51 protein-coding genes and 1 riboswitch (2 of these 52 only partly in view) are annotated in these 55,235 nt (G+C 72.9%); of the genes, 26 read left to right on the forward strand and 25 right to left on the reverse strand.

The window, feature by feature from the left end:
* Positions 1-661 carry the 3' portion of a vWA domain-containing protein gene (locus tag ACYUD3_RS12000; RefSeq protein ID WP_470967850.1) on the forward strand. 698 nt of this gene lie to the left of the window's left edge, so the window shows 661 of its 1,359 coding nt (coding positions 699-1,359); its start codon lies beyond the left edge, outside the window; its stop codon occupies positions 659-661.
* Positions 662-704: 43 nt separating this feature from the next.
* Here ACYUD3_RS12000 and ACYUD3_RS12005 read toward each other — a convergent pair whose 3' ends face one another.
* The 3 genes from ACYUD3_RS12005 to ACYUD3_RS12015 all read right to left on the reverse strand — a co-directional run bounded on the left by ACYUD3_RS12005 (position 705) and on the right by ACYUD3_RS12015 (position 2,930).
* A complete protein-coding gene (locus ACYUD3_RS12005) occupies positions 705-1,061 on the reverse strand; it encodes a cupin domain-containing protein (protein WP_470967853.1) in 357 nt (118 codons plus the stop codon).
* Positions 1,062-1,182: 121 nt separating this feature from the next.
* Positions 1,183-2,151: a threo-3-hydroxy-L-aspartate ammonia-lyase gene (locus ACYUD3_RS12010; RefSeq protein WP_470967855.1), complete on the reverse strand. Its 969-nt coding sequence runs from the start codon at positions 2,149-2,151 to the stop codon at positions 1,183-1,185.
* A gap of 56 nt (positions 2,152-2,207) precedes the next feature.
* Positions 2,208-2,930: a helix-turn-helix transcriptional regulator gene (locus ACYUD3_RS12015; protein WP_470967858.1), complete on the reverse strand. Its 723-nt coding sequence runs from the start codon at positions 2,928-2,930 to the stop codon at positions 2,208-2,210.
* A 182-nt stretch (positions 2,931-3,112) separates the two neighbouring features.
* On the opposite strand from ACYUD3_RS12015, the gene ACYUD3_RS12020 reads away from it, so the two are divergent.
* A complete protein-coding gene (locus ACYUD3_RS12020; RefSeq protein ID WP_470967861.1) occupies positions 3,113-3,931 on the forward strand; it encodes an SAM-dependent methyltransferase in 819 nt (272 codons plus the stop codon).
* Between the two features lie 68 nt (positions 3,932-3,999).
* Here ACYUD3_RS12020 and ACYUD3_RS12025 read toward each other — a convergent pair whose 3' ends face one another.
* Positions 4,000-4,920 carry a helix-turn-helix domain-containing protein gene (locus tag ACYUD3_RS12025; RefSeq protein ID WP_470967864.1) on the reverse strand — a complete coding sequence of 307 codons (921 nt, stop codon included), beginning with the start codon at positions 4,918-4,920 and terminating at the stop codon, positions 4,000-4,002.
* 115 nt (positions 4,921-5,035) lie between these two features.
* Complete coding sequence (locus ACYUD3_RS12030) at positions 5,036-5,263, reverse strand: DUF397 domain-containing protein (RefSeq protein ID WP_470968498.1); 228 nt, start codon at positions 5,261-5,263, stop codon at positions 5,036-5,038.
* Positions 5,264-5,399: 136 nt separating this feature from the next.
* Here ACYUD3_RS12030 and ACYUD3_RS12035 point away from each other — a divergent pair, with 136 nt between their 5' ends.
* The 3 genes from ACYUD3_RS12035 (at position 5,400) to ACYUD3_RS12045 (ending at position 9,984) form a co-directional block, all read left to right on the forward strand.
* A complete protein-coding gene (locus tag ACYUD3_RS12035) occupies positions 5,400-5,843 on the forward strand; it encodes an ATP-binding protein (protein WP_470967867.1) in 444 nt (147 codons plus the stop codon).
* 129 nt (positions 5,844-5,972) lie between these two features.
* The gene (locus ACYUD3_RS12040; protein ID WP_470967870.1) at positions 5,973-7,538 is read left to right on the forward strand and encodes a protein kinase domain-containing protein; all 1,566 of its coding nucleotides are present in this window, start codon (positions 5,973-5,975) and stop codon (positions 7,536-7,538) included.
* A gap of 199 nt (positions 7,539-7,737) precedes the next feature.
* Positions 7,738-9,984 (forward strand): sensor histidine kinase, encoded by a 2,247-nt coding sequence (locus ACYUD3_RS12045; RefSeq protein ID WP_470967872.1) that lies wholly within the window; start codon positions 7,738-7,740, stop codon positions 9,982-9,984.
* A 150-nt stretch (positions 9,985-10,134) separates the two neighbouring features.
* On the opposite strand, the gene ACYUD3_RS12050 is transcribed toward ACYUD3_RS12045, so the two are convergent.
* On the reverse strand, positions 10,135-11,778 hold the full coding sequence (locus ACYUD3_RS12050; protein WP_470967874.1) for a cellulase family glycosylhydrolase: 1,644 nt from the start codon (positions 11,776-11,778) through the stop codon (positions 10,135-10,137).
* A 477-nt stretch (positions 11,779-12,255) separates the two neighbouring features.
* On the reverse strand, positions 12,256-13,242 hold the full coding sequence (locus ACYUD3_RS12055) for an ATP-grasp domain-containing protein (RefSeq protein WP_470967877.1): 987 nt from the start codon (positions 13,240-13,242) through the stop codon (positions 12,256-12,258).
* Between the two features lie 394 nt (positions 13,243-13,636).
* On the opposite strand from ACYUD3_RS12055, the gene ACYUD3_RS12060 reads away from it, so the two are divergent.
* Complete coding sequence (locus tag ACYUD3_RS12060; protein WP_470967878.1) at positions 13,637-14,173, forward strand: hypothetical protein; 537 nt, start codon at positions 13,637-13,639, stop codon at positions 14,171-14,173.
* A 15-nt stretch (positions 14,174-14,188) separates the two neighbouring features.
* Positions 14,189-14,512: a DUF6191 domain-containing protein gene (locus ACYUD3_RS12065; protein WP_470967880.1), complete on the forward strand. Its 324-nt coding sequence runs from the start codon at positions 14,189-14,191 to the stop codon at positions 14,510-14,512.
* A gap of 12 nt (positions 14,513-14,524) precedes the next feature.
* Here ACYUD3_RS12065 and ACYUD3_RS12070 read toward each other — a convergent pair whose 3' ends face one another.
* The 5 genes from ACYUD3_RS12070 to ACYUD3_RS12090 all read right to left on the reverse strand — a co-directional run bounded on the left by ACYUD3_RS12070 (position 14,525) and on the right by ACYUD3_RS12090 (position 22,377).
* On the reverse strand, positions 14,525-14,980 hold the full coding sequence (locus ACYUD3_RS12070) for an RpiB/LacA/LacB family sugar-phosphate isomerase (protein ID WP_470967883.1): 456 nt from the start codon (positions 14,978-14,980) through the stop codon (positions 14,525-14,527).
* Positions 14,981-15,063: 83 nt separating this feature from the next.
* Positions 15,064-18,012 (reverse strand): SpoIIE family protein phosphatase, encoded by a 2,949-nt coding sequence (locus tag ACYUD3_RS12075; protein WP_470967886.1) that lies wholly within the window; start codon positions 18,010-18,012, stop codon positions 15,064-15,066.
* A 219-nt stretch (positions 18,013-18,231) separates the two neighbouring features.
* Positions 18,232-19,398: a winged helix DNA-binding domain-containing protein gene (locus ACYUD3_RS12080; protein WP_470967888.1), complete on the reverse strand. Its 1,167-nt coding sequence runs from the start codon at positions 19,396-19,398 to the stop codon at positions 18,232-18,234.
* A gap of 220 nt (positions 19,399-19,618) precedes the next feature.
* On the reverse strand, positions 19,619-20,917 hold the full coding sequence (locus ACYUD3_RS12085) for an MFS transporter (protein ID WP_470967891.1): 1,299 nt from the start codon (positions 20,915-20,917) through the stop codon (positions 19,619-19,621).
* A 59-nt stretch (positions 20,918-20,976) separates the two neighbouring features.
* Positions 20,977-22,377, reverse strand: coding sequence for a M20 family metallopeptidase (locus tag ACYUD3_RS12090; RefSeq protein WP_470967893.1), 1,401 nt, complete (start codon positions 22,375-22,377; stop codon positions 20,977-20,979).
* 125 nt (positions 22,378-22,502) lie between these two features.
* Between ACYUD3_RS12090 and ACYUD3_RS12095 the strand changes: the two genes are divergently transcribed.
* From ACYUD3_RS12095 to ACYUD3_RS12105, 3 genes are all read left to right on the forward strand, one after another.
* Positions 22,503-23,396, forward strand: coding sequence for a LysR family transcriptional regulator (locus ACYUD3_RS12095; RefSeq protein ID WP_470967895.1), 894 nt, complete (start codon positions 22,503-22,505; stop codon positions 23,394-23,396).
* A 115-nt stretch (positions 23,397-23,511) separates the two neighbouring features.
* Complete coding sequence (locus ACYUD3_RS12100; protein WP_470967898.1) at positions 23,512-23,865, forward strand: non-heme iron oxygenase ferredoxin subunit; 354 nt, start codon at positions 23,512-23,514, stop codon at positions 23,863-23,865.
* Positions 23,865-24,461 carry a TetR/AcrR family transcriptional regulator gene (locus tag ACYUD3_RS12105; protein WP_470967900.1) on the forward strand — a complete coding sequence of 199 codons (597 nt, stop codon included), beginning with the start codon at positions 23,865-23,867 and terminating at the stop codon, positions 24,459-24,461. Before ACYUD3_RS12100 ends, ACYUD3_RS12105 begins: the two co-directional genes overlap by 1 nt.
* A gap of 46 nt (positions 24,462-24,507) precedes the next feature.
* Here the strand turns inward: ACYUD3_RS12105 and ACYUD3_RS12110 are convergent, their stop codons facing one another.
* On the reverse strand, positions 24,508-25,818 hold the full coding sequence (locus ACYUD3_RS12110) for a hypothetical protein (RefSeq protein WP_470967903.1): 1,311 nt from the start codon (positions 25,816-25,818) through the stop codon (positions 24,508-24,510).
* 321 nt (positions 25,819-26,139) lie between these two features.
* Here ACYUD3_RS12110 and ACYUD3_RS12115 point away from each other — a divergent pair, with 321 nt between their 5' ends.
* Positions 26,140-26,988 (forward strand): SDR family NAD(P)-dependent oxidoreductase, encoded by an 849-nt coding sequence (locus ACYUD3_RS12115; RefSeq protein WP_470967906.1) that lies wholly within the window; start codon positions 26,140-26,142, stop codon positions 26,986-26,988.
* A 119-nt stretch (positions 26,989-27,107) separates the two neighbouring features.
* Here ACYUD3_RS12115 and ACYUD3_RS12120 read toward each other — a convergent pair whose 3' ends face one another.
* Positions 27,108-27,797 carry a TetR/AcrR family transcriptional regulator gene (locus ACYUD3_RS12120; protein ID WP_470968501.1) on the reverse strand — a complete coding sequence of 230 codons (690 nt, stop codon included), beginning with the start codon at positions 27,795-27,797 and terminating at the stop codon, positions 27,108-27,110.
* Positions 27,784-28,239, reverse strand: coding sequence for a DUF1569 domain-containing protein (locus ACYUD3_RS12125; protein ID WP_470967908.1), 456 nt, complete (start codon positions 28,237-28,239; stop codon positions 27,784-27,786). Before ACYUD3_RS12125 ends, ACYUD3_RS12120 begins: the two co-directional genes overlap by 14 nt.
* A 58-nt stretch (positions 28,240-28,297) precedes the next feature.
* On the opposite strand from ACYUD3_RS12125, the gene ACYUD3_RS12130 reads away from it, so the two are divergent.
* Together ACYUD3_RS12130 and ACYUD3_RS12135 are read left to right on the forward strand one after the other, a co-directional pair.
* Positions 28,298-29,731, forward strand: a complete 1,434-nt coding sequence (locus ACYUD3_RS12130; RefSeq protein ID WP_470967910.1) for an aldehyde dehydrogenase family protein — start codon at positions 28,298-28,300, stop codon at positions 29,729-29,731.
* Between the two features lie 49 nt (positions 29,732-29,780).
* Positions 29,781-30,104, forward strand: coding sequence for an antibiotic biosynthesis monooxygenase family protein (locus ACYUD3_RS12135; RefSeq protein ID WP_470967913.1), 324 nt, complete (start codon positions 29,781-29,783; stop codon positions 30,102-30,104).
* 124 nt (positions 30,105-30,228) lie between these two features.
* On the opposite strand, the gene ACYUD3_RS12140 is transcribed toward ACYUD3_RS12135, so the two are convergent.
* Positions 30,229-31,194, reverse strand: a complete 966-nt coding sequence (locus tag ACYUD3_RS12140) for a pirin family protein (RefSeq protein ID WP_470967915.1) — start codon at positions 31,192-31,194, stop codon at positions 30,229-30,231.
* 84 nt (positions 31,195-31,278) lie between these two features.
* Between ACYUD3_RS12140 and ACYUD3_RS12145 the strand changes: the two genes are divergently transcribed.
* The 3 genes from ACYUD3_RS12145 (at position 31,279) to ACYUD3_RS12155 (ending at position 32,666) form a co-directional block, all read left to right on the forward strand.
* Positions 31,279-31,773 carry a MarR family winged helix-turn-helix transcriptional regulator gene (locus ACYUD3_RS12145; RefSeq protein ID WP_470967918.1) on the forward strand — a complete coding sequence of 165 codons (495 nt, stop codon included), beginning with the start codon at positions 31,279-31,281 and terminating at the stop codon, positions 31,771-31,773.
* Positions 31,770-32,225, forward strand: a complete 456-nt coding sequence (locus tag ACYUD3_RS12150) for a MarR family transcriptional regulator (RefSeq protein ID WP_470967920.1) — start codon at positions 31,770-31,772, stop codon at positions 32,223-32,225. The genes ACYUD3_RS12145 and ACYUD3_RS12150 overlap by 4 nt, the downstream gene beginning before the upstream one ends.
* Before the next feature lie 84 nt (positions 32,226-32,309).
* Positions 32,310-32,666, forward strand: a complete 357-nt coding sequence (locus ACYUD3_RS12155) for a tetratricopeptide repeat protein (RefSeq protein ID WP_470967923.1) — start codon at positions 32,310-32,312, stop codon at positions 32,664-32,666.
* Positions 32,667-32,775: 109 nt separating this feature from the next.
* On the opposite strand, the gene ACYUD3_RS12160 is transcribed toward ACYUD3_RS12155, so the two are convergent.
* Entirely contained in the window at positions 32,776-34,179 is a 1,404-nt protein-coding gene (locus ACYUD3_RS12160) for a PepSY-associated TM helix domain-containing protein (protein ID WP_470967925.1), read from the reverse strand.
* Between the two features lie 262 nt (positions 34,180-34,441).
* Between ACYUD3_RS12160 and ACYUD3_RS12165 the strand changes: the two genes are divergently transcribed.
* Positions 34,442-35,086 (forward strand): peptide deformylase, encoded by a 645-nt coding sequence (locus ACYUD3_RS12165; RefSeq protein WP_470967927.1) that lies wholly within the window; start codon positions 34,442-34,444, stop codon positions 35,084-35,086.
* Positions 35,087-35,243: 157 nt separating this feature from the next.
* Here ACYUD3_RS12165 and ACYUD3_RS12170 read toward each other — a convergent pair whose 3' ends face one another.
* Positions 35,244-36,662 (reverse strand): dihydrolipoyl dehydrogenase family protein, encoded by a 1,419-nt coding sequence (locus ACYUD3_RS12170; protein ID WP_470967929.1) that lies wholly within the window; start codon positions 36,660-36,662, stop codon positions 35,244-35,246.
* Positions 36,663-36,779: 117 nt separating this feature from the next.
* On the opposite strand from ACYUD3_RS12170, the gene trxA reads away from it, so the two are divergent.
* Positions 36,780-37,163 carry a thioredoxin gene (trxA, locus tag ACYUD3_RS12175; protein ID WP_470967932.1) on the forward strand — a complete coding sequence of 128 codons (384 nt, stop codon included), beginning with the start codon at positions 36,780-36,782 and terminating at the stop codon, positions 37,161-37,163.
* Positions 37,164-37,229: 66 nt separating this feature from the next.
* Here trxA and ACYUD3_RS12180 read toward each other — a convergent pair whose 3' ends face one another.
* The 3 genes from ACYUD3_RS12180 to ACYUD3_RS12190 all read right to left on the reverse strand — a co-directional run bounded on the left by ACYUD3_RS12180 (position 37,230) and on the right by ACYUD3_RS12190 (position 40,696).
* Positions 37,230-38,666 carry an aldehyde dehydrogenase family protein gene (locus ACYUD3_RS12180; RefSeq protein ID WP_470967935.1) on the reverse strand — a complete coding sequence of 479 codons (1,437 nt, stop codon included), beginning with the start codon at positions 38,664-38,666 and terminating at the stop codon, positions 37,230-37,232.
* A 232-nt stretch (positions 38,667-38,898) separates the two neighbouring features.
* Positions 38,899-39,951 (reverse strand): LacI family DNA-binding transcriptional regulator, encoded by a 1,053-nt coding sequence (locus ACYUD3_RS12185; protein WP_470967937.1) that lies wholly within the window; start codon positions 39,949-39,951, stop codon positions 38,899-38,901.
* Between the two features lie 73 nt (positions 39,952-40,024).
* Positions 40,025-40,696 carry a TetR/AcrR family transcriptional regulator gene (locus ACYUD3_RS12190; RefSeq protein ID WP_470967939.1) on the reverse strand — a complete coding sequence of 224 codons (672 nt, stop codon included), beginning with the start codon at positions 40,694-40,696 and terminating at the stop codon, positions 40,025-40,027.
* A gap of 119 nt (positions 40,697-40,815) precedes the next feature.
* Here ACYUD3_RS12190 and ACYUD3_RS12195 point away from each other — a divergent pair, with 119 nt between their 5' ends.
* Positions 40,816-41,379 (forward strand): NAD(P)H-dependent oxidoreductase, encoded by a 564-nt coding sequence (locus tag ACYUD3_RS12195; RefSeq protein WP_470967941.1) that lies wholly within the window; start codon positions 40,816-40,818, stop codon positions 41,377-41,379.
* Between the two features lie 63 nt (positions 41,380-41,442).
* Here the strand turns inward: ACYUD3_RS12195 and ACYUD3_RS12200 are convergent, their stop codons facing one another.
* From ACYUD3_RS12200 to ACYUD3_RS12210, 3 genes are all read right to left on the reverse strand, one after another.
* Positions 41,443-42,324, reverse strand: a complete 882-nt coding sequence (locus ACYUD3_RS12200; protein ID WP_470967943.1) for an LLM class F420-dependent oxidoreductase — start codon at positions 42,322-42,324, stop codon at positions 41,443-41,445.
* A gap of 81 nt (positions 42,325-42,405) precedes the next feature.
* Entirely contained in the window at positions 42,406-43,356 is a 951-nt protein-coding gene (locus ACYUD3_RS12205) for a TerC family protein (protein ID WP_470967945.1), read from the reverse strand.
* Positions 43,357-43,511: 155 nt separating this feature from the next.
* Complete coding sequence (locus ACYUD3_RS12210; protein ID WP_470967948.1) at positions 43,512-44,966, reverse strand: MFS transporter; 1,455 nt, start codon at positions 44,964-44,966, stop codon at positions 43,512-43,514.
* Positions 44,967-45,110: 144 nt separating this feature from the next.
* Here ACYUD3_RS12210 and ACYUD3_RS12215 point away from each other — a divergent pair, with 144 nt between their 5' ends.
* Complete coding sequence (locus ACYUD3_RS12215; RefSeq protein WP_470967950.1) at positions 45,111-45,587, forward strand: MarR family winged helix-turn-helix transcriptional regulator; 477 nt, start codon at positions 45,111-45,113, stop codon at positions 45,585-45,587.
* Positions 45,588-45,606: 19 nt separating this feature from the next.
* Here ACYUD3_RS12215 and ACYUD3_RS12220 read toward each other — a convergent pair whose 3' ends face one another.
* Positions 45,607-47,406, reverse strand: a complete 1,800-nt coding sequence (locus ACYUD3_RS12220; protein ID WP_470967952.1) for an FAD-binding dehydrogenase — start codon at positions 47,404-47,406, stop codon at positions 45,607-45,609.
* Between the two features lie 188 nt (positions 47,407-47,594).
* Here ACYUD3_RS12220 and ACYUD3_RS12225 point away from each other — a divergent pair, with 188 nt between their 5' ends.
* The 6 genes from ACYUD3_RS12225 to ACYUD3_RS12250 all read left to right on the forward strand — a co-directional run.
* Positions 47,595-48,809, forward strand: coding sequence for a PucR family transcriptional regulator (locus tag ACYUD3_RS12225; protein ID WP_470967955.1), 1,215 nt, complete (start codon positions 47,595-47,597; stop codon positions 48,807-48,809).
* A gap of 22 nt (positions 48,810-48,831) precedes the next feature.
* Positions 48,832-48,979, forward strand: a riboswitch (cobalamin riboswitch).
* A 72-nt stretch (positions 48,980-49,051) separates the two neighbouring features.
* The gene (locus ACYUD3_RS12230) at positions 49,052-50,065 is read left to right on the forward strand and encodes an ABC transporter substrate-binding protein (RefSeq protein ID WP_470967958.1); all 1,014 of its coding nucleotides are present in this window, start codon (positions 49,052-49,054) and stop codon (positions 50,063-50,065) included.
* Between the two features lie 29 nt (positions 50,066-50,094).
* Positions 50,095-51,138, forward strand: a complete 1,044-nt coding sequence (locus ACYUD3_RS12235) for a FecCD family ABC transporter permease (RefSeq protein WP_470968504.1) — start codon at positions 50,095-50,097, stop codon at positions 51,136-51,138.
* Positions 51,135-51,896, forward strand: coding sequence for an ABC transporter ATP-binding protein (locus ACYUD3_RS12240; RefSeq protein ID WP_470967960.1), 762 nt, complete (start codon positions 51,135-51,137; stop codon positions 51,894-51,896). Before ACYUD3_RS12235 ends, ACYUD3_RS12240 begins: the two co-directional genes overlap by 4 nt.
* A gap of 314 nt (positions 51,897-52,210) precedes the next feature.
* The gene (locus ACYUD3_RS12245) at positions 52,211-53,182 is read left to right on the forward strand and encodes an acyltransferase domain-containing protein (protein ID WP_470967963.1); all 972 of its coding nucleotides are present in this window, start codon (positions 52,211-52,213) and stop codon (positions 53,180-53,182) included.
* Positions 53,183-53,618: 436 nt separating this feature from the next.
* On the forward strand, positions 53,619-55,235 hold the 5' portion of the coding sequence (locus ACYUD3_RS12250) for an acyl-CoA dehydrogenase (RefSeq protein ID WP_470967965.1). It continues 1,305 nt past the right edge of the window; only the first 1,617 of its 2,922 coding nucleotides appear in the window; the start codon lies at positions 53,619-53,621; the stop codon falls past the right edge of the window.

The raw sequence follows: 55,235 nt of genomic DNA on the forward strand, positions 1-55,235 counted from the left end.
CGCCACCCGGCTCGCGGCGCGGCGGCGCCGGGCGGCGCGGGGGCGGATCGATCTGCGCCGGACCGTGCGCCGCTCGCTGTCGACGGGCGGGGTGCCGATGCGGCCCGTGCTGCGCCGGCGCCGGCCCGCCCGGCCCGAGCTGGTGCTGCTGTGCGATGTGTCGGGGTCGGTGGCGGGGTTCTCGGACTTCACGATGCTGCTGGTGCAGGCGCTGCACGAGCAGTTCTCCAAAGTGCGGGTCTTCGCCTTCGTCAACCGGATCGACGAGGTGACGGGCCTGCTGCGGCGCGGCGCCGGCGCCGATCCGGAGGGCCTGAGCGCCCGCATCCGCGAGCAGGCCACGCTGACCGGCTGGCACGGCAGCAGCGACTACGGCACCGCCCTGGGCGAGTTCGCCGAGCGCCACGCCCTGTCGCTGGGCCCGCGCACCACCGTCTTCGTCCTGGGCGACGCCCGCACCAACATGAGCGACCCGAACCTGGCGGCCGTCCGCGAGATCACCGCCCGGGCCCGGCGCGTGTACTGGCTGAACCCGGAGCCGCGCGCCCAGTGGGGCACCGGGGACTCGGCGGCGCACGCGTACGCCGGGCTGGTCCCGATGCACGAGTGCCGTACCGCCCGTCAGCTGGGCGAGCTGATCGGCCGGCTGCTGCCGGTGTGAACTCCCTTCGCCGTGACCGGACTCCGTCCGGCCGGGCCGTCCGTCACGCCTTGCCGTACTCCTTCGCCATCGCGCCGGCGAAGTCATAGACGATGACCTGTTCGTCGCCGACCACCCAGGCGTCGTGTCCGGGCGCGCACACGAACACGTCACCGGGACCGACCTCGCCCTCGTCGCCGTCGTCCATGCGGATGTGCATCCGGCCCTGGACGACATAGCCGTTGTGGTGGATCTCGCAGCTCTTCGTGCCGGCGAGCGCCGCCAGCGACTGCGACCAGCGCCAGCCCGGTTCGAAGGTCGCCACGGCGAAGTCGAGTCCGGTGAGGTGGACGGCTTCGAGGTGGCCGCGCGGGAAGTCGCGGCGTTCGTCGGGCTTGTCGAGCGTCTTCATCTCCAGCATGACGCTCCTCCCTTCCGGCCGTGCTCGCGCGCGGCCGGGGCCGGTCTCCCCCGGCGACCGGGTCCGGCGTCACCGGCCCTACCCCCTCATCGTCCGCCTGTCCACCGGGAGCCGCCACCGCTCACCCCTCTCCCCCGCACAGCTCGGCGAACCGCCGCGCGTCCACGTTCCCGCCCGAGAGGATCACCCCGACCCGGCCACCGATCCCCGGCACCCGCCCGGCGAGCAGCGCCGCGAGACCGCTCGCGCCGCTGGGCTCGACGACGATCTTCAGCCGTTCGAAGGCGAACCGCATCGCCGCGCGGATCTCGTCGTCGGAGACCAGCTCGATGCCGTCCACGAGCCGCCGGTTCACCTCGAAGGTCAGCTCGCCGGGGATGTCGGCGGCCTGGCCGTCGGCGATGGTGCGCGGGATCGGGACACTGACGCGGCGGCCCTCGCGCAGGGAGCGCCGGGTGTCGTCGCCCGCCTCCGGTTCGATGCCGACGACCCTGATGCCTGGGGTGATCCCCTTGGCCGCCGTCGCGCTCCCCGCGATCAGTCCGCCGCCGCCCACCGGAGTGATCAGCGTGTCCAGCTCGCCGGTCTCCTCCAGGAGTTCCAGCGCCGCCGTGCCCTGCCCCGCCATCACGTGGGGGTGCTCGTACGGCGGGATCAGGGACATGCCCCGCTCCGCCGCGAGCGCCTTGCCGAGGGCATCGCGGTCCTCGGTGTAGCGGTCGTACGTGACGATCTCGGCGCCGTATCCGGCGGTCGCCGCCAGCTTGGAGCGGGGGGTGTCCGAGGGCATCACGATCACCGCGCTCGCGCCGAGCAGGCGGGCGGAGAGGGCGACGGCCTGCGCGTGGTTGCCGGAGGAGTAGGCGGCGACGCCGCGCGCCAGCTGCTGCGGAGTGAGCCGGGAGACCGCGTTGTAGGCGCCGCGGAACTTGAAGGCGCCGATCCGCTGGAAGTTCTCGCACTTGAGATGGACCTCGGCGCCGACCCGTTCGTCCAGCGTGCGCGAGCGCAGGACCGGGGTGCGGTGCGCGACGCCCTTGAGGCGGGCGGCGGCGTCCTGGACGTCGTCGAGGGTGATGGGGAGGGTCATATGTGGTCCGCCTCTCGGGTCATGGGTGCCCTGCCTTTCAAGCTCCGTCGTTCGGTTCAGGGGTGGTCCACCGCCGGCGCCCGGTCGGTGAACGGGCCCTCTCCCTCCTCCTGCGCCCGCGCCTGCGCGAGGTAGCTGTACGCCGAGGCTCTGGAGATGCCGAGCCGGGCGGCGACCTGTTCCACGGAGCGGCGGACGGCGAAGACCCCGCGCGCGTCGAGGGTGCGGAACAGGTCGAGGCGGCGCGGGCGGTCGAGGCCGGACCAGGCGCCCTCGTGGGCCGGGAGGTGGGTGTCGACCAGGATCTCCAGCACGGAGTCGATGTCCTGGTCGAACGTCGTGACCGGGGTGTCGGCGGGGACGGGCACGGGGCCGGCCAGGGCGCCCAGCAGACTCTGGACGCGGGCGACCTCGGTGATGTCCACGTTGACGCAGAGGGCGCCGAAGACAGCGCCCGTCGAGTCCCGCAACGTCATCGTGGACGACTTGATCATCTTGCCGCCGGGGGTGCGGGTCACGTAGTTCAGGTCGTCACCCGCCGCGTCACCCCGCGCGAGCATCCGCAGGCCGATCTGGCTCAGCGAGCCGCCGACCACGCGGCCGGTCACCTCACCGGCGACGGCCACCACCGACTCCTCCGGCCGCCGGTAGTCGTGCAGCACCACTTCGCACACCGGGCCGAACGTGGCCACGAGCCCCCGGACCACCGGCCCCAGCGCGGCCAGGATCGCGTCCCGCTCCGCCGCCACGGCCTTCGCCTCCGCCTCCGCCTGGGACATCCGGACCCCTTTCCTCGTTCCGCCCGCCTCCCCGACACTTTTTAGACTACACATCCAGTGCCTGGACAGACAGTCCACTTTCGGGTGAAGGCTTTCGAGTGAAGTCCGATCAAGGGCTGGCGCCCCCAATTCCCCTGTCCCTACGATGTGTTGCCCACCGAGACAGGGGGGACCGAGAAGCCATGCGGCCCGACGAGCAGCTGCCTGTGTCCATCGACGCGGCGATTCCCACCGCCGCCCGGATGTACGACTTCTATCTGGGCGGCAAGGACAACTACGAGGCCGACCGCGAGGCGACCCGCGAGCTGGACAAGGTCGTCCCCAGCACCCGCGCCCTCGCGCTGAACAACCGCCGCTTCCTGCGCCGCGTCGTCGGCACGCTCGCGCGGGACTACGGCGTCCGCCAGTTCCTGGACCACGGCTCCGGCCTGCCCACGCAGGACAACGTCCACCAGGTCGCCCAGCGCGTCGACCCGACGGCCCATGTCGTGTACGTCGACAACGACCCGATGGTCCTCGTGCACGGCCGCGCGCTGCTGGAGCAGGACGAGCGGACCGCCGTGATCCACGCGGACATGCGGGACACCGACCGCATCTTCGGCGACCCCGAGACCCGCCGCCTGATCGACTTCGGCCGGCCGGTGGCGGTGCTGTTCAACTCGGTCTTCCACTGCATCCCCGACAGCCCCGAGGACGGACCGCGGGCCCTGGTCGACCGGGTCGTCGAGCGGCTCGCGCCCGGCAGCTTCCTGGTGATGTGCCAACTGGTCAGCGAGGACGCGGAAGTCCGGGACTTCGTCACGGCGTTCATGGACGAGGCGACGCAGGGGCACTGGGGCCGGGTACGGCAGGAGAAGGACGTGGCCGCGCTCTTCGAGGGGCTGGAGATCATGGCCCCGGGGCTCGTCGAGGTCTCCACCTGGCGCCCGGACACCGAGGTCGCGCCGCGCCAACTCACGCAGGAGTGGATCGAGTTCGGGGGGCTTGGCCGGCTGCCGTAGCCGGCGCGCGCCTCAACACCCGGGCAGCGCCGCGAAGAAGGGCCACCCTCCGGCGCCACGCCCCCGCGTCACCCCTCCGGATACCGCCCCGCCATGACCCCCCGCAGCGCCGTCACCGACTCCCGTGGACTGAGCGCCTGGTCGGCCAGCCGGTCGAGGCAGGCGCGGTACTCCTCGGTCTCGTCCTGGGCCTCGACGAAGGCCGCGTTGATGAGCTGTTCGAGGTAGACGACGTCGGGCAGGTCGGTCCCGCCGAAGCGCAGATAGGTGACCGGCATCGGCGGGGCGGCGGCGCGGCTGAGGTCGAGCGGGACGATCTGGAGACTGACGTGCGGCAGCCGGGCCATGTCGAGCAGATGCGCCAGCTGTTCACGCATGACGGCCCGGTCGCCCAGCACCCGCAGCAGCACCGACTCGTCGACGATCGCCCAGAGTTGAGGCGAGTCCGCGCGGTGCAGCAGCTGCGCGCGCCGCATCCGCAGCTCCACCCGGCGCTCGACCTCGCGGGAGGAGGCGCGCGGCAGTCCCCGTTCGACGACGGCCCGCGCGTAGGCGGGGGTCTGCAACAGGCCCGGCACGTACTGGAGTTCGTAGGTGCGGATCGCGGTGGCCGCCTCCTGGAGTCCGACCAGCCGGTCGAACCACTCGGGCATGAGCCGCTTGTCGTACCGCTGCCACCAGCCGGGTTCCCCTGCCCTGCGCAGGAGTTGGAGCAGTACGTCGGCCTCGGGCCCGGCGACCCGGTACAGGTCGAGCAGGGTGCGCACGTCGGTCTCGGCGGGGGCGCGGCGGCCCTTGCCGGACTCGACGCGGGAGAGCTTCGCGGGGCTGAACCCGGCGGCGCGGGCGGCCTGTTCCTGGGCGAGTCCGGCGTCCTCGCGCATACCGGCGAGCTGGACCCCGACCAGCATCTTCAGCAAGGTCGGGGCGGGCTCGGCGCGGCGCAGGTACGGTTCGAGGCGTACGGCGCGCGGGTGTTCGGCGGGCATCCTGGCTCCCCATGGGACCGGCCTGAGGCCGACGGACGACAGGGAGCAGTATCCCATCCGGCCCCGCCCCGGCACCTGCCGACGGCGCACTCCCGTCACGCGGGGGCGCACGGAGTCACAGCAGGTGGTCGAACTCCCCGTCCTTGACCCCGGCGAGGAACGCGGCGATCTCGCCCGGGGTGTAGATCAGAGCCGGTCCGTCGGGGTCACGCGAATTGCGCAACGCCACAGCTCCACCAGCCAGTTCGGCGACCTCGACACAGTTTCCGATGGCGTTGCTGCGGCGGCTCTTGGTCCAGCGGGCGTCCAGCGAACTCGCCCGGCATCCGTTCTCCAGCGGCATGGCACTCTCCTCTGCGAGAGTCACGATGAGCGCAATTCCTCGTGAAATTGCACGGCGCCTTCGTACCCGTGGATAATAGACACACCGTCAATCGCTCGGCCAGAGCCATGTTCTGACGATGTATCAGGGAGTTGCCGTGTCAGCACGCGCACCGTTCCCCGGGTCCGTCCACGAGGGGTCCAAGACCGCCTCGCTGCGGCTCACCGACAGCCGCGAGGGGTTCACCGAGGCCAGGGACTTCACTCAGCGGACGCTGGACGGCTGGGAGTTGGCCCACTGCGCGGCCGACGCGGTCACGGTCGTCACGGAACTGGCCGCCAACGCCGTCCTGCACGCCCTGCCGGGCGCCGACAGCTGCGACGTACGGCTGCGGCTGACGCTGCGCCGCTCGCTGCTGATGTGCGCGGTGACCGACCGGAGCGACGAGGTGCCGGTGTACCGCGAGGCGCCCGATCCGCTGCTGGAGCACGGCCGGGGGCTGAGCATCGTCGAGGCGCTGTCGGAGCACTGGGGGTGGACGAAGCGCTCGCCGGTCGGCAAGACGGTGTGGGCGATGCTGCCCACCCGCGACCGCCGCTGAGCGACCGCCGCCGGTCAACTCCCTCGCGGAAGTGGCGGAATCCCTGATCCCCGAGCCGTCCCTGAGCTAGCCTCGGTCTCCCACCACAGGCGAACTCACGTACGACGCACATCACTTCGGGGAACATCTGTGTCAGACCAGCGACCGGACCCGGCGGCCGAAGAGGCTCGCGCGCTGCGGCTCACCGGCGCCGTGCCCCTGCGCCCCGGCGACCCCGAACTCATCGGCCCCTACACGGCGTTGGCGCTCCTCGGCAGCGGCGGCATGGGCCGGGTGTATCTGGCGCGGGCGGCGGACGGCGGTCCCGGGCTGTTCGCAGTGAAGGTGATCCGGCCCGAGTACGCCGAGGACGTCCGCTTCCGCCGCCGCTTCGAGCGCGAGGCGCTGGTCCACGAGCGCATCCGCACCCCGCGCGCCCCGCGCTTATGCGGCACCGGATTCGCCGCCGACCTGCTGTGGATGGCCACCGAGTACCTGCCCGCGCTCGATCTCACCGCCGCCGTACGGGAGTTGGGCGCCCTCTCCCCGGCGGCCGTGTGGCGTCTGGTCGCCGAACTCGGTGAGGCGCTGGACGTGCTGGCGGCGGCGAGGGTCGTGCACCGCGATCTCAAGCCCTCCAACGTCCTTGTCTCCGACGCCGGTTCGCACGTCATCGACTTCGGCATCGCCAAGGCCGTCGACGCGAGCGCGATCACCGGCACCGGCGACCGGGTCGGGACGCCCGCCTACATGTCCCCGGAGTATCTGCGCACCGGCGACTGCGAGACCGCCTCCGACGTGTTCTCCCTCGCCTGCACCCTGGTCTACGCCGCCACCGGGCACGCCCCGTTCGGCGACGGCACCGGCGTGGACGTCATGCACCGCGTCGCCTTCGAGGACCCCGACCCGCACGTCCTCGCCCAACTCCACGCCAGAGACCCGGCGTTGGCGGCCCTCCTCACCTCCTGCCTGGCGAAGGACCCCGCCGGCCGCCCCACCCCGCAGACCCTGCGCACGACGGCCGCCGAACGCGGCACGCCCGCCCGCTGGCCCGGCCTCCTGGACGACCGCCTCATCGCCCTGCGCGAGGCGTACGACGTCCTGGCCCCGCCCGCCGAAGCGCCCCCGGCGCCGCCGTCAACTCCCCTGCCCCACAAGCCCAGAGGACGCGCCTTGGTCCTCAGCGCGGCCCTCGTCCTCTGCGCCCTCACCGCGACCGTCCTCGTCCTCACCCGCCCCGGCCCGCCCGCCGCCGCGGTCCCGCCGCCCCCGGACACCGCCACGGCCGCCGAGCGGACCCCGCCGCCCGACGCACCCCACGCCGAGACACCGGCCGGGGCGAAGGACGCGGACCGGCCCCTCCCCGAGAAGCAGGACCGGGACGAACCGACGACGGCCCCCGCCTCCGAGGAACTCCCGCCCGCCACCGCCTCCCGGTCACCCCAAGTCCCCACGCCCGCAGCCGAGTCGACGCCTGCGGAGGCTTGCGCCCACTACTCCGGCAACGGCCGCACCGGGCCCGGCGACAGCGGCAAGAAGGTCCTCCAGGTCCAATGCCTGCTGATCCAGCGGGGATACGCCATCGGCGGCCCCGTGGACGGCAGTTACGGCGACGGGACGGCGGGCGCGGTGCGGGCGGTGCAGGCGGACGCGGGGCTGGCCGTCACCGGGACCGTGGACCGCGCGACGTGGGAAGCTCTGCGCGCCGCCGGGTGACCGGGGTGGCCCGACGGGGTGCGTGCGGCGTACGCAGCCTCCGAACTTATGTGAAACTTGGACTGCTTGGGCCGAACGCCGGGCGTCAATGATCGCGTGATGCTAAGAATTGGCCAGATCAGAACGAGTCGTGCCCTGACCCGGCTGCCGGGCGGGCACCGTGTCCGTACGGACGGCTCGGAACCGAATGGGACGCTCTTTGCCGAACACCTCAGCCCCCGCGCCGGGCGCGAAAGCCTCCGGGCCGGCCGCGAAGGCGCGGTCCGCCAAGGCCCGGACACAGCAGCCCCTGACCGGCAACTGGCCGGTGGCCAGGCGGCTTCGGGCCGTGCTGCTGATCCCGGTGCTGGTCGCGCTGGCCCTCGGCGGACTGCGGGTCAAGACCTCCCTGGAGACCTGGCGGGACGCCGACGACGCGGTCAAAGTGGCCGAACTCGTGGGCGTGGCAAGCCGGTACGCGAGCAGCGCCATCAACGAGCGGGACGTCTCCGTCGTCCCGCTGCTGCGCGGTCAGCGGGACGCGGCGGTCGTCGTCGAGGCGCGGAAGGTGACCGACGCGGACGCGTTGGCGTTCGCCGACGCGGTGGCGCGGATGCCCCAAGAGCCCAGGCTGCTCAGGCGAGTTGCGCTGGTGCGGGCCGGGGAGCGGCAGTTGGCGCAGGTGCGGGCGGACGCGTTCACCGCGCGGACGTCGGGGGTGCGGACCGAGGAGAGCTACTACGCGGTCCAGCACCCGCTGATGGAGATCTCCAACGAGCTGGGCTACGGCAGCAGCAACCAGTCGAGTTTCGGCCGTTCCCTGTACGCCATCTCCCTCACGCAGGCCGCCGAGTCCCTGATCCGGTCCATCGGCACACACCTCCTGGTCGGCGACCGCGCCTCCCTCACGCAGGGTGAACTCGCCGTGCAGCTCCAGGCGTTCAGGTCGTACGCCTATCTGGAGCAGGTCGCGCTGCGCGAGTACGCCGCCGCCGGTACCGCCGACGACACCGCGCGGCTGCAACGGGCGCTGGCCGACGCCGACGCGCGGGGGCGGGCGCGGATCACACAGGCCGCCCAGGCGGCGCGGGACGCGGGGCGGACGTACGTCGCGCCGCCGACGATGGCCGTGATGATCGACCGGATCGCCTCGGGGGCGCCGGTCGACGCGCTCGCTCAACAGGGCATCACCGCCGACGCGTTCTTCGCCTCGTCCACGCTCGGCTTCGACGCCTATCGCGGGGTCCAGGTCCAGCTGGTCGCCGACGCACTCACCAATGCCCGCGCCATCTCCGCCAGTTCGCGTGACGACGCCGTCATGAACGCCGCGCTGGTGGTCGCCGCCGTGCTGCTGGCGTTCCTCCTCGCGTCCTGGGTGGCCCGCTCGATGAGCCGGGGCATGCGCAGGCTGAGCGCGTCCGCGCTGGAGATCGCCGAGCACCGACTCCCCGTGCTGGTGGGCAAGTTGACCGCCGAGGGGGCCGGGTACACCGACACCCGGGTGGCGCCGATCCCGATCACCTCGACCGACGAGATCGGCGAAGTCGCCCGTGCCTTCGACCACGTGCACCGCGAGACCGTCCGACTGGCCGCCGAGCAGACGCAGTTGAGAGGCGCCGTCAACGCCATCTTCACCAACCTCGCGCGCCGCAACCAGTCCCTCGTCGAACGCCAACTCGCCCTGATCGGCGACCTGGAGGACCACGAGACCGACCCCGACCAGTTGGAGAACCTGTTCCGGCTCGACCATCTCGCCACCCGGGTCCGGCGCAACGGCGAGAACCTCCTCGTCCTCGGCGGCGAGCGGCCCGCCCAGCAGTGGGACCAGCCGCTGTCCCTCGTCGACGTCATCCGCGCCGCCTGCTCCGAGGTGGAGAGTTACGAGCGGATCGAGTTCGCGGGCGTCCCGGACGTCGAGATCGGCGGCGTCGCCGTCACCGACCTCGTGCATCTGCTCGCCGAACTCCTGGAGAACGCCACGATGTTCTCCTCCCCGCACACCCGCGTCCGGGTCACCGCGTCCCGGCTGCCGGACGGCGGGGTGATGACCGAGATCCACGACCACGGGGTGGGCCTGAGCCCCGAGGACTTCGCGACCCTCAACCGCAAGCTCGCCGACCCGCCGGCCGCCGACGCCGCCGTCTCCCGGCACATGGGCCTCTTCGTCGTCAGCCGCCTCGCCCACCGGCACAGTGTGCGCGTCCAACTCCGGCCCGCCAGCGGCCGGTCGGGCACCACCGCCCTCGTCCTGCTGCCCGCCGCGCTGACCCTGCGCGAACTCCCCGACTCCGACACCCTGACCCTGCGCAGGGCGCTCCCGGCCCGGCGCGGGCCCGAAGAGGACGTCGACGCGTTCACCGCCTACGAGTCCTGGGGCGACCACAGCGAGCCGGTGGAGGAAGAGGTCGAACGGCCGCGGCTGCGGCCCTGGCGGCGGCGCAAGAAGGAAGCCCGGCAGGAGAGTTGAGCCCTCTTGAGCCCACTCCCCCTTGAGCCCACCCCCCTTGAGCCCCCTCCCGTTTGAGCCCTCCCGTTTGAGCCCCCTCCCGGCGCGGGAAGCCGACCGGGGCGTTCCGCGCCCGCCCCGGTCGACCCGCCCTACAGAACTGACGGCCCATCAAGAGACCGCACAGGAAACCCCGTTCAGCGAGAACGCCCCCGGCGCCGTATTGGCCGCCCCCTTGTTCGCGGTGAACCCCACGGTCACCGAACCCCCCGCCGCGATGACGGTCGTATAGGCGGCCGGTTTCACGCTCACCGCTCCCCCGCTCTGCGTGGCCGTCCCGCCCCACATATTGCTGACGGTCTGCCCGTCCGCGAACGCGAAGGCGAGCGTCCACCCGTTGATCGCGGTGGTGTCGGTGTTGCGGATGACGATCTCCCCCTGGAACCCGCCGGGCCAGTCCCCGACGGACCGGTACCCGACCGCACAGGACTGCCCCGGCGCGGGCTGCGCGGTCGTCACGGCGACCGTCCCGGACCGCGCCGAACGGTTCCCGGCGGCGTCACGGGCGTAGACGGCGAAGGTGTACGACGTCGACGGTGAAAGCCCGGACACCGTCACGGAGTTGGTGGTGGACGCGGCGGCGGTCGCCTCGGTGGCGCCGCTGACGCGGACCACGTCGTACGCACTCACGCCAACGTTGTCCGAGGACGCGGCCCAGGTCAGGGTGGCCGAGGTGGAGGTGACCGCGGAAGCCGTGGGGGTGCCCGGGGCGGTCGGGGCCTGGGTGTCGCCGCCGGAGCCGCCGCCGAAGACGGTGGCCTCCTTCGCGGTGCTCGCGATGCCGTTGGCGCCGTTGAAGACCCGCTGGCCCCACGAACTCAGCTTGGTGGCATCGAAGTTGAGGGCCAGGTCCAGGATCGGGTCGGTGTTGCCGCTCCAGCTCCAGGCCAGGTAGCCGAGCCTGAGCTGCTGGGCCGCGGCCATCATGGTGTCCTCGTCGGGGTCGCCGTACTGGTCGGCGGGTCCGCCGAACTCCCCGATCAGCAACGGGAGTTTGGCGTTGACGAAGGCGTTGAGGTAGTCGGTGACCTTCTCGGCCGTGTTGAAGACGCTGTACATGTGGATCGAGAAGATGAGGTTGCCGGTGGTGTCGGCGGCGTACACGGCCTGGGCGTTGGCGCGCATCACGCCCTGCCAGTCCTGGCCCCAGTTGGGGGCGTCGACCATGATGAGGTGCTGGAGTCCGGCCGCGCGCAGTTTCTGGACCGCGGCGATCGTCGGGGCGGTCCAGCCGTCCGGACTCGTGTTGCCCCAGGGCTCGTTGCCTATGTTGAGGGCGATGTAGTCCTCCTGGCCGACGAGGACGCTCTTGAGGCCGATCCAGTAGTCGGCGGCCTGGTCGAGGGTGCCCGCCGCCGCGTCCTCGCCGTAGCCGGTGGTGTCGTGCACCTCCAGGACGCAGATCAGCCGGTTCGCCTTGCACTGGGTGATGACGTTCGCGACGTCGGAGGCGCTGTTCGCGGTCCAGCGGTGGCCGTCGGCGAGGACGACGCGGACGGTGTTCGCGCCGAGAGCCTTGATGTCGGAGAGGGACTGGTTCAGCCGGGTGGGGTACCAGGTGTGCGCGTGGTTGACGCCGCGCATCACGAAGTCGTTCCCGTTGGCTTCCAGGAGGCGGCCGTTGCCGATGTGCAGGCCGGTCGCCTTGATGCCGGGCGCGGCCGAGACGGCGCCGGGGGCGAACGCACCGAGCAGGAGCGCCCCGAGCAGCGCGGCCAGCGCCCGCAACAGGGAGGTGCTTCTTGCTGTTCTCACTGCGGCTCCAGAGAGTGAGCGCCAAGAAGTTCAGGCTGGGGGGAAAGAGATGGGAGCGCTCCCATAAACCCACTCCGCCAAGTACACGTCAAGAGAACCGTCAAGGGCGGCTTCGCGACCGGCGTATTTCCGATGTGCGCACGGTGGCATATTCGGGTCGCTTCCTGGGGATGACCGGCTCACAGAAGGTCGGCACGGCCCGAACGGCACAGGACGCGACGCTCCCGGCACAGCCGCGGGGGACGAGGAGGCGGACGTGAAGAGGATCCAGCTGAACAGGCATCCCCGTGGGCCCCGTCGGCCGGAGCCGCAGGATCTGCGGACCCCTTCGGGGCGGCAGCTGCCCTACTGACGGGCCGCGTACGGCGGCGCGGCCGGGGTCAACTGCCCCGCCGCGCCGCCGACTTCACTGTTGGACCCCGTCCCGGTGACGGTCGGGCGGAGCACATCTGTCGGGTGCTCCGCCGTCGGTTCACGTCACCGGGACGGGAGCTTGGCCCCCTGTCCGGGCAGCGCGGACAGCGTGTCGCGGCGCAGGGCGAGGGCGTCGAGGTGGGCCTCGATGTACGGGACGGCGACGAGCGGGAGTTCGCCGTCGACGAAGGCGGGCTGGACGTTGACCTCGAAGACGACGCCGCCGTTCTCGATCGCCAAGTCGACGCCGGCGAAGCGCAGTCCGACGGAGGCGGTGGCGGCGATCGCCAACTCGGCCAGCCGGGGCGGCAGTTCCTGCGGGGTGAGGTGGACCGGGGTGGCGCCCTGGCAGGTGTTGCAGGGGGTGTCGTCGTCGGGCTGGAGGTGTTCGCGGGCGTGCACGACCTGGCCGTCGAGGACGAAGACGCGGAACTGGTGGCGCTGCCCGTCGGCGGTGATGTTCCCGGCGTCGCGGGAGAGCATCCAGTCGGTGTCCTGGGCGGCGTAATAGCGGGTGGCTTCGGCGAGTTGGGTGTGCGTGGTGACGTGGAAGGTGTCGTTGCCGCCGGTGCCGACGACCGGGCGGGCCCAGGTGTCGCCGCCCAGCTTGTCGAAGGCGGCGCCCGCCTCGCCGGCGGTGGGGCGGGACAGGACGAGGGTCTCCATGTGGGCGACGCCGTCGCGGCGGAAGCGCTCCACGGTGAGGTTCTTCTCGGTGGCCGTGCGCCAGGCGGCCGGTCCGGTGCCGAGGGTGACAAGTCCCGGCGCCTCCAGCAGCACCTGGAACGCGGCGAGTTCATGGCGCCGGTGCGGCGGTATCTCGTACAGGACGACCACGTCGGGGACGAAGTCCAGTTCCTGCTCGGGGACCTGGAGGCGTAACCGGTCGCCCTCGGGGGCGGCGCGGCCGGTGCCGGTGGGGGTGAAGTGGCGGGAGTCGATACGGACCGGCGGGGTTCCGGTGAGCAGTTCGGCGGCCTCGGCGAGGTACTCCCGGCAGCCTTCGGGCGACGTGGGGTCGGCGATCAGGGCGATGCACGGTCGGGACACAGCGGCCTCCTGGTGCTTTCGACGCGACTCGTGCCGTGGGTTACCCGGTGCCTCGGCCCGAGCGGTGTCACGGATGGTGCCTGGCGCGCGGGGCCCCGTCGCCGGAGGCGGCGCCGCGCCCGGGGGTCCGGCCGGTCGGGGCGGCGGCCGGGGCCACGGGTTCGGTGCGGTCCGCCCCGCCGGTCCCGCGCCGCAGGGCTGTGGCGCAACAGTAGGCGCCCGGCGGCAGGTCGGGCCAGGGCGCACGCGCCCCCGGTACCTGCCCCGGACCTTGCGCCGGACGCCCCGCCCGTGCGCCCCGGCGAAAAGGGCGGGGCGGCCGGTCCGGAAAAGGCGCAGTCGTCTGAGTACGGGCACTCATGCGGAGGTAGGCCCAGAGCCTTACGGTGTGCGCATGGCGAGAGAGCTTGAGCGGACCGGGGCGAGTCAAGTGCGGGTGCTGGAGGGGCCGTTGCACACGGAGTGGCTGTGCGGGGTGACCGCGTTCAGCTGGGTCGCCGTGACGGTCGCGGGGGCGTACGGGCTGCTCGGGGAGCGTCCGTCGGGGCCCGCGCTGCTGCTGTGCCTGACGCTGCCGTTCGCCCTGCACTTCGCGCTGCGGGGGCGGTTCGCGGTGCGGTTCGACGACGCGGGGCTGACCGTGGTGCGGCCGTGGGGGCGGCGGCGGGTGGCGTGGTGGCAGGTGACCGCGGTGGGCTTCGAGCGGCTGCCGGTCGGGGAGGACGACGTGGAGCGGTGGGCGGTGTCGGTGACGGCCGGGGCGCGGTCGCTGCCGCTGGTCACCGTGGACGACCGGGACGAGCCGTCCCGGGACACCCTGGAGCGGCACGGGCGGATCTTCGCGCCGCTGGCCCGGCGGGGGATGCGGCCCCAAGGGGAGCGGGAACAGGACTACTTCGCCCGCGCGGTGGGGTCGTTGTCAGTGGGCTGACCCATACTGGGCCGCATGGGATTCGCCGTCTTCATGACTCTGCCGGGACTGGTCATCCTGCTGACCGCCGTCGCCTTCGTGGACCAGCTCCTGCTGCGCGCGGGCCGGGCCGGCGTCCTGCCCTGGCGGGGTCATGTGCGGCAGGGCCAGATCTCGGCGACCGGCTTCGAGCAGCTGCACGCGGTGCTGTCGCCGGGCAAGCAGAACGAGCTGAAGGAGCGCCAGTCGTCGCTGGTCATGCGGGACGACGAGGAGGACGGCGCGCCGCCGCACCGGACCACGGTGGATCTGGAGGGCGGCCGGGCGGTCGTACGAATACCTCCGCGCGGCGCGCGCTAGACGCCGGCCGGCTCAGGTCCGCGGCGCGCTGCCGTCCAACTGTCCGACGTGTACGACGTTCCCCCGGTCCTCCGCGTCCGTGCTCGGCTCTGCCGTGAACCAGGCGTCCAGGATCTCCTTCAGGAGGGGCTCGGAGGTCAGGCGCAGGCTCAGGGCGAGGGTGTTGGCGTCGTTCCAGCGGCGGGCGCCGTCGGCGGTGTAGGCGTCGGCGCACAGGGCGGCGCGCACGCCGGGGATCTTGTTGGCGGCGATGGAGGCGCCGGTGCCGGTCCAGCAGCAGACGACCGCCTGGTCGGCGCGGCCCTCGGCGACGTCCCGGGCGGCGGCCTCGGAGCAGACGGCCCATCGGGGGTCGGCGCCCGGCTTCAAGGCCCCGTACGCGGTGACTTCGTGACCGCGCTCCGCCAACTGCTCGACGAGGGCTCGGGCCACGGGTTCGTCCATGTCGGAGGAGACGGAGATGCGCATGGGGTCAGCTTAGGCGCCGCCGGCCGCAGGGAGCCGGGCCTCCCGAGCGAGCCCCCGCAAGGCCTCCCCCGCCCCGCGCCCCCTCACCACTCGTCCCCGAACGGCAGCGCGTCCAGGTCCCCGTCGAACGTCTCGACCACCGGAAGTCCCGGCAGCCCCGCCAGACCTGGAGGTCCCGCCGGCTCCGGCAGTCCGGGCCGGCCCGAGGTCAGTTCCGGTGCGGTGAGCGGCTGTTCGGTCCAGATGCACTTGCCGGTCGCGGTGTAGCGGGTGCCCCAGCGGTTGGAGAGGGCGGTGATGAGATGCAGGCCCCGGCCGCCCTCATCGGTGTCGGTGGCCCGGCGGATGCGCGGCATGGTGAGGCTGCCGTCGAAGACCTCGCAGACGAGGTCGGTGCCGTGCAGCAGCCGCAGCCGGGCGGGACCGCGGGCATGCCGTACGACGTTCCCGACCAGCTCGCTGACCAGGAGTTCCGTGGTCGGGACGAGGGCGTCGAGCTGCCAGGCGGCGAGTTGTTCGCGGACGTGTCTGCGGGCCTCTCCGGCGGCTCTGGGGTCGTCGGGCAGATACCAGGAGGCGATGTGTTCGCTGGGCAGGGCGTGCAGGCGGGCGACGAGGAAGGCAGCGTCGTCGGCGGTCTGCTGGTCGGCGGGCAGCAGGCCTTCGGCGAGGGTGTCGCAGAGGGACTCCAGGTCGGCGGTGGTGCCGGCGCGGTGGGCGGTGCGCAGCAGCCGGCCGAGGTCGTCCATGCCCTGGTCGATGTCGCGGACGGAGGACTCGACGAGGCCGTCGGTGTACAGGACGAGCAGGCTGCCTTCGGGGACGGCGAGTTCGACCGTCTCGAAGGGGGGTTTGGCGGTGCCGAGCGGCGGGTCCACGGTACCGCCGGAGAAGTGGACGCTGCCGTCGGGGTGGACCAGCGCGGCCGGTGGGTGTCCGGCGCGGGAGATGGTGCAGGTCTGGGTGGTGGAGTCGTAGAGGGCGTACAGGCAGGTGACGTAGGAGCGTTCGCCCATGGCGCCGACGATGTCGTTGAGGTGGCCCATGATCTCGTCCGGCGGGAGTTCCAGGGCGGCGAGGGTGTGGACGGCGGTGCGCAGCCGGCCCATCATGACGGCCTCGGGCAGTCCGTGGCCGACGACGTCGCCGACGACGAGGGCGACCTGGCCGCCGGAGAGCGGGATGACGTCGTACCAGTCGCCGCCGACGTCCATGCCGCGCCCGGCGGGGAGGTAGCGGGCGGCGGCGGTGCAGGCGGGGACCTCGGGGAGGGCGTCGGGCAGGAGGCTGCGCTGGAGTTCGCGGGAGCGGGTGTGCTCGGCGTCGTAGAGACGGGCGCGTTCCAGGGCCTGGGCGACGAGGGCGCTGATGGTGGTCAGCAGGGTGCGTTCCTCGTCGGTGAGGCGGCGGGGGCGGTCGAAGGCGACGACGCACACGCCGAAGGTGTGGCCGGAGGCGGTGAGCGGCAGGAACGCCCAGGCCTGCTTCGCGGCGCGGGCCGGCATGGCGGCCAGCTGGGGGGAGCGTTCGGCGAGTTCGGCGGCGGTGGAGAGGAAGAGGGGGGTGCCGTGGGCGATGGCGTCCCAGGCGGGGTCGCGGGGGGCGCGGCGGCGGTCGTCGATCTCGGTGAGGAAGTCCTCGGGGTAGCCGACGGCGCCGACGTTGTGCAGCCGGTCGTTCTCGATGACCTGGACGAGGAGTCCGCCGGCGGCGAAGGGGGGCAGGACGCGGCGGGCGACGGCGTCGACGACGTCCTGGGAGGTGGTGGCCTTGGCGAGGGCGGCGGTCAGTTCGGCGATCCGGCCGGCCCGCTGGGAGGCGGCGCGTTCGGAGGCGCGGCGCTCGTCGGCGAGGCGGCGCTTCTCGGTGACGTCGGTGAAGTACAGGGTGCGGCCGTCGGGTCCGGGGACGAGGCGCAGGTGGAAGCGGCGGCCCCGGTCGGGGAGGTGGACGTCGAACCCGGCGGGCTTCTCCTCGTCGGCGGCCTTGCGGCAGCGCTGTTCGAGGCCGGGGACGAGGCGGACGGCGGGCAGGTCCCACAGGCAGCGGCCGAACAGCTCCTGCTCGGAGAAGCCCATGATGTGTTCGGCCTCGACGTTGGCGAACGTGATGCGCCAGTCGTCGTCGACGGCGAGGAATCCGTCGCTCATATGGCGTACGGCGCGGCTGAGGGCGTCGCGGGTGGAGCGTCCGGCGTCGCCGTCCCAGCCCATGCCGACCATGCGGTGCGGGGTGCCGTCGGGGTGGTGGGTGGCCTTGCCGCGGGCGCGGGTCCAGCCCCAGTTGCCGTCGAGTTTGCGGACGCGGTACTCGGCCTCGTACACGCCGTGGTCGCGGATGGCGCGTTCGGCGGCGGTCAGGGTGGGGGCGAGGTCGTCGGGGTGGACGGCGCGCATCCAGTCGTCGATGCGGCCGGTGTAGTCGGCGGGGCGGATGCCGTACAGCTCCAGGGCGGCGTCGTCCAGGATGAGTTCGCCGGTGCGGATGTCCCAGTCCCAGGAGCCGACCCGGACCTCTTTGAGGGCTTCGCGGACGCGTTCGGCGGTGGGTTCCGTCTGGGTCGCGGGCCAGGCGGGCGGCGGGGCCTGGGCGAGGCGCTGTTCGGTCCAGTCGACGAGGGCGCGCAGGTACGTCCACTGCGGGGCGGTCGGGGCGCCGGCGTCGCCGGTGAGGAGGGTGAGGGCGCCGGTGCTGCGGCCGCCGCTGTGCAGGGGGAGGGCGGCGAGGCCGGTGCCGGGCCAGGGGACGTCGGTGGTGGTGCCGGACAGTGGCAGCCAGACGCCGCTGCCGCGATGCAGGGCGCGGGCGGGGGCCTGCGGGCCGTCCTGGTCGAGGAGGTGCCAGGAGCGCACGAGCGCGGGGGGCAGTCCGCTCTCGGCGACGAGCTTCAGCGCCGTCATGGGTCCGCGCAGGTGGATCGTGCCGCCCAGGGCGCCGAGTTCGGCGACCGCGTGCTGAAGGGCCAGTCGGAAGACTTCGCTCTCCGGGGTACCTGGGGGGACCGTGCCGAGCAAAGCCAACCGCGCGTTCATGCTGGGAACCTTATCGTTCACGTCTCGGACGAAACCGTGCTTCGCAGAATTCTCACCGGTCACGGGCCCGGACACCATGCGAACCCCAATCCGCGCGGGGGCACACCGAGTTCATCACCGGGGCGAGCGGGGCACGAGAGGCGCAGACGTCGCACAGGGGCGGCCGAACGACCGCCGGGGCGGTCGGGCACGCGCCTGAAGATACCCGTAACAGCCCGTTCAGGACTTCTCGTACAGCTTTCGCTCCAGCGGGGTGCGGAAGCTGGGCCGTACGCGCGTCTCGCCGAAGAAGGCGGCGAGGCGGGCGGCTTCGGCGGCGACCGCCCGGCGGTCGGCCCTCTGGTCGAGGAGGTGGGTGACGATCTCCCCGTCGGGCCGCTGCGCCCAGGCGCCCGCGATCCGTCCGTCCCACCACACCGTGGGCCCGATGTTGCCGGTGGTGTCGAAGAGCTGGGCGGTGTGCGCCGGGTCGAGGTACCAGTCGCGGTGGCGCCAGCCCATCGGGGTCGGGTCGAGGGCGGGCAGCAGGGCCGCGCCGGGTTCGACGGGGGCGGGCGGCTCCAGGTGGGCGGGGAGGGCGTGGCCGGGGCCGTGGTCGAGGGTGACGGGGAGCGCGCCGCAGTCGGCGAGGGCCTTGCGGGTGTCGGTCAGGGTCCAGCCCGTCCACCATTTGACGTCGTCGGTACCGGCCGGTCCGAACGTCTCCAGGTAGCGGGCGGCGAGCGCGGCCCGCGCCTCGGCGGCGGGCAGTTGGGGGTACGGCTGCGCGAGCCGCCACCGGAACTGCGAGGAGGCCCAACTGCCCAGCGGGCGGCCCCGCCTGATCCGGTTCTCGGCGGCCATCACCCCGAGGAGCCGGTTGGCGATCCGCGGCCGGGCCTCGTACGGCTTGCCGGGCGACTGGACGATCCGGTCGGCCAGCTCCGGTACGGCGTCCCCGAGTTGCGCGGCCGTCGCCTCGCCGAGCCCGGTGAGGGCCGCGGTCACCTTCTCCTCGACGGACGTGAACTTGTGTTCGTCGTAGCCGAGTTGATCGGCCAGCGTCTTCAGCAGGTCGCGGCGCAGGCGGGCGGCGACCGGGCGGGCCGCGGCGGCGTCGACGACCGGGGCGAGGTCGCGGGGGACGACGAAGACGGTGCGGCGCATGCAGAGCATCCGGATCAGCGTGCCGTCCTCGTACAGGGCCCGCTCCAGGTGCCGCGGCGCCGGGTCGGCGAGGCGGGCGGCGGCCGACAGGTGGACGCTCGCCGGGTCGGTGGCGTGCAGGGCGAGGACGGCGTCGGCCACCTGCTCGGGGCCGGCCGCGCGCAGGGCGGGCGTGAGCAGGTGGCGGACGGTGAGGCGGGCGCGGCGGTCGGCGTCGGTGATGCGGGGGAGGGCGGTCATGGCGCCGGAGGATAGCGGCGCGTCCCCGGATCCGGGGCATCCGCTTCGGGACACCCCGTCGGCACGCGCCGCCGCTCCCCCGGGACATCCCATAAGTGCGCCGCCGCTCCCCCGGGACGCCCCGTCAGCGCGCCGCCGCTCCCCCGGAACACCCCGTCAGCGCGCGCCACTTCTCTCGGCACACCCCCTCAGCGCGCGCCGCTCCTCTCGGCACACCCCCTCAGCGCAGCCCGCCCACCCGCGCCGCCGCCCCCAGCGCCGCCAGGCTCAGCAGCGCCGTCGCCAGCAGGTAGTACCCCGGCGCGACGGCCGATCCGGTCGCCTCGGTGAGCGCGGCGGCGATGGTCGGCGTGAAGCCGCCGAAGAGGGCGACGGTCGTGTTGTAGCTGAACGACAGCCCGGTGGCCCGCGCCCGCACGGGGAACGCGTCGGCCATCACCGACGGCAGCGTCCCGAAGTACGCGGCCTTCAGCAGCCCGAGGACGGTCGTGCACACCGTCAGCGTGAGGAAGGAGGGTGACGCGGTGAGCCACAGGAAGAGGGGGACGGTCGCGGCGCCGATCAGCAGCGCGGCCGGGACCATGATGCGCAGCCGCCCGTAGCGGTCGCCGAGGAGTCCGACGAACGGGGTGACGAAGGTCAGGACGGCCCCGGCGATGAGCAGCGCGGTGAACGACAGCGAGTCGTCCAGGCCGAGTTCGCGGATGCCGTAGGTCGGGAGGTACTGGAGCATGAAGTTCAGGGCCGTCGAGACGACGAGGACTCCCCCGGCGATCAGCAGTCCCCGCCAGTGGTCGCGGAAGACGGTCACCAGCGGGGACTTGGGCGGCTCCGCCTGCTCCGAGGCCTGCTCCAGTGCCGGGGACTCCTCGACGTACCGGCGCACGAAGTAGCCGACGGGGCCGATGAGGAGGCCGAAGACGAAGGGGACACGCCAGCCCCAGGCGTCCATCTGGGCCGTGGTCAGGGTGGCGGTGAGCCCGGCCGCGAAGCCGGCCGCCATCAGCGTGGACAGCCCCTGGCTCGCGAACTGGAAGCTGCCGAGGAAGCTCTTGCGCCGCTCGTCCTGTTCGACGAGGAAGGAGGTCGCGGCCCCGAACTCCCCGCCGGCGGCGAAGCCTTGGAGCAGCCGGGCGACGACGACACCGATCGTGGCGCCGATGCCGAGGGTGTCGTGGCCGGGCATGACGGCGAGCAGCAGCGTGCCGAGCACCATGAGCCGGATCGACAACATCAGTGCTTTCTTGCGGCCGTTGCGGTCGGCGTAGCCGCCCAGCAGGAGTCCGCCGAGCGGGCGGATCAGATAGGTCACGCCGAACACGGCGTAGGCCTGGACGAGTTGGACGCCCGGGTCGCCGCCGGGGAAGAACGTCCTGCCTATGTGCGCGGCCATGAGCGCGTACACGACGAGGTCGAACCATTCGAGGGCGTTGCCGATGCTCGCGGCGGCGATGGCGCGGGTGCGGGCCCGGGAGGCGGGGGCGGCGGTCTGGGCGGGCTGGGTGACGGGAGCGGTCATGGAGGGTCCTTCCGGCGGGCGGGGACGGGGGCCGGACAGGTGCGGGTGCGGCAAGTGGCTTACCGGCGGCCGGAGTTAATGGGTACGCGGTCCGGCAGCGGGTGCTCCTCGTCCGGGTTGCCGAGCGCGTGGAACAGCCCCGCCGCGAGGAGCAGCCCCTCGCGGGCGACGGACGCGAGGAGGTGTTCGTCGGGGGCGTGCTGGCGGCAGCCGGGGTAGGAGTGGGGCAGCCAGAGGGTGGGCAGGCCGAGGACGTCGGTGAAGACGTGGTTGGGGAGGCCGCCGCCGATGTTGGGCAGGACGGTGAGCGGGCGGGGTGAGACGCGCTCCAGGGCGGCGCGGGCCCAGTGGACCCAGGGGTCGTCGAGCGGGGTGCGGCTGGCGGGGTAGCCGCCGGTGACCGTGACGTCGACCATGGGGTAGCCGTGGCTCGCGAGGTGCGCGGCGAGGGTGCCGGCGAGGCCCTCGGTGCGGGTGCCGGCGACGTGGCGGAGCTGGAGGACGGCGCGGGCGCGGCCGGGGATGGCGCCCACGGGGTGGTCGGGGTCGGCGGCGCCGAGGGCGAGGACTTCGAGGGTGTTCCAGGCGTAGAGCCGTTCGGCGGGGGTGAGTCCGGGCTCGCCCCAGTGCGGGTCGCTCTCCACTTCGACGTCGGCGAGGGCGGCGCGGACCTCGGGGCCGACCGGTGGGGGCAGCAGCTCGGGGACGAGGATGCGGCCGTGGCCGTCGACGAGGGTGGCGATCGCGCCGGCGAGGGTGGTGGCGGGGTTGCGCAGGACGCCGCCCCAGTTGCCGGAGTGATGGGCGCCGGGGCGCAGATCGGCGTCGAGGACGAGCTGGACGCCGCCCCGGGCGCCGAGGAAGAGGGTGGGCGCGTCGGCGGCGAGGCGCGGTCCGTCGGAGGCGACGAGGACGTCGGCGGCGAGCAACTCCTTGTGCCCGGCGGCGAATTCGGCGAGCCCTGGGGAGCCGGTCTCCTCGCCGGTCTCGAAGAGGAACGTCAAGTTGAAGCCGAGGCTGCCCTGTTCGGCGAGGAGGAGGCGCAACGCGGTGAGGTTGACGAGGTGTTGGCCCTTGTTGTCGGCGGCGCCCCGGCCGTACCAGTGGTCGCCGTCGGCGGTGAGCGTCCAGGGGTCGCGCCCCTCGCTCCAGCGGCCGGCCTGGCCCTCGACGACGTCGGCGTGGCCGTAGACCAGGACGGTCGGCAGCTCGGGGGCCTCGGTGCGGCGGCCGACGAGGAAGGGGCCGCCGGTGGGGACGGGGTTGTCGTGGCGGGTGGTCGCGCAGCCGAGGGCGGTCAGGGCGGGGGTGAGGACGTCGGCGAGGTATGCCTCCACGGCAAGGCGGCCCTCGGGGCGGGCACTCTCCGTGGCGTGCGCGACCATGGCGGCCAGCTCGGTGAAGAAGGCCCCGGAGTCGATGAACTCCTCGGCGGCGCGGAGCAGTTTCGTGGGCGTCACGAGGTGTCCTCCAGAAGGTGAGGGAGCCGTCGCAGCAGCAGATTAGGCCGGTTTCCCGGCGGCGACCATTGCCGTTTGTGACGCCCTGCGTGCTAATTTCGGCAACCCTGGGACGGGAGGGCCCGATGCTGATGCTGCCGGTGAGTCTGGCGTATTTCCTGGAGGTCGCCCGGGCCGGTTCGGTGACCGAGGCGGCGCGGGCGCTGAGCGTCGCGCCGTCGGCGGTGAGCCGGCAGATCGCCAAGCTGGAGTCGGGGCTGGGGGTGGCGCTGTTCGTGCGGCATCCGCGCGGGATGACGACGACCGAGGCGGGCGCCCGGCTGCTGGCCCACGCCCGCCGCGCGGAGGCCGAATCGGCGGCGCTGGTCGAGGAGTTGCGGACGGGCCGGGGGTCGGCGGCGCGCAGTGTGACGGTGGCGTGTTCGGAGGGGTTCGCGCAGCGGCTGGTGCCGGACGCGATGGCCGCGCTGCGGCGGGACCATCCCGAGGTGGCGTTCCGGCTCGACGTGGTGCCCCGGCAGGAGGCGACGCGGCGGGTCGTGGAGGGGGTCGCCGATGTCGCCGTCACCTATGCGATGGGGCCGCAGGCCGACGTGCGGGTCGAGTGCGCCGCCGTCGTGCCGCTGACCGCCGTCGTGCCGCTCGGGCATGAGCTGGCGGGGCGGGAGCGGGTGGGGCTGGCGGAGCTGTGCGGGTATCCGCTGGCGCTGGCCCCGCCGCACACCAGTCAGCGTGAACTCTTCGACATCGGCGCCCGGTTGGAGGGGCTGACCGTGCGGCCCGCGCTGGTCTGCGACGCGCTGGCCCCGCAGCACGCCTTCGTCCGCGCGGGCGGCGGCATCGCCCTGCTCGGCGACCTCGGCGAGCCGCGCGACGCGGGTTTCGCGTACGTCCGCGTCGACCACCCCGTCTTCCGCCAGCGCGAGGCGCAGGTCCAGACGGCGGCCGTGCGGCGCCCCTCGTGGGCGGCGAGCAAGTTCGTGGAACTGCTGGTCACGGCGTTGCGGAAGGTGCACTAGGGCCACGGTAGTAGGCCCATCCGCCCACCCGGTTCGGTCCCCGGACGCATTCCGGCCGCAGCCGCGCGCCGCTACCTTGGCCCCCAGTCATCCCCGCACAGCCCCGAGGAGACCGGTGCGCGACGACGGTTTCAGCTACCTCTGCCCGTTCGGGACGCTGGAGGAGGACGTGCCCCGGCGGTTCGGGACGGCGGGGGTCGCGGTGACGCTGGTGCGCACGCGGGGTGAGGTGTTCGCGATCCACGACACGTGCTCGCACGGCGCGGTCTCCCTGGCGGAGGGCGAGATCACGGTCTCCCCCTCGGAGGGCGAGGTCACGGTGTGCGCCCTCACCTGCTGGCTGCACGGCTCCCGCTTCGACCTCCGCTCCGGCAAACCCCTCGACCCCCCGGCGACCCGCCCGGTACCGGTGTATCCAGTACGGGTCACCGACGGGAAGGTGTACGTCCGTCTGCCCGGGGCGAGTTGATGGACGCGGCCCACCCCCGGCGCGCCGACGCCGCCCGCAACCGCCTCCTGCTGCTGGACGCGGCGCGCCGGCTGGTCGCCGAGCAGGGGGCGGCGCACGTGACGATGCAGGCGGTCGCGCACGAGGCGGGCGTCGGCAAAGGCACCCTGTTCCGCCGCTTCGGCGACCGCGACGGACTGCTGCTCGCCCTGCTGGAGGAGGCCGAGGCGGGCTTCGCCGAGGCGTTCACGCAGGGCCCGCCGCCACTGGGCCCGGGGGCGCCGCCCGCCGAACGGCTGACGGCGTTCGGGCACGCCCTGATCGACCGCGCCACCGACGAGTCCGACCTGGGCGCGGCGCTGGGCCGCGAACTCCTCCCCTGCCACCGGCACGCCTCCCGCACGGCCCACGACTTCCACCGGCACGTCTCAACTCTCCTGCGGGAAGCGGGAGTCGAGGGCGACCACGACATGCTCGCGTACGCGCTGCTGGCCTTCACGAGCTTCGAGACGATCGACCACCTGACCCGTACGAGCGCCCTGCCGCCGGCGTTCCTGCGGGCCACGTGGACGGACATGGTCCGCAGGGTGGTCCGGCGGGAGGCTGAACTCGCCTGAGCGGCAAGCCACTTGGGCTCACCGGCGGCTACGCCACGCGCATCCGCTAGCCGCTGCGCCGCTTGGCCGGCCACGCCGCCCGCGCCCGCTCCAGCAGGCCCGCGACGGTCCGCTGGCGGGCGTGCGGGCGCAGTCGGGCGATCAGGCTCCGCAGGCGTTCGTCGACCCGGGCGCTGTCGACCTGGCCGCGCAGTTCGAGGAAGTCGTGGCCGGCGGCGCAGGCGCGGTCCAGGTTGCCCAAGTCCAGCTGGACGTCGGCCAGTTCGGCCAGGTATACGGCGCGTGAGCGGCGTTCGTCGGCGGGCCGCAGCCGTGCGGAGCGCTCCAACGCCCCTGCCGCGCCCCGGAGATCACCGCGCGAACGCCGAACGGCCGCTTCCTGTACGGCGAGCGCCCCGGCGTGGAAGCCCCCGACGGGTGTCTGCGAACCGCCGTCGCGCTCCAGGCACCGCTCGGCGACCACGAGCCGGGACACGCACCCGCCCTCCCCCACCCCGGCCTGCGCGACCGCCAACTGGCCGAGGTAGAAGGCGTGTTGCGAGGCGGGCGCGTACCGCACCCCGAGCCGTGCCGCCTCCTCGGCCAGCTCGCGCGCCTCCCGGAAGTGCCCCGACCCGTACGCCTGGACACTCAACCCCCTTAAGGCGAGGGCGTATCCGGCCCGGTCCCCGTTCTCCCGGGCCAGCCCGGCGCTCGCGAGATACAGCCGCTGCCCGTCGGCCTGGCGTCCGCAGTCGTAGGAGAGGAAACCGCACAGGTAGGCCAACTGGGCGGCGACCGCGAGGAGTTCGCGGCGGACGGCGGGTGGGGGCGAACCGCGTAACCAGGGCAGGAGGGTCGTGGCGAGGAAGCGGCGCAGCGGTTCGCGGACGGCTCCGGCGCCGAAGGTGTCGTCGTCGCGGGAGAGGACGGCGAGGAGGTGGCGGGCGGTGTCGACGTGCGCCATGCCGACCGGGACGGCGGAGACGGCCCGACTCCCCTGCCGTGGCTGCCAGTTGGCCTCGGCGAGGGCGCCCGGCGCGTACGTGCCCACGCTGTCGGCGCCGTGCAGTATCCCGTCGAGGAGGGTGACGCCGTCCGGGCCGGTGAGCGGGAGTTCGGGGCCGGTGAGTCCGGTCTCGGTGGCGCGCAGCCGGCGGCCGAGCCGGCGGGAGAGGGCTTCGGCGGCGAGGTGCGGGGCCGGCGGGCGGGGGCGGGTGCCGGCCAGCCAGTGGGCGACGGAGGTGCGGTCGTAGTGCAGCGGTACGCCCTGTGCGGTGCCGAGGGCGTTGACCTCGCGGGCGAGCCGGGCGCCGGACCAGCCGGCCTCGGCGAGCAGGGCGCGCAGCGCCCGGTTGGGGGTGCGCAGGGTGCGCATCGTGTCAACTCCGGTGGGGGATACGGACGTTCAACGTCCGGTTGGGTTCAACGTCCCGGCCGGCGGCGGGGTGTGCCGGGCGTGGTCGCTGTCAGGCAGGCTCAGGGTGCGGCCACGGGGGCGGTCGTGCGCAGTGGGCATGGACGGCGCGTTCGGCACGGGCGTGCGCCTGTTGCCGGGGGCGGGGCCGTCGGCGTCCGCTGCCGGGGGTGGGCGGCGCTCGGATGCCGGTCGCCGCGCGGAGAGCCCTTTCCCGAGCCCTTCTCGGAACAGCGCAAGTCCCGTCGTACAGAACCTTGTTCGGATCCGGAGAGGACTCTCATGCCTGCATCACTCGATCTGTTCCGTCTCGACGACGCGCGTGCGCTGGTGACCGGTGCTTCGCGGGGGATCGGCAAGGCGGTCGCGGAGGGGCTCGCGGAGGCGGGCTGCGATCTCGTGGTCACCGCGCGGACGACGGCCGCGCTCGCGGAGACCGTCCGCGCGGTGGAGGAGCGCGGGCGCAAGGTGACGGCGCTGGCCGGGGATCTGGCCGACGGGCCCGGGGTCGCGGCGGAGCTGGTGGACCGGGCGGCCGACGCGCTCGGCGGACTCGACGTCGTCGTGCACAACGCGGGCGTCACCCCGCCCGCGCCCGACGGCTCCATCATGCTCGTGCCGCTCCAGGATCTGCCGCAGGCGGCCTGGGACTCGGTCATGGCCGTCAACCTCGACGCGACGGGCGCGATCTGCCGGGCCGCCTTCCCCTACCTCGCCGAGTCGGACCGGGCCAGCCTGATCCTGATGTCCTCCACGGCCGGCCTCCTCGGCGCCCCGCACCTCGATTCGTACGCCGCCACCAAGGCCGCCCAGATCTCCCTCGCCCGCAGCCTCGGGGTGGGCTGGGCGCGGCAGGGCATCCGGGTCAACGCGGTGTGCCCCGGGTGGACGCTGACGGACATGACGACGTTCGCGAGCAGTGACGGGGTGCTGTCCGAGTGGCTGATGGGCCATGTCCCGGCCGGGCGCTGGGCGGCGGCGGAGGAGATGGTCGGCCCGGTCCTGTTCCTCGCCTCCCCCGCGTCGTCGTACGTCACCGGGCACGCGCTCCTCGTCGACGGCGGAATCTCGGTGCCGGACGGAGGCCTCGCGGGTTACCCGAAGTCACCGTCGCCGTTCGCGGGGGCGTGAGCGGCGGTCCCTGAGGAGCGGCGGTGCTTTGAGCGGCGGCTCCTGGTGCTTTGCGCGGCGGCTCCTGGTCCTTTGCGCGGCGGCCCCCGAGGAGCGCGGCGGCCCCGAACCGCCGCCGGCTAGCCCCCGGAACCCCCGGCCGTCGCCCCCACCGCCCGCAGCACGAACGGCAGCAGCCGGTCCGCCTCCTCGGCCGCCGCCTGTGGTTCGGTGGGGTGGGCGGTGAGGAGGAAGCGGCTGAACATGGGGCCGATGACGACGTCGGCGACCAGGTCGAGGTCGGGTACGGGGGCCAGCTCGCCCCGGGCGGCGGCCCGGCGTACGGCCTCCTCGGTCCGCTCCCGCACCGGGCGCATCAGGGCGTCCGTGAGCGCCTCGGCCAGCGGGACGTTGTGGGCGGCCTCGCCGATCAGCGCGCGGATCAGCCGGCCGCTGCGCCCGGTGAGGCTCGCCGCCTTGTCGTGCAGGAGGAGGCGCAGGTCGCCTTCGAGGGTGCCGGTGTCGGGGCGGGCCGTGAGGTCCTCGCCGAACACGGCGGCTGCGGCGAGGACCATTTCCTCCTTGGAGGACCAGCGGCGGTAGAGCGTGGCGGTCGAGACCCCGGCCCGCGCGGCGACCGCCGCCGTCGTCAGCCCGCCGTACCCGCTCTCCGCGAGCACCGCACAGGTCGCTTCGAGAAGGGCACGGTCCCGGGCGGCGTCACGGGGGCGGCCTCGGCGGGGTTGCGGGGGGACGGCGGGCGGGGGTTCTTGAGCTGCGCCCGCTTCTCCTAGAGGCCCAGCCCCCTCCTCCCCCTCACACCCCTGCATCAGCCAGCCCAGGAAGATGCTCGGCAAGGTGATACGCGTGCAGCGCCGCGAACTCCTCGTGCGTGCAGCGCCCGTACGCCGGATGGAGCGCGTGCGGGCCGGTGTGCGCGGTGAACAGGCTTACGGCGGACGCGAGTTCAGCGGCGGCCTCCGTCGCCGGGACGGCGGGGTCCAGCGGCGGGGCGCCGTCGATCTCGGCCGCCAGGGAGTGCTTCATCGCGCCCCTGCTCAAGAAGACCCGCTTGGCCAGCGCGCCGGCGGTCGCGCGGAAGAGGGCGGGCTTGAGGCGGGGGTAACCGGTGACGGAGTAGCGGACCGTCTGGGCGCAGTGCTGGAGGGTCTGGGAGAGGTTCCAGGCGCTGCCGCGCTCCAGGAGTTCGCTCTCGGGGCGGCCGAGGGAGTTCTGGAGGCGTCCGGCGAGGTCGGTGAGGGGGGCGGTCATGCGTTGAGGATACACATATACGAAACGAAAGCTTTTCGTTTCGGATACCCTCGGTAGCATGCCCTCAGAGCCCAGCACCGCCGTCCTCGCGGGCGCCGACGCCGCGACGACCGTCTCCCGCCTGCACGCGACCTTCGCCACCGGCCGCACCCGCCCGCTCTCCTGGCGCAAGGCCCAACTCAACGCGCTACGACGACTCCTGATCGACCGTCAGGAGGAGCTGGCCGCCGCGCTCCACACGGACCTCGGCAAGAGCCCGCTGGAGGCGTACATCTCCGAACTCGGCTTCGTCGTCAACGAGATCGACCACACCCTGCGCCATCTGAGCCGCTGGCTGCGCCCCCGCCGGGTCGCCGTCCCCCTGTCGCTGGCCCCGGCCCGCGCGCGGACGGTCCGCGAGCCGCTGGGCACGGTGCTGATCATCGCCCCCTGGAACTACCCCCTCCAGCTGGCGCTCGGCCCGCTCGTGGGGGCGCTCGCCGCCGGCAACTGCGCGGTCGTCAAGCCGAGCGAGCTGGCGCCCGCGACGTCCGCCGCGCTCGCGAAGTGGCTGCCGCGCACGCTGGACGCGGACGCGGTGACCGTCGTGGAGGGCGGGGTCCCGGAGACGACGGCGCTGCTGGAGCAGCGTTTCGACCACGTCTTCTACACCGGCAACGGCACGGTCGGCAGGATCGTCATGACCGCCGCCGCCCGCCATCTCACCCCGGTCACCCTGGAGTTGGGCGGCAAGTCCCCCGCGGTCGTCGAGCCCGGCGTCAACCTGGCGACCGCCGCGCGCCGCATAGCCTGGGGCAAGTTCATGAACGCGGGCCAGACCTGCGTGGCCCCGGACTATGTGCTGGCGATCGGCGACACGGGACCGGCCATCGAGGCCGAACTCGCCTCCGCGGTAAGGGAGATGTACGGCGAGCGCCCGGCGGAGAGCCCGGACTACGGCAGGATCGTCAACGAGCATCACTTCGAGCGGCTGATACGACTGCTGCCGGACGACGCCCAGAGCTCAAGCGACTCCGCCGGCCGTACCGTCATCGGCGGCGACCACGACAAGGCCACCCGCTTCATCGCCCCGACGATCCTCGCCGACGTCTCCCCCGACTCCCCCCTCATGCAGGAGGAGATCTTCGGCCCCCTCCTCCCCGTCGTCCGCGTCCCCGACCTCGACGCGGCCATCGCCTTCATCACCGCCCGTGACAAGCCGCTGGCCCTGTACGCGTTCGTCGGCTCGGCCCGTTCCAAGCGGCGGCTGGAGAGCGAGACGTCCTCCGGGGCGCTGGCCTTCGGGCTGCCGAACGCCCATCTGACCGTCCCGGGGCTGCCGTTCGGCGGGGTCGGGGAGAGCGGGGTGGGCCGCTATCACGGCCCGCATTCGATCGACACGTTCAGCCATCCGAAGGCGGTGCTCGACAAGTCGCTGCTGCTCGACACCCTGCGGCTGGCGTATCCGCCGTTCAGCAAGGGAAAGGAGCGGATTCTGCGGCGCCTGCTGTAACAGGGGGGTGGCGCACCGCTGGGGCGGGCCGGGCAGGCAGGATAGGGGCATGAGCGTAGTCAAGATCAACGTACTGACCGTCCCGGCCGAGCAGCGGGAGATCCTTGAGAAGCGGTTCGCGTCGCGGGCGCACGCCGTGGAGAACTCGGACGGCTTCGAGTGGTTCGAGCTGCTCCGCCCGGTCGAGGGCACCGACACCTACATGGTCTACACCCGCTGGCGCGACGAGGCCGCCTTCCAGGCCTGGATGGAGGGCCCGATGAAGCAGGCCCACCAGGGCGGCCCCGAGGGCGAGCGGCCCAAGCCGGCCGCGGCGGCGTCGGAGCTGTGGTCCTTCGAGGTCGTCCAGTCGGCGGGCCCGAAGGGGCAGTAGTCCTGGCGGACCGCTGACGACAGGTGCCTCCCGTACGTCCGGACGGGGGGCACCTCCGCGTTCTCCGGGACCCTCTTCAGAGCGGCCCCTTCCAAGTAAGTAAGCCCTCTTCAGAGTGGCCCCCTCAGCGCACCCGCCCCCGTGGTTTCAGCGGCACCGCCGGCAGTGCGGGCGCCGGCAGCCGCTCCCCGTCGTACCCCTTGACCTCCCCGAACCGGATCCCGTCCGCCCAGTCCGCACGGGCCTGCTCGATCTCCGCCTGGGAACGGCCGATCCAGTTCCAGAACATGACCAGCTCCTCCTCGAAGGGCTCACCGCCCAGGAGCATGAGACCGGCGTCGGTGGCCGCGCGGACGGGGAGTTCGGTGCGCCCGCAGCCGAGGTAGAGCATCGAACCGGGCAGCACGGGCACACCGTCGACATGGGCCTCGCCGGACATCGAGAGCACCGCGTACTCGAAACCGGGCTCCAGCGGGAGGCGTACGTCAGTGTCCTGGGCGAGGGCGAGATCGGCGCCGACGATCGGGGTGTACGCCGTACCGGGCGAGGTCGCACCGTCGAAGGTGCCCAGGATCAGCGTCGCGGTCAGGCCGGGGGCCGTGATCTGAGGAAGCTCGGCATGGTGCTCGAAGTGCGGCTCGGTGTGCCGGTCACTGTCGGGCAACGCGACCCACAACTGGGCGCCGTGCAGGAACCGGGCATGCTGCTTCGGGCTCTCCTCGGAGTGGCTGATCGCCCGCCCCGAGGTCATCAGGCCCAGCTCACGCGGCCGGATGGTCTGGAGACTGCCGGTGGAGTCACGGTGCAGCACCTCCCCCTCGTGCAGCCAGCTGACCGTCTGGAGCCCCATGTGCGGATGCGGCGGCACCTGCATCCCCGGCTCATCAGCGATGTCGTCAGGCCCGTAATGATCGACGAACGCCCAGGCCCCCACCATCCGCCGCCCCAGATTGGGCAGCAGCCGCCGGACCTCGGTGGACCCGCCCAGCTGAACGCGCCGGGGCGTCAGCAGCTCACGGACAGGCTCGGCCACGACGAACCCACGGCCGCCGCACACACTCGGCACCGGCGCACGATCAAGGTTGCTCATGAGGCCTAAACCTAGCCCTGCCGGAGGCTTTCCGTCAGCGGACCGCACGCCGACCCAAATAGTAGCCATGGACATTACCGGCTCATGAGCCCCCGGATCTCCGAACAGGCCACACCCGGCTATCTGATGTGGCGGCTGGCCAACAAATGGCGGGTCGCTGTAGACCGCGCGGTCGCCCCGCTCGGCCTCACCCACGCCCAGTACGCCCTCCTCGCCTCCCTGCACGGCATGCGCCGCGCCGACGCCCGCCCCAGTCAGCGTCAACTCGCCGACCACACTGGCCTGGAGGCCCTGTACGTCTCGAAACTCGCCCGTGCCCTGGAGTCCGCGGGGCTCGTCGAGCGTACGAAGGACCCCCGCGACCCGCGCGCGGTCCAGCTCGACCTCACCCCCGAGGGCCACGAGGTCACCGGGCGCGCCATCACCGTCGTACAGCGGCTGCTGGACCAGTTGCTGGCCCCGCTCGGCGGCCAGGACGGCGAGCGGGCGCGGGTGTTCAGGAGCGAGCTGACGACACTGCTCGGCACGCCGCTCACCCTTTCCGGCGAAGCCGCCACCATCCACGAGGAGCCGGCATGACCACCTCCCCTCAGAGCCGCAACATCGCCCTCGCCCACTACGCGGGCCGGGCGGTCCTGGAGAGCGTGCTGCGCCGCCGGCACGGGCTCGTCTTCCTGGAACAGATCGTCCTGCGCACCGCCGCCACCGCCGAACAGCCGGTCCACCCCGACGAGTTGACCGCCCGCGTCACGGCCGCCCTCAAATGCGCCCCGGCCGAGGCCCGCACCGCGCTCGACGAGCTGGCCGACAGAGGGCTCCTCGCGTACGACCAGTACGACCACCCCGGCGCGGCGACCGTCACCCTCACCGACTCCGGCCTCGCGCTGCACACCACCGTCACCGCCGAGACCGGCACCGCCAGCGCCCGGATCTACGCCGACATCCCCGAAGCCGACCTCGCGGCGGCCGAGCGGGTGCTGACGCTGGTCAAAGAGCGCGCCGACGCGGAGCTGACGGCGCTCGCCGGCTGAGCCCCGCGCGGAATATCCGGCCGACGCGGCCCGTTATCGGTCGCACAAAGCTCGACAGACCCGGCAGGATCGGAGGAGGCGGCAGTGGACACGGCATACGACAGCGCTTACTACACCCACGGCACCCAGGCGGACCGCTGGGAGCGGGGGCGGTTGTTCTTTGAGGCCAAGGATTATGCCGCTGCCGCGCGGGTGCTGGTCGGGCTCGTCGAGGAGGTGCCGGAGCAGACCGGGCCCCGGCTGCTGCTGGCCCGTGCCTACTATCACTCCGCCCAACTCCAGCGTGCCGAGAGCGAGTTGCGGGTGATCGTCGAGCGGGACCCGGTCGAGCACTACGCCCGGCTGATGCTGGGCCGGACGCTGGAGCGGCAGGGGCGGCGGGCGGAGGCCGCGCCTCATCTGCGGCTCGCGTCCGCGCTCGCGGGGGACTTCGAGGAGTGACCGGCTAGGCCGTCGGGGGCGGTCAGCGGGAAGGGAGGGCGGCCGTCGATCGTACGATCATCGGCCCACCCTCCCCTTCGCTCCGCCTCCCTTTCGCTCCCCCTCCCCTCTACGCCCCCACCCTCCGCAACCCCCTCCGATACGCAACCTCCCCCAACACCACATCCACCACAACGAATCCAGCCAGCGGAATCCCCAACAGCGGCACGAAATAGCCGAGTACGGCGACCGCCGCCATCAACGGCACCAGTACATAAGGCGGAACCTGCGCCCACGCCCCCCGAGGGATCGGCCGCCCGAACGCCTTCCCCCTCCCCCGCTGCCACCACATCCGGTACCCGAGCACGATCAGCGCGATCAGCGCCCCCGCGAGCAGCATCAGCGCGATCTGGTTGACCAGCCCGAAGAGAACGCCGGTGTGCAGATCGATGCCCCAGCGGGTCAGCTTGGCGAGCACGGGGTAGTCGGCGAACCGCACGGTGTCGGTGACCGTACCGCTGGCGGGGTCGACGGCGACGGCGTCCTGCTTCTCGGGCCAGCTGCGCTGGATCTGCCGTACGACGTACCCGGACCCGGCGTCGGCAGGGGGCACGATCTCGACCGGGTCGGACAGGCCCTGCGCGCGGGCCGCCGCGAGGACCTTGTCGAGGCCGACGCCGTGTTCACCGCTGCCCCCGGACGCGGCGGCCGAGCCGTGCCCGGCGTGTTCGCCGCCGGAGACGGCCGCGGAGACCGACGGGGTGGCCTGGCCGAGGGAGGTGCGCAGGTCCTCGACGTTGGCGCCCGCGTACGTCGACCAGGTCAGGCCGGTCGCGGAGAGGAAGAGGAAGCCGAGCGCGGCCCAGGCGCCGAGCGTGCCGTGCAGGCCGAGCGTGCGGCGGCGGCCGGTCGTACCGCGCAGCTTGCGGCGGGCGCGGCGGCGGGAGAACCACAGGACGAGGCCCCCGGCGGCTATCACCCACAGCCAGCTCGCGGCGAGTTCGCTGTAGAGGCGGCCGTTCTCGCCGAGGTGGAGATCGCGGTGGAACTCGTCGATCCAGGTGCGCAGCGGCAGCGCGCCCGTCGCGCCGTACTGCTCCAGGGCGCCGCGGACCTCGCCGGTGTAGGGGTTCACGAAGACCGCGAGGGTGTGGCCCGCGGTGACGCCGTCGACGCCGGAGAGCAGGACGCGGGTGGTGGCGCCGGGCTCCGGGGACGGGCGCACCGCCGAGACCGAACCCTGCGGGTGGGCCTTGCGGGCGGCGGCGACCTGGGCGGAGACGGGGAGCTGGGTCTTGCCGACGGGGACGGTCAGCTCGTCCGCGTACACGATCTTCTCGGCCTGGAAGGACGCCGCGTACAGCAGCCCGGTGGTGGCGGCGACCAGCAGGAACGGGGCGACCAGGAGGCCGGCGTAGAAGTGCAGGCGCAGCACGAGGGGGCGCAGGGAGGTCCAGGCGCCGCGCGGTTTCACGGCCGGGGCCTGAGCGGGCTCGGTCGCCTCGGGCGCCTCGGGCGAGGGGGCGGTCGACATCGGGAGCGGTCTCCGGGTTCGGGGAGGGGACGGGGAGCGAAACGGGGAACAGGAAACGGGCGGGGCGGTCCAGCAATAGGGGCGGTCCAGCAATAAGGGACGGGCGGTCCAGCGATAGGCATAGCGGTCATCCAGCAGTCGCCCAGTGCAGGCGTTGCGGTCCAGTAGTCGGCCCCGGCCCCCCACAAGTTCCCGCGACTTCAAGTGACCCCCGTCACACCACCCCCCGCCACATCCTCCCCCGGCATGGCATCCTGGCGCGATGGCATCTCCCAGCAATCGCCCGCCCCTTGCCGAACAGATCGAGCAACTCCTCGCCACCGAGGGCCCGTTGCCCATCGTCGCGGCCGGTGAACCGGTCCTGCGCGCGGGCACCGGGCGGTACGAAGGCCAGCTCGACGCCGCTCTCCTCGCCCGCTTCGTCGAGGCCATGCGCGTCACCATGCTCGCCGCCCCCGGCGTGGGCCTCGCCGCCCCGCAGGTCGGGGTCCCGCTGCGGATCGCCGTCATCGAGGACCCGGCGACCGTCCCCGACGAGATCCGCGAGGCCCGCGCCCGCGCCCCGCAGCCCTTCCGGGTCCTGGTCAACCCGTCGTACGAGGCCGTCGGCGCCGCCCGTGCGACGTTCTACGAGGGGTGCCTGAGCGTCCCCGGCTACCAGGCGGTCGTCGCCCGGCACGCGGAGGTCCGCCTCATCGCCGAGGACGAGCACGGCGCCCCGGTCGACGAGGTCTTCTCCGGCTGGCCCGCGAGGATCGTCCAGCACGAGACGGATCATCTCGACGGGCAGCTGTACCTGGACCACGCGGAGCCGCGCTCGCTGGCGGCGAACCAGGTCTACGCGGAACGCTGGGCCCAGCCGGTGCCGGTGGCAGCAGCCAAGGAGCTGGGGTTCGAACTGCCGTAGCAGGCGGACGACTTGGGGCTCGCCTCGCGTACGGCACCGGCCGCGAGGCGAGCGCCCCGAAGAGACCGGCGCCCTCGAAGGAACCGGTCTCCCCGCGCCCCCAAGAGGCGGCTGCGCCGCCCATCGGCACAGCCCCGCAGCTTGCCGCCCCTCCCCCCTACCTCCCGTCCCGGTACCCCTCCAGCAACCTCAGCCACACCTCACTGATCGTCGGATACGCCGGCACCGCGTGCCACAGCCGGTCCACCGGGACCCGCCCCGCCACCGCGACCGTCGCCGAATGGATCAGCTCCCCCACCCCGGGCCCCACGAACGTCACCCCCCGCAGGATCTCCTCGTCGAGGTCGACGACCATCCGCGCCCGCCCCTTGTACCCGTCGGCGTACAGCCCCGCCCCGGCGACCGACGAGAACTCCACGTCCACGGCCCGCACCCGGTGCCCCGCCGCCGTCGCCTCCGCGAGCGTCAGCCCGGCCGACGCCGCCTCGGGGTCGGTGAAGACGACCTGCGGGACGGCGTGATGGTCGGCGGTCGCCTCGTACGGGCTCCAGGCGCCGCCCGCCGCCTCGCGGCCGTCCGCCAGGGCCCGCGCCCGCGCCGCGATCGCCGCGCCCGCGATCCTGGCCTGGTACTTGCCCTGGTGGGTGAGGAGCGCGCGGTGGTTGACGTCACCGACCGCGTAGAGCCAGTCCGTTCCAGTGACCAGCAGACTGTCGTCGACGTCGAGCCAGGAGCCCGGGGTGAGCCCGACGGTGTCGAGGCCGATGTCGTCCGTGCGCGGGGCGCGTCCGGTCGCGAACAGGATCTCGTCGGCCGGGATGTGCTCACCGCCCTCCAGGACGACGCCCTCGCGGCTCACCGACGCCACCGACACGCCCGTACGGATCACCGCGCCCGCCTCGGTGAGCGCCTCGGCGACCAGTTCGCCCGCGAAGGGCTCCATGCGGGGCAGCAGGCCCCCGCTCCGGACGAGGACGGTCACCTGGGAGCCGAGTGCCTGGTAGACGGTGGCCATCTCGGTGGCGACGACTCCGCCGCCGACGACCACGAGCCGTGCGGGGACGCTGTGCGAGCTGGTCGCCTCGCGGCTGGTCCAGGGGGTGATGCCGGCGATGCCGGGAACCTTGGGGACCGCCGCGCCCGTCCCCGTCGAGACGGCCACCGCGTACCGCGCGGTCAGCGTCTTCTCCCCGACCGTCACCGTCCGCTCCCCGGCGAGCCGCCCGTGCCCCCGGTGCAGGTCCGCGCCGATGCCCTCGATCCACGCGACCTGGCCGTCGTCCTTCCAGTCGGACGTGTAGTGGTCCCGGTGGGCGAAGACGGCGGCGGCGTCGAGCGGGCCGCGCACCGCCTCCCGCAGTCCGGGCACCCGGCGCGCGTCGGCGCGTGCGATCACCGGCCTGAGCAGGGCTTTGCTGGGCATGCAGGCCCAGTACGAGCACTCGCCGCCGACCAGTTCGCTCTCGACGACCGCCACGCTGAGGCCCGCCGCGCGCACCCGGTCCGCGACGTTCTCCCCCACCGGCCCGGCGCCGAGCACGATCACGTCGTAGGCAAGGTTTTCCGTTTCCGTCATGGGGCCAGTCTGGTGGGTGGCGTACGGCCGGGCCACATGGGTAGGGGCGCGGAATACGCCCGGGCCCGGCTGCGTTGGCGGGGACGGATGACACCCATAGGGAAGAGGTTGGACCAGATGAGCACCGTCGAACTCACGAAAGAGAACTTCGACCAGACGGTCACCGACAACGAGTTCGTGCTGATCGACTTCTGGGCGTCCTGGTGCGGGCCGTGCCGGACGTTCGCGCCCGTCTACGACAAGGCCGCCGAAGCCAACCCCGACCTCGTCTTCGGCAAGGTGAACACCGAGGAGCAGCCCGAGCTGGCGCAGGCCTTCGGTATCCAGTCGATCCCCACGCTGATGATCGTCCGCGACCAGGTCGCCGTCTTCGCCCAGCCCGGCGCCCTCCCGGCGGCGGCCCTGGCCGACGTCATCGGCCAGGCCCGCGAGCTGGACATGGACGAGGTCCGCAAGGCGGTGGCGGCGGAGAAGGCGAAGGCGGGCCAGGGCGGCGAGTGAGCCACCTTTCGGATGCGAGGCTCCCGGGCGCGCCGGCCTCAGAAGTGAATCGCCCCGGCCTCAACCTCAGAAGGGGTAGCCCGCCACTTCCCCGCGCACGGTCGTCCAGCGCAGCTCGGTGAACGCCTCCAGGTTCGCCTCGCCCCCGAACCGCGCGCCCGTCCCGGACGCCGCGAGCCCGCCGAAAGGCGCCACGGCCTCGTCGTTCACCGTCTGGTCGTTGATGTGGACCATGCCGGTCGGTATGCGCTCGGCGAGCGCGAGGCCCCGGGCGGTGTCGCGGGTGAGGATGCCCAGGGAGAGGCCGTAGGCGCTCGCGGCGGCGAGGGCGGCGGCCTCCTCCTCGGTGCGGAAGGGGCGTACGGGCGCGACCGGTCCGAAGACCTCGTCCGTGTAGGCGGGGGTGTGGTCGCCGGCGTCGGCGAGGACGGTCGGGCGGTAGAACAGGTCCTCGTACGTGCCGCCCGCGGCGAGTTTCGCGCCGGCCGCCGTGCTGGCCTCGACCAGGGCGTGGACCTTGGCGAGCTGGCCGGCGTCGATGAGCGGGCCGAGGTGGACCTCGGCGCGGTACGGGTCGCCGACGGCCATCGCGTCGGCCTTGGCGGCGAGCCGGTCCACGTACTCCTCGTACAAGGAGGCGTGCACCAGATGGCGGCCGGTGGTCATGCAGATCTGGCCCTGGTGGAAGAAGGAGCCCCAGGCCGCGGCGGAGATCGCGGCGTCGAGGTCGGCGTCCTCGAGGACGATCAGGGCGGAGTTGCCGCCGAGTTCGAGGTGGGCGCGTTTGAGGTGGCGGCCCGCGCTCTCGCCGACGGCCCGGCCCGCGCCGGTGGAGCCGGTGAAGGAGAGGACGGGGACGAGCGGGTCGGCGACCAGGGCGGCGCCGGTGTCGGGGCCGCCGGGCAGGACGTGCAGCAGGCCTTCGGGGAGTCCGGCGGCGGCGAACACGGCCGCGAGGAGGTGGCCGCCGCTGACGGCGGTGCGCGGGTCGGGTTTGAGGAGGACGGCGTTGCCGAGGGCGAGCGCGGGGGCGACCGAGCGGATCGACAGGATCAGCGGGACGTTGAACGGCGCGATGACGCCGACGGCGCCGGCCGGGACCCGGCGGGTGTAGGAGAGGCGGGGTTCCTCGCTGGGCAGGACCTGGCCGGTCGGGCGGGAGGCGAGGGCGGCGGCCTCGTAGCACTCCTGGGCGGCGACGCGCAGTTCGAAGTCGGCCTTGCCGGGGATCGAACCGGCCTCGCGGACGAGCCATTCGCGCAGTTCGGGGGCGTGCGCGGTGAAGAGGTCACCGGCCGCGCGGAGCACTTCGGCGCGGCGGGGGTGCGGGGCGCGGGCCCAGCCGGGCTGGGCGGCGCGGGCGGCCCGGGCGCTCGTGGCGACGTCCCCGGGCGCGGCGAGCCGGAGGCTGCCGAGGGCCTGTCCGGTGGCCGGTTCGGTGACGGTGTGGTCCGGTCCGGTCAGCGCGGGCGACTGCCAGGTGCGGGGGTCGAGCAACGGCATGGCGGCTCTCCGATCGACGGCCCTGGGGGCGTACGAGGCGGCTGCACATCCCAAGGCCGCGCGGGTCGAGGCAGCGCGCTCCCCAGACCGCACAACTCCTGGGCCGCACGCCCCAGTTGGTTGAGCCCGCAACATCGTAGCCAGGGCGGCGGGGTGGTGACAGGGGTCGGCCGGACTCCCTCGGGATCAGTGTCGGCCGGGCAGTGTCAGCTCAACTCCCTCGGAACCGGTGTCAGCTCGACTCCCTCGGGATCAGCTCGATGCCGAGCGTGTCATGGGAGCCTCCCGTGAAGCCGCACGGCGTCCGGACCGCGCGGTCCATCAGGGCGGCGAGGTCGTGTCCCGCGGGGAGGCGGAGGGAGACGGTGGTGAGGCGGGGGCGCAGCAGCCGGCCGAGGAGGAGGTCGTCGGCGCCGACGAGCGCGGTGTCCTCGGGGACGCGTACACCCCGGTCCTGGAGGGCGCGCATCAGCAGCATGGCGTACTCGTCGTTGTAGGCGAACACCCCGTCGAGCCCCAACTCCGGCCAGTGCTCGACGAGTTGCGTGGCCGCGTCCTCGGTGAGGGTGATCGGCAGCTCGGTGACGGACACGCCGGTGCCGGCCAGCTCCTCGCGGACTCCGGCGAGCCGGGGCAGGGAGAACGCGTCCATCCCGGGTTCCAGGGGGACGACGACCCCGATCCGGCGTCTGCCGCGCTCGTACAGATGCCGGGCGGCGAGCCGGCCCACGATGCGGTGGTCGAGCGTCAGCGTCAGCGCCCCGGCGACGGGCCGGTCGCTCATGACGACGACGGCCCGCGCCCCGGAGCGCTTCAGCACGGCCACCCCTTCGGCGCCGATCGCGGTCCCCGGCACCAGCACCCCGACGGGCCGCAGCTCGGCCCAGGCGCGTACGGCGTCGGCGCCGTCGAGGACGCTGGCGCCGTACTGGACGACCGTGTAGTCGAGGTGGCTGACGGCCTGCTGGAAGTCGTGCACGAAGGCGCTGTAGAGGGGGCCCGCGGGGACGCTCGGGGCGGGCATCAGGACGAGTCTGCTGTGGCCCGCGCGCAGGCTGCGGGCGCCGGCGTGCGGGACGTAGCCGAGTTCGCGCGCCGACTCCTGGACGCGGCGGCGGGTGGCCTCGCTGATCCGGACGGCGCTGGTGTTGTTCAGCACGTAGGAGACGGTCGCCCGGGAGACCCCGGCGTGGCGGGCGACGTCGGCGCTGGTGGGCACGGGACGCGACACCGGCGGTTTCGTCGGCGCGGGCGTGTTCGGTATCTGCACCATGACGTCACGCATCTTGGCAGATCCTGTGAACGGATCTTCAGGCGGGTGAGGGGAGTGCGCGCCGCCTCGGCAACGGGCGTTCCGGTCAGACCGTTTGAGCGCCGGTCACTCTCTCGACGAGGTCGCTCCACCCGGCTTCCAGCCGTTCCAGCGGCGCCCCGCACTGGCGGGTCATGTGGTGGACCAGGGAGGGGTCGAGGCAGCCCATGAGGGTGTGGGCGAGGAGTTCGTGGTCGGCGGCGGGGACGGCCTGGCGCAGCAGGAGGACCACGTGGCCGTGCAGGACGCGGCGGGCCGGGAAGGCGTGCCGGCGCTCGGGTCCGGGGACGGCGGCCAGCTGGAGTTCGAGTTCGTCGGCGGTGCGGCGCAGCAGGGCGTGGCCGAAGGCGCGCAGCCGTTCGGCGGGGGGCGCGCCGGGGCCGAGCGGCGGGGGTCCGGCGAGGAAGGCGGCCTGGAACTTGCGCTCGGAGTGGTCGAGGAGGGCGGCGAGCAGGCCCGTGCGGTCGCCGAAGCGGCGGAAGACGGTGCCTTTGCCGACGTCGGCCGCCGCCGCGACGGCCTCCATGGTGACCGCCGCGGCGCCGTGCTCGGCGACCAGGCGGGCGGCGGCGTCCAGCAGCCGGGCGCGGTTGCGCGCGGCGTCCGCCCGCAGGCAGGGCTCGTCCTGGCCGGCGCCGAGCTGGAGCAGCTCGGGCTGGCCGAAGGGGGTTTCGGCGGTGCTTTCCGGCAGGTGGAAGGGCGGCAGGCTCGCGGACATGAACTCAGCGTAAAGCACCGGGAATGAAACTGGACCGTGGTCCGCTTAGGGTGGTAGAAAGTTAAACGGACCTCGGTCCGGATCGTTACGGCTCTGTTTCAGCACTTCTGGAGTTCCCCATGTCTGTTCGTATCCTCGCCCTCGTCGGCAGCCTTCGCTCCGGCTCGACCAACCGCCAGCTCGCCGAGGCCGCCGTCAAGGTCGCCCCCGAGGGTGCCGAGGTCGTCCTCCACGAAGGACTGGGCGACATCCCGTTCTACAACGAGGACGTCGACGTGGAGGGCAGCGTCCCGGCCGCCGCCGCCGAGCTGCGCGCCGCCGCCCAGGGCGCCGACGCCTTCCTCCTCTTCGTCCCCGAGTACAACGGCACGATCCCGGCCGTCCTGAAGAACGCCATCGACTGGCTGTCGCGCCCCTACGGCGCCGGCGCCTTCGGCGGCAAGCCGGTCGCCGTCGTCGGCACCGCGTTCGGCCAGTTCGGCGGCGTGTGGGCGCAGGACGAGACCCGCAAGGCCGTCGGCATCGCGGGCGGCAAGGTCCTGGAGGACGTCAAGCTGTCGATCCCCGGCTCCCTGACCCGCTTCGCCGAGACCCACCCGTCCGACGACGCCGAGGTCGTGGGCCAGCTGACCGAGGTCGTCGAGCGCCTGCACGGCCACGCGGGCGAGACCGTCGCCGCCTGACCCGTACGGGAGCGAAGAGGGCCGGAGCTGTTCAGCTCCGGCCCTTTCGTCATGCCCGATGTCTCAGTCCAGCTCCGCCAGCCGCGGCGCCACGTTTCCGGCGAAGCTCTCGATCCACCCGGCGGCCGGCCCGATCCGGGGTCCGATGATCACCGTCTCGATGCCGAGCTTGCCGTACCCGGCGATCTCGCCGAGGAACGCGTCCACGTCACCGGCGCTCGCGGCCTCGCCCATGTACGTGATCGTCTTCGTGATCGCGTCGTAGTCCCGGCCCTCCCGCTCGCAGTGCCCGCGCAGCACGTCCAGCTTGTGCCGGACGGACTCCGGGGAGGAGGCGAAGAGGTTGCAGGCGCCGGCGTACTGCGCGACGAGCCGCAGGGTCTTCTTCTCGCCCTCGCCGCCGATGAGGATCTCCGGGTGCGGGGCGCTGACCGGCGCGGGCACGTTGAGGGCCTCGGCCAGCCGGTAGTGGGCGCCCTCGAAGGGGCCGTTGTTCTCCGGGTCCCACATCTGGAGGCAGATCCGCAAGGTCTCCTCCAGCCGCTCGAACCGCTCGGCGACCGGCGGGTACGGCACGCCGAGCCCTTCGTGCTCGCGGTCGTACCAGGCCGCTCCGATGCCCAGCCAGGCCCGGCCGCCGGACAGGACGTCCAAGGTGGTCGCGATCTTCGCGAGCAGGCCCGGGTGGCGGTAGGTCACGCCGGTCACCAGCGCGCCGAGGCGCACGGTGGAGGTGTGGGCCGCCAGGTAGGCGAGGGTCGTATAGGCCTCCAGCATGGGTTCCTCGGCGCCGCCGTTGAACTCCATCTGGAAGTAGTGGTCCATCACCGACAGCCGGCTCACCCCGGCCGCCTCCGCGGCTCTGCCGGCGGCGGCCAGCTCGTCGCGGAGCCCGGCGGGGCCCCTGGGGTGGTCGAACCGGTTGAGGTGTACACCGACACGCATGTCCGTCTCCGCTCGTTCGATGTGACGGACGCTAGGCGCTGGAGCGCTCTCGAAGTCAAGGGAGTTGGGCCGTACGGGCCCTTACGCGTCCGCCTTGCCCGACGCCCGCAGGCTGGTGAACGTCGTCACCGCGAGGACCAGGACGATGAAGCCGAGGGAGAACGGGATGCCGATCTGGGGGACGTGGACGCCGGACTCGTGCAGGGCGTGCAGGAAGAGCTTCACGCCGATGAACCCGAGGATGACCGACAGTCCGTAGCTGAGGTGCACGAGCCGCTTGAGCAGGCCGCCGATGAGGAAGTACAGCTGGCGCAGGCCCATCAAGGCGAAGGCGTTGGCGGTGAAGACGATGTACGGGTCGTCGGTGAGGCCGTAGATCGCGGGGATCGAGTCGAGGGCGAAGAGGATGTCCGTGGAGCCGATCGCGAGCATCACGACCAGCATCGGGGTCATGACCCGCTTGCCGTTCTCCTCGATCCACAGCTTGGTGCCGTGGTAGCGGTCGGCGACCCCGAAGCGCTCCTCGACCGTCTTGAGCAGCTTGCTCTCCTCGTACTCGTCCTCGCCGTGCCCGCCCTTGCGGGCGTCCTGGATCAGCTTCCAGGCGGTCCAGATCAGGAAGGCGCCGAAGATGTAGAAGACCCAGGAGAACGCCGAGATGATGGCCGCGCCGGCCGCGATGAAGCCGGCCCGCAGGACGAGCGCGACCAGGACGCCGACCATCAGGACGCGCTGCTGGTACTTCGGAGGCACCGCGAACTTGCCCATGATCAGGACGAAGACGAAGAGGTTGTCGACGCTCAGCGACTTCTCGGTGATGTATCCGGCGAAGAACTCACCGGCCGGCCCCCCGCCCCCGTACAGCCACACCCCGGCGCCGAACAGCGCGGCGAGCGCCACCCAGACGACCGTCCAGGTCCCGGCCTCCTTCAGGGAGACCTCGTGGGGTGTGCGGCCGATGAGGAAGTCGACGGCGACCAGGACGCACAGGGCGGCCACGGTCACCAGCCAGACGGTGAGGTTGACGTTCACGGGGGGTGTGCTCCTGGTGCCTGAGTGGGGGGATCAGCCATCGTCGTACGAGTGGCTGATTCTTTTCCATCCCGCTCAGGTAAACAAGGGCTGACATTCCACACGGAAAGGGGCGTCGGCCCGATGGCCGACGCCCCTTTGGGTCCGGTTCCGCGTCAGGCGCGGGCGCCTTCCGCCTCGGCGGGGGCCGGGGCCGCCTCGGGCTCCTGGCCCGGCCGCGCCTTGGCCGCCGGGATGACGGCCGCGATGGCGGCGGAGACGAGGGCGAGGACGCCGCCGATCGCGAGGGCCGTGCGGAAGCCGTTCTCGGAGGCGAAGCTGTAGCCGCCCATGGAGACGGTCATCTGGGAGAGGATCACGCCGATGACGGCGGAGCCGATGGAGGTGCCCAGGGAGCGCATCAGGGTGTTGAAGCCGTTCGCGGCGGCCGTCTCCGCCGCCGGGACGGAGCCCATGATGAGCGCGGGCATCGCGCCGTAGGCAAGGCCGACGCCGCTGCTGGAGACGATGGTGGTGAGCATCAGACCCCACGCGGAGCCCATGAGCGCGAGGGCGACGCCGTAGCCGGCGGCCAGCACGAGGGCGCCGCAGACGAGGGTGAACTTGGGGCCGCGGGCGTTGGTGAGCTTTCCGCCGAGCGGCGAGATCAGCATCATCATCACGCCACCGGGCGCCATCCACAGACCGGTCGCCAGCATCGACTGGCCGAGGCCGTAACCGGTCTCCTTCGGGTACTGGAGCAGCTGCGGCAGGACGAGCATGCTCGCGTACATGCCGAAGCCGATGAAGACGGAGGCGAGGTTGGTGAGCAGGACGCGCGGGCGGGCGGTCGTGCGCAGGTCGACCAGCGGGTCGGTGGTGCGCAGCTCCCAGAAGCCCCAGCCGAGGAACGCGATGAGCGCGGCGGCGAACAGCCCCAGCACCGAACCCGAACCCCAGCCCCAGTCACCGCCCTTGGAGACGGCGAGCAGCAGCGAGACGAGACCCACGCCGAGCCCGACCGCCCCGGCCGCGTCGAACCGCTGCCCCTTGGCACCGGCGGGAACGCTCGGGACGATGAACCAGACGAGTACGGCGACGGCGCCGGCGAGCGCGGCGGAGCCCCAGAAGAGGGCGCGCCAGCTGGCGTACTCGGCGACGGCGGCGGCGATCGGCAGCCCGATGGCGCCGCCGATCCCCATGGAGGCGCTGACCAGGGCTATCGAACCGCTGAGCTTCTCGGTGGGCACGACGTCGCGCAGCAGCGCGATGCCGAGCGGGACCATGCCCATGCCCATGCCCTGGAGCCCGCGCCCGACGATCATCGTGACGACGTCGGAGGCGAGCGCGCACACCACCGAGCCGACGATGAGCGGGACCGAGCAGGCGAGCAGCATGGTGCGCTTGCCCACGAGGTCGCCGAGGCGGCCGACGACGGGCACGCACACCGCGGAGACCAGCAGGGTGACGGTGATCACCCAGGCGGCGTTGGACGACGTGGTGTCGAGGATCTTCGGCAGCTCGGCGATGAGCGGTGTGACCAGCGTCTGCATGATCGCGGCGGTGGTACCCGCGAAGGCGAGTGTGGCGACCACGGCGCCCGAACGGGCCGCGGGCTGAGGGGCGTCCATGGCTCCTCTTTCTGTGTATTTGCTTTACAAAGTGAAGGACGTGCATCGTACATGACCCATGTATCGCGCACATTATGTGCCAGCCGCACAGCCAGGACGGGGGTGTGTCACGATGGGACGGCGCCCACCGACAACAGGAGACGCATGGAAACGCCGACGCACCGGGTCGAGTACGAGCAGATGCTGCTCAGCAGGCACTCGTTCATGAGCAAGCGGGGCGGGCGGCGCAATGACGGCGTGATGGAGCGCAGCGCGTACATCCTGCTCAGCCGCATCCGGATGCAAGGGCCCATGTCCATCGGCGAGTTGAGTGACGCCTTCGGCCTGGACGCCTCCACTCTCAACCGCCAGACGGCGGCGGCGATGCGGGCCGGCCTCCTGGAGCGCATCCCCGACCCGGCCGGCGGCATGGCCCGCAAGTTCCGCCTCACGCAACAGGGTTCACGCCTGCTCGACCAGGAGCGCGAGGGCATCGTCGAGGTGCTGGGGCAGGTCATGGAGGACTGGTCGGACGCCGACATCGAGGCGTTCGCCGGGTACTTGCAGCGCTTCAACTACGGGATCGAAAAGATCGGGGGCCGCCCCTGGCCGCGCCGGACGGCGCAGGAGCCGGCCCCCTAGACATCAGCTCACCCGGACGTCAGCTCGCCGTCGCCGCCGCGGCCGCCCTCCCCGCCTGCCGCCCCGAGAAGAGGCAGCCGCCGAGGAACGTCCCCTCCAGCGAGCGGTAGCCGTGGACGCCGCCGCCCCCGAAGCCGGCCACCTCGCCGGCCGCGTACAGCCCCGGCACCGGACTGCCGTCCGCCCCCAACACCCGTCCCGTCAGGTCCGTCTGGAGTCCGCCCAGCGTCTTGCGGGTCAGGATGTTCAGGTGCACGGCGATCAGCGGACCGGCCGCCGGATCCAGGATCTTGTGCGCCGACGCCGTCCGGCTCAGGCTGTCGCCGGGGTAGCTGAGGGCGTTGCGGATGCCCATCACCTGGACGTCCTTGGTGTACGGGTTGTCGATCTCGCGGTCGCGGGCGACGATCTGGCGTCGCAGATCGGCGAGGTCGATGAGGTTGTCCCCGGTCAACTTGTTCATTCCGGCGACGAGTTCGGGGAGGGTCTTGGCGACCACGAAGTCCGCGCCCTTCTCCTTGAACCTCTCGATCGGCTCCGGGGACTGCCAGATCCGGGAGAGCAGCTTCCAGATGTCCTTGTTCGTGAGGTCCGGGTTCTGCTCGGAGCCCGAGAGCGCGAACTCCTTCGCGAGGATCTTCTGGGTGGTGACGAACCAGGAGTAGTCGTGTCCTGAGCCGGTGATCGACTTGAGGGTGTGGAGGGTGTCGTAGCCCGGGATGTCGGGGGTGTCGAAGCGGCGGCCGGTCGCGTCGAACCACATGGAGGACGGGCCGGGCAGGATGCGGATGCCGTGCCCCGGCCAGATGGGCGCGTAGTTGCGCAGGCCCTCGGTGTAGTGCCACATGCGGTCGGGGTTGACGATCCGCCCGCCCGCCTTCTGCGTGATCCCGAGCATCCGCCCGTCGACGTGCGCGGGCACCCCGGTGACCATGAACGCGGGCGGCGTCCCCAGCCGGGCCGGCCAGTTCTGCCGTACGAGGTCGTGGTTGGCGCCGATGCCGCCGGAGGTGACGAGGACGACGGGCGCGCGCAGTGCGAAGTCGCCGACGACCGTACGCGAACTCGGCGTGCCCCGGGCGGCGTTGGAGGGTTCGAGGAGGGCTCCGCGCACGCCGGTCACGGCGCCGTTGGTGACGATCAGCTCGTCCACCCGGTGCCGGAACCTGAAGGTGACCTTGCCGGCGGCGACGGCCGCGCGGACCTTCTTCTCGAACGGTTCCATGACGGCGGGGCCGGTGCCCCAGGTGACGTGGAAGCGGGGTACGGAGTTGCCGTGGCCGGTGGCGAGGCCGCCGCCGCGCTCGGCCCAGCCGACGATCGGGAACCACTGGACGCCGAGCCCGGAGAGCCAGGACCGCTTCTCGCCGGACGCGAAGTCCACGTACGCCTCGGCCCACTTGTAGGCCCAGTAGTCCTGCCCCGCCGGGTCGTCGGTGCCCCGGTCGAAGCCGGCCGTGCCCAGCCAGTCCTGCCAGGCGAGGTCGCGGCTGTCCTTGATGCCCATCAGGCGCTGTTCGTCGGAGTCGACGAAGAACAGCCCGCCGAAGGACCAGAACGCCTGCCCGCCGAGGCTCGCCTCGGGCTCCTGGTCGAGCAGGAGCACGCGGCGTCCGGCGGCGGCGAGTTCGGCGGTGGCGACGAGTCCGGCGAGGCCGTGCCCGACGACGATCGCGTCCGCGTCCTGCGCCGCCGCCGCGAACGCCGGGGCGCCCGCGAGGGACTGGGCGAGGGCGGCGCCGGCGAGGGCACCGCCGGCGGCGGTGAGGGCGTGGCGGCGGGATATCCCCGCGCCGGGCGTTCCTGTGAGGTTCTCCATGGGCTGCCTTCCGGAAAGGGGGCGAAAGACGTGCGGGGTACGGAGGGTGTTGCTGTGCGAGCTGGCTTGTTACCGTGAGTAGCACCCAGGAAACCAGGTCGTCATCTCAGTGCGGTAGTGGCCGGACGGCAACGCGGACCCGCCCCCGTTGTGGCCCGGACACAGCGCCGACGGGAAGGGAGGGAGCCGTGACCGTCCTCCAGGGACCGGAACCGGTCGCCGGCATCCTGTGCGCGATCGCCGTCGACACCGAGGTGTGCGGCGAGCTGGCCGTGGCCGCCCGTACCCGCTCCCCCGGCCTCGCCCGGCTCGCCGAGGCGGAGACCCGCTCGCACACGGACGCGCTGGTCCGCGCGGCGGGCGCCTGGTTCGCCGGGCCGCAGCGCCCCGGCGCCCTGGAGGAACAGGACTTCACCGCCGCCCTCCTCCTCGGCGCCGACCGCGCGGCGCAGGGCGTCCCCATGACCGTCGTCCTGCGCGGCGTGCAGGCGGCGCTGACGCGCGCGGTCGAGATCACGATGGACCGCTGCCACGCGGCGGGCGTCCCGGACCGGGCGGTCCTGGGCGCCGTCCTGCGGCTGAAGGAGTACGGCGACGCCGTGGAACGGCATGTCGTGAACGGCTACCGGGCCGCCGAGCGGGAGACCCCGCGCGGTACGGGCGCCGCCCGGGCCCGGCTGCTGCGGCAGGTGCTGCTGGGCGGCGCGGCCCCGCCCGCCGGGGAGCTGGCGCGCGCGGGGATCCGCCCCGGGCCGGACGGCCGCTACCACTGCCTGGCCGCCGTGGGCGCGGGCGTCCCGCCGGCCGTCCCGCCGGCCCACGCGGACGGGCATGTCACCTCCCTCACGTCGGCCCACCTCGACGGCCGTGTCACCTCCCTCACCGGCATCCCGGCCGCTCACCTGGACGGCCATGTCGCGGGGCTCGCCGCGCTGCCCCCGGCGGCGGAGCAGATCGAGGCCGGCGCCCTGGTCGTCGTCGCCCCGGCCGCGCCGCTCGCGGATCTGCCCGCGCTGTACCGGCTGTGCGTACGGGCGGTGGACCTGGGCCGGCGCCGGGGGCTGCTCGGGCTGTACGAACTGACCGACCTGGCCGCCGAGATCGCGCTGGCGGAACAGCCGCTGCTGGGCTCCTACGTCACCGCCCGGCTGCTGGGCGAGCTGGACCCGGCGGACGACTTCCACCGCCAACTGGCGCTCACCGCGCTGACGTTCCTCGACCACGGGCGGCGCCTGGACCAGACGGCGGCGGCCCTGTTCACCCACCCCAACACCGTCCGCTACCGCCTGGGCCGCCTCCAGCAGATCACCGGCGCCCCGCTCACCGACGGCGCGGGGACGCTGCACTGGTGGTGGGCGCTGACGAACTGGCTGCACGGCGGGCGGGAGAGACCTGTGTGGTAGCTTGCCCAGGCCAGTCGAACCCGTGTGCGTGCAGGTGGCGCACAGGTCAGGGAATCCGGTGGGAATCCGGAGCTGACGCGCAGCGGTGAGGGTGACGGGCGGGGCAGCGGCCACTGGACGAGGGTCCGGGAAGGCGCCTCGCGCGGGTGACCCCGAGTCCGAAGACCTGCTGGCGACCCCCTCCCGGGGAGCCTCGTACGACCGGGCTTCGCGTACGAGCCCTCGACGCCGAAGGACGCTCTGTGCCTCTCGCACGCCCCGCCGCCCTGACCCTGGCCGCCCTCTTCCTGCTGTCCGCGTGCGGCGGTCCGGCCAAGGACAGCGCGGCCTCCTCCGCCGCCGTGACACTCACCAACTGCGGGGAGCGGGTCACCGTCAAGAGCCCGCCGAAGCGGGCCGTCTCCCTCAACCAGGGGACCACCGAGATCATGCTGTCGCTGGGCCTCGCCGACCGGATGGCGGGTACGGCGACCTGGACGGACCCGGTGGAGAAGGGGCTGGAGAAGGAGAACGCGAAGGTGCCCCGGCTCGCGGACAACGCGCCCTCCTTCGAGAAGGTCCTGGACACCGAACCCGACTTCGTCGCCGCCTCCTTCGCCTCGACGCTCGGCAAGGGCGGCGTCGCCACGCGCGCGCAGTTCGGGAAGCTGGGCGTGCCGACGTACCTGTCCCCCTCGGACTGCACCGGCAAGGACAACAGCGGTGACGGCGACGGCTCGCGGACGGCTCCGCTCCAACTGGACGTGATCTACCGGGAGATCACCGACCTGGCGAAGGTCTTCGGCGTCGAGAGGCGCGGGCAGGAGCTGGTCGCCTCGCTCAAGTCCCGGGTGGCGAAGGCGACTTCGGGGCTGAAGGCCGAGAAGGTGTCCCTGCTGTACTGGTTCGCCAACGCGCAGTCGCCGTATCTCGCGGGCTGCTGCGGGGCGCCGGGGATCATCACCCGTGAGGTGGGGGCGCGCAACGCCTTCGCGGACTCCAAGGAGGAGTGGCCGCAGGCGGGCTGGGAGTCGGTCGCCGACCGCGACCCGGACGTCCTCGTCATCGGCGACCTCACGCGCAAGCAGCAGACCGCGGAGACGGCCGCGAAGAAGATCGAGTTCCTAGAGTCGAACGCGGTCACGAAGAACATGACGGCCGTGAAGGAGAAGCGGTACGTGCTGCTGTCGGGGCAGGCCATGAATCCGTCGATCCGGACGGTGGAGGGGATCGAGAAGGTCGCGGCGGGGCTGCGGGCGTACGGTCTCGCGGGGTGAGCCGGGGACTTACGGGGGCGCCGGGGACGGTGACTCGGGGGCTGACGGGGGCGCCGGGGACGGTGGCGCGGGGGCTGCTGTTCGGGGTCGGTGGGACGGTCGTACTGGCGCTGTCCGTCGCGCTGGCCATCACCATCGGTCCTGCAGACATCGCCGTGAGCGACGTGTGGGCGGCGGTCGGGTCCCATCTCGGGTTCGGGCACAGCGAGTTGAGCCCGCTGCGGGACGGCATCGTGTGGGATCTGCGGCTGCCGCGCACGCTGCTCGCGGCGGTGTGCGGGGCCGGGCTCGCGGTGTGCGGGGCGGTGATGCAGTCACTGCTGCGCAATCCGCTGGCCGACCCCTTCGTCCTCGGGGTGTCCTCCGGGGCGTCGACGGGCGCGGTCATGGTGGTCGTGCTCGGCGCGGGCGGGGGGCTGGTGTCGGTGTCGGGGGGCGCGTTCCTCGGCGCGGTCGTGTCGTTCGGCCTGGTGCTGCTGCTCAGCCACACCCTCGGCGGTACGACGGACCGGGTGGTGCTCGCCGGGGTCGCGGCCATGCAGCTGTTCTCGGCGCTGACCTCGTTCATCGTCATGACGGCCGCCGACGCCGAGACCACCCGGGGCATCCTCTTCTGGCTGCTGGGCTCGCTCAGCGGGGCCGGCTGGCCGGACGTCGCCGTCGGCGCGGCCGTCCTCGCGGCGGCCCTGCTGATCTGCACCGGCCAGGCCCGCACCCTCGACGCGTTCGCCTTCGGCCAGGACGCGGCGACGTCCCTGGGCGTCTCGGTGACCCGCACCCGGCTGATCCTGCTGTGTACGACGGCCCTGCTGACGGCCGCGCTGGTGAGTTCGGCCGGCGCGATCGGCTTCGTCGGCCTGGTCCTGCCGCACGCCACCCGCGCGCTCACCGGCCCCGGCCACACCCGCCTGCTGCCGGCGACGGCCCTTGCCGGGGCCGTCTTCCTCGTGTGGGTCGACACCCTCGCGCGGACCGTCCTCGAACCGCAGGAGGTCCCGGTGGGTGTGGTGACGTCGCTGATCGGGGTGCCCGCGTTCGTGGCGGTGCTGTACCGGAGCAGGGGGGCACGATGAGCGGGCTGCGGGCGGACGGGGTGTCCCGGAGCGCCGGGGGCGCGCTGATCCTCGACGGCGTCGAACTGACCCCGCACCCCGGCGGGGTGACCGGCCTGCTGGGCCCCAACGGCTCAGGAAAATCAACCCTGTTGCGCCTGCTGGCCGGAGTGATCGCCCCCGACACCGGCTCGGTCACCCTGGACGGCCGCCCGCTGCCGGAGGTGGGCCGCCGTACGGTCGCCCAGCGGGTCGCGGTGGTCGAGCAGCAGGCGGACACGCAGGTCGCACTGACGGTCGCCGACGTCGTACGCCTCGGCCGCATCCCGCACCGGCGGGCCTGGGCGCCGGCCGCGCCGGGCGACGAGGAGGCCGTACGGACCGCGCTGGAGCGCACCGGGCTCGCCGACAAGGCGCGCCGGCCCTGGCATTCGCTGTCCGGGGGTGAGCGGCAGCGGGTGCATATCGCTCGGGCGCTGGCGCAGGGGCCGCGTGAGCTGCTGCTGGACGAGCCGACGAATCATCTCGACATCCGGCATCAGCTGGCGTTGATGGGGCTGGTCAGGGAGTTGGGGGTGACGGCGGTGGTGGCGCTGCACGATCTGAATCTGGCGGCGATGTATTGCGATCGGGTGGTGGTGCTGAAGAGGGGGCGGGTGGTGGCGGCGGGGGTGCCGGGGGAGGTGTTGACGGAGGGGTTGGTGGCGGAGGTTTATGGGGTGCGGGTGGAGGTGAGTGGGGGTGATCGGCCGTATATACGTTTTCTGGGGCCGGTGTGAGGGGGTGTGGGGGCGGGGTTCCGGCTTTTGGGGGCCCGCTTTTTTGGGGGCCGCTGGCTCTGTTGAGGGGGCTGCCGGCTCTGCTTGGGGGGCTGCTGGTTCTGTTTGAGGGGGCTGCTGGCTCTGCTGAGGGGGCTGCTGGCTCTGTTAGGGGCCGTCGGCTCTGATCAGGGGGCCGCTGGTTCTGCTTGGAGGGCAGCTCGGGGGTCGCCGGTTCTGTCGTGCGCGCCGATCTGCTGCCGTGCGCCCTCCCGGTGGCCGGGCGGTCCGTGTTGAGTCTGGTTCCGGACAGCCGGTGAGCCGAGGAGGCCGTGGTGAGTGTTCGGGTGGTGGTTCATGCCTTCGCCGGGCAGGGCGACTTCACGCTGGCGCCGCTGCTGCGGACGCTGGCCGTGCAGCCGGTGCTGCGGGAGGCGCTCGCGGAGGTGGCGGCCGAAGGGGACCCGGTAGCCGCCGAGTTCGGGGTCGAACCGGTCCTGGAGCGGCTGCTCGCCGGGGAGTTGACGTCCTCGCGGCAGCTCGCGGACGGGGTCGTCGGCTCGGCGCAGTACGCGCTGTACGGCTGCTCGGTCGCCGTCCACCGCGCGCTGTGCCGCTCGGGGCTCGGCCCCGACCGGGCCGTCGGCATGAGCTTCGGCGACATCGCGGCCTGCACGGCGGCCGGCCTGCTCGACGTGGCCGAGGGGGCGCGGATCGCGTGTCTCACCGGGCGGGCGCTGTACGGGCATCCGGGCGGCATGCTCCTGCTGGAGGCGCCTGATCCCGGGCGCGTCCTCACTGCCCTCTCGCTGCCGGACCTCTCCCTGGCCTGCGTCAACGATGCCCGGCGGGTCGTACTCAGCGGGCCGCCCGACACCGTGTCCGCCGCCGAGCTGCGGCTGACCGAACTCGAACTGCCCTTCGCGCGGCTGCGGTTGCCGTTCCTATGCCATCATCCTTCGCTGGCGGAGGAGGCAGCCCGGTTCGCCGCCGCCATCGGGGAGCGGCGGCTGGGGGTCGGGCGGTTCCCGGTGTACTCGTCGGTGCTGGGGCGGGCGTACCGCCCCGGGGACGATGTCGCGCAGGCGCTGGCGTTAGCGCTGGTACAGCCCGCCCGACTGCCGGACGCGCTGCGGGAGGCGGTGGCGGGGGCGGTGTCCGGGGTGGTGCTGGAGGCGGGGACGGGGAGTGCGTTGACGCGGAGTGCGGGGGAGTTGCTGGAGGGGCGGGATCTGGTGGCGCAGGCGCCGTTGACGACGGAGGGGTTCGCTTGGGCGTTGGCGGAGGTGTCTTGTGGGGGGTGTTGAGGGGGGTGCCGAGGGGAGTGTTGAGGGGGGTCGGCGGGGTCAGGAGGGCTTGGCTGGGGAATGTCGGGGGTGGGGGGGCTCGGTGGGGGAACTTCAGGGGGAGGGCTGCGAGTTGGGGGGACTTCGGGGGCCGGAGCTTCGGGGGGCGGGCGATGGGGTGGAGAGGCTTCGAGGGGCAGGTGGCGAGGGGCTCGAACTTCGGGGGCCGGAGCTTCGGGGGCCGGGCGATGGGGTGGAGGGGCTTCGAGGGGCGGGCGGCGCGGGGCTGGAACTTCGGGGGTCGGAGGGTGAGCTGGGGGAACTCCAAGGGCCGGGCGGTGAATTGGAGGAAGTCCGAGGGGCGGGCCGCGAGTCGCTTCGGGAGCCGGGGGGTGAGTCGGGGGAACTCTCGGAGTCTGGCGGCGAGTTGCCCGGGCTGCGGGAGCCGGAGAGCGAATTGAGGGAACTCCCCGATTCGGACGGCGAGTTGCCGGAGCTTCGGAAGCCGGGGGGCGAGTTGAAGGAACTCTCGGATTCGGACGGTGAGTTGCCGGAGCTTCGGGGGCTGGAGGGTGAGTTGGCGGAGCTTCGGCGGCTGGTGCGTTTCCGTGGACCGGTTGTCGAGATACCGGCGCTCGACACCCCGCAGGCCCTGCTGCACTGTGCCGCTCAGCTCGGGGACGCGGGTGAACTCCTCGCCGATATCGGCCGGTTGGCGGACGTCCAGACCCAAGCGGCCGTAGAACACCCCGCGTTGTACATGGCGCTGGTGAACCACTACGTCCTCTGCCTCAACTCCGTGCTCACCTTCGGCACCGACGAGGCCTGCCTCAAGCCCTGCCGTGAAGCCCTGGAGGGGGGCCGGGCCAAAGGGGTGTACCTGGTGACCGAGATCGGGCGGGCCGGGAGTCATCTCGGGGCCCGGACGACCGCCGAATTCGACGCCGGGCGGCGGGAGTTCGTACTGAACACCCCCGACGCCGACGCGGTGAAGTTCTCCGGCGTGACGCCGTCCGGAGTCCCTGCGTACGCCGCTGTCATCGCGCGCACGGTGGTCGGCGGGGTGGACCGGGGGACGTTCGCCTTCCTCGTCGACCTCACCGACGGCACAGCCACCGCACCCGGTGTGGAGATGTCGGCACCCCTGACTTCCGCCGCGCTGCCGCTGGCCTATTCCTTGATCCGGTTCCGGAACTGCCGCGTGCCGTACGGGCGTTGGCTGGCGGACGGGGCGTGGGTGGATGCGGGCGGGGGGTTCGGTGATCCGCTGGGGGCGCCGGGGGCGCGGCTGCGGCGGACCATGTCGCCGGGGCAGGTCTTGTGGGCGACGGTGCCTTCGGCGATGGCGGCGATGGGGAGGGGGGCGGCGGTGTCGGCACTACGGTTCGCCTCGGGGCGGCGGGTTCGGGGTGGGGGTGCGTTGCTGGCGCAGGGGACTCAACAGCGGGCGCTGTTGGGGGCGTTGGCGGGGGCGTTCGCGCTGAGCTGCGCGGCGGGGGTGGCGTTGGAGAGGGGGCGGGGCGGCGAGGGGGGTTCGGGGAGGGGGGCTTCGGTTGGCGGGGGTTCGGGGGAGGGGGCTTTGGCCGGCGGGGCTTCTGAGGCGGAGGGGGTTCGGGGGGCGGAGGCAGGGCGAGCTGAGGGGGCGGGAGCCCAAGGGGCGGTGGAAGTTCAAGAACCGAGGCTCCAAAGGGCGGCAGGGATACGGGAGGCGGGGGCCCAGAGGGCGGTGGAAGTTGAGGGGGCGGAGCTTCAAAGGGTGGCGGGGGTTCAAGAGGCAGGGCTTCAAAGGGCTACGGGGATAGAGGAGCTGCGAGTCCAGCGGGCGGGAGCCCAGGGGGCGGGGGCGCGGGAGTTGAGGGCACAGCAGAGTCCGGAGGCACAGGAGTTGGGAGTGCAGGAGCCGGGGGTGCGGCAAAGCCTGGAGGAACAGGAGCCGAGGGCACAGACCTCGGAGGCACAGACGCCTGGGATGCAGACCCCGGAGGTGCAAACCTTGGAGGCGCAGACCTCGGGGGTGCAGAGCCCGGAGGTGCAAACCCCGGGGGTACAGAGCCCGGAGACACAGACCCCGGAG

This window comes from Streptomyces sp. AMJ-169, assembly GCF_055597585.1.

Excerpts from the sequence above, each read along its gene's own strand:
- ACYUD3_RS12005 (WP_470967853.1), bottom strand. The coding sequence starts at position 1,061 with ATGCTGGAGATGAAGACGCTCGACAAGCCCGACGAACGCCGCGACTTC.
- ACYUD3_RS12010 (WP_470967855.1), bottom strand. The coding sequence starts at position 2,151 with ATGACCCTCCCCATCACCCTCGACGACGTCCAGGACGCCGCCGCCCGC.
- ACYUD3_RS12015 (WP_470967858.1), bottom strand. The coding sequence starts at position 2,930 with ATGTCCCAGGCGGAGGCGGAGGCGAAGGCCGTGGCGGCGGAGCGGGAC.
- ACYUD3_RS12020 (WP_470967861.1), top strand. The coding sequence starts at position 3,113 with ATGCGGCCCGACGAGCAGCTGCCTGTGTCCATCGACGCGGCGATTCCC.
- ACYUD3_RS12025 (WP_470967864.1), bottom strand. The coding sequence starts at position 4,920 with ATGCCCGCCGAACACCCGCGCGCCGTACGCCTCGAACCGTACCTGCGC.
- ACYUD3_RS12030 (WP_470968498.1), bottom strand. The coding sequence starts at position 5,263 with ATGCCGCTGGAGAACGGATGCCGGGCGAGTTCGCTGGACGCCCGCTGG.
- ACYUD3_RS12060 (WP_470967878.1), top strand. The coding sequence starts at position 13,637 with ATGGCGAGAGAGCTTGAGCGGACCGGGGCGAGTCAAGTGCGGGTGCTG.
- ACYUD3_RS12065 (WP_470967880.1), top strand. The coding sequence starts at position 14,189 with ATGGGATTCGCCGTCTTCATGACTCTGCCGGGACTGGTCATCCTGCTG.
- ACYUD3_RS12070 (WP_470967883.1), bottom strand. The coding sequence starts at position 14,980 with ATGCGCATCTCCGTCTCCTCCGACATGGACGAACCCGTGGCCCGAGCC.
- ACYUD3_RS12075 (WP_470967886.1), bottom strand. The coding sequence starts at position 18,012 with ATGAACGCGCGGTTGGCTTTGCTCGGCACGGTCCCCCCAGGTACCCCG.
- ACYUD3_RS12080 (WP_470967888.1), bottom strand. The coding sequence starts at position 19,398 with ATGACCGCCCTCCCCCGCATCACCGACGCCGACCGCCGCGCCCGCCTC.
- ACYUD3_RS12085 (WP_470967891.1), bottom strand. The coding sequence starts at position 20,917 with ATGACCGCTCCCGTCACCCAGCCCGCCCAGACCGCCGCCCCCGCCTCC.
- ACYUD3_RS12095 (WP_470967895.1), top strand. The coding sequence starts at position 22,503 with ATGCTGATGCTGCCGGTGAGTCTGGCGTATTTCCTGGAGGTCGCCCGG.
- ACYUD3_RS12105 (WP_470967900.1), top strand. The coding sequence starts at position 23,865 with ATGGACGCGGCCCACCCCCGGCGCGCCGACGCCGCCCGCAACCGCCTC.
- ACYUD3_RS12110 (WP_470967903.1), bottom strand. The coding sequence starts at position 25,818 with ATGCGCACCCTGCGCACCCCCAACCGGGCGCTGCGCGCCCTGCTCGCC.
- ACYUD3_RS12115 (WP_470967906.1), top strand. The coding sequence starts at position 26,140 with ATGCCTGCATCACTCGATCTGTTCCGTCTCGACGACGCGCGTGCGCTG.
- ACYUD3_RS12120 (WP_470968501.1), bottom strand. The coding sequence starts at position 27,797 with ATGCAGGGGTGTGAGGGGGAGGAGGGGGCTGGGCCTCTAGGAGAAGCG.
- ACYUD3_RS12125 (WP_470967908.1), bottom strand. The coding sequence starts at position 28,239 with ATGACCGCCCCCCTCACCGACCTCGCCGGACGCCTCCAGAACTCCCTC.
- ACYUD3_RS12130 (WP_470967910.1), top strand. The coding sequence starts at position 28,298 with ATGCCCTCAGAGCCCAGCACCGCCGTCCTCGCGGGCGCCGACGCCGCG.
- ACYUD3_RS12135 (WP_470967913.1), top strand. The coding sequence starts at position 29,781 with ATGAGCGTAGTCAAGATCAACGTACTGACCGTCCCGGCCGAGCAGCGG.
- ACYUD3_RS12140 (WP_470967915.1), bottom strand. The coding sequence starts at position 31,194 with ATGAGCAACCTTGATCGTGCGCCGGTGCCGAGTGTGTGCGGCGGCCGT.
- ACYUD3_RS12145 (WP_470967918.1), top strand. The coding sequence starts at position 31,279 with ATGAGCCCCCGGATCTCCGAACAGGCCACACCCGGCTATCTGATGTGG.
- ACYUD3_RS12150 (WP_470967920.1), top strand. The coding sequence starts at position 31,770 with ATGACCACCTCCCCTCAGAGCCGCAACATCGCCCTCGCCCACTACGCG.
- ACYUD3_RS12160 (WP_470967925.1), bottom strand. The coding sequence starts at position 34,179 with ATGTCGACCGCCCCCTCGCCCGAGGCGCCCGAGGCGACCGAGCCCGCT.
- ACYUD3_RS12165 (WP_470967927.1), top strand. The coding sequence starts at position 34,442 with ATGGCATCTCCCAGCAATCGCCCGCCCCTTGCCGAACAGATCGAGCAA.
- ACYUD3_RS12170 (WP_470967929.1), bottom strand. The coding sequence starts at position 36,662 with ATGACGGAAACGGAAAACCTTGCCTACGACGTGATCGTGCTCGGCGCC.
- trxA (WP_470967932.1), top strand. The coding sequence starts at position 36,780 with ATGAGCACCGTCGAACTCACGAAAGAGAACTTCGACCAGACGGTCACC.
- ACYUD3_RS12180 (WP_470967935.1), bottom strand. The coding sequence starts at position 38,666 with ATGCCGTTGCTCGACCCCCGCACCTGGCAGTCGCCCGCGCTGACCGGA.
- ACYUD3_RS12185 (WP_470967937.1), bottom strand. The coding sequence starts at position 39,951 with ATGCGTGACGTCATGGTGCAGATACCGAACACGCCCGCGCCGACGAAA.
- ACYUD3_RS12190 (WP_470967939.1), bottom strand. The coding sequence starts at position 40,696 with ATGTCCGCGAGCCTGCCGCCCTTCCACCTGCCGGAAAGCACCGCCGAA.
- ACYUD3_RS12195 (WP_470967941.1), top strand. The coding sequence starts at position 40,816 with ATGTCTGTTCGTATCCTCGCCCTCGTCGGCAGCCTTCGCTCCGGCTCG.
- ACYUD3_RS12200 (WP_470967943.1), bottom strand. The coding sequence starts at position 42,324 with ATGCGTGTCGGTGTACACCTCAACCGGTTCGACCACCCCAGGGGCCCC.
- ACYUD3_RS12210 (WP_470967948.1), bottom strand. The coding sequence starts at position 44,966 with ATGGACGCCCCTCAGCCCGCGGCCCGTTCGGGCGCCGTGGTCGCCACA.
- ACYUD3_RS12215 (WP_470967950.1), top strand. The coding sequence starts at position 45,111 with ATGGAAACGCCGACGCACCGGGTCGAGTACGAGCAGATGCTGCTCAGC.
- ACYUD3_RS12220 (WP_470967952.1), bottom strand. The coding sequence starts at position 47,406 with ATGGAGAACCTCACAGGAACGCCCGGCGCGGGGATATCCCGCCGCCAC.
- ACYUD3_RS12240 (WP_470967960.1), top strand. The coding sequence starts at position 51,135 with ATGAGCGGGCTGCGGGCGGACGGGGTGTCCCGGAGCGCCGGGGGCGCG.